Origin of the sequence: Cellulosimicrobium arenosum (assembly GCF_014837295.1) — a bacterium.
Classification (GTDB): Bacteria; Actinomycetota; Actinomycetes; order Actinomycetales; family Cellulomonadaceae; genus Cellulosimicrobium; species Cellulosimicrobium arenosum.
In genome coordinates this window covers 169,869-225,489 of sequence record NZ_JACYHB010000004.1, presented here as the reverse complement: position 1 = coordinate 225,489, position 55,621 = coordinate 169,869, and the positions used below count along the sequence as shown (strand labels likewise).

The window sequence follows — 55,621 nt, the reverse complement described above, 5'->3', positions numbered from 1 at the left end:
ATCATGGTCTCCGGGGCCGTGCTGCTCACGGTCTCGCTGTTCGCCCTGTCGACGATCGACTACCACACGAGCTTCGTCCTCATCAGCCTGTTCCTGTTCGGCCTCGGCAGCTCGATGGGCATGCTCATGCAGAACCTCGTCCTCGCGGTGCAGAACACGCTGGACGTGTCCGAGATGGGGTCGGGCACCTCGACGGTCGCGTTCTTCCGCACGCTCGGTGGCGCCATCGGCGTGTCGGTGCTGGGTGCCGTGCTGGCCAGCTCCGTCTCGACGTCGATCCAGTCCGGGCTCACCAGGCTGGGCGTCCCGGCCGAGTCGATGGGCGGCGCGAGCGCTGTCCCCGACGTGTCGACCCTGCCGGGCCCGATCCGCGACCTGGTCGAGAAGTCCTACGGCGACGGGATCGCAGAGATCTTCCTCGTGGCGGTGCCGCTGGCGCTCGTCGCGCTCGTCGCGGTGTCCTTCCTCAAGGAGATCCCCCTCGGCACCAAGACCGGCCTCCAGGAGCGTCTCGAGCGGGAGGCCGCGACCGACGGCATCCCGGACGACGCACCGGTCGACGAGTCCGAGGGCCGCATCACGCTGCGCGAGGAGACGGAGTCGACCCTCGCGGACGCCTACGCGATGGGTGGGGTCGTCGACGACGAGCCGGTGCAGGACCGACCGGCGCGCTGACCCTCGTCCACCAGCCCGCGGGGCGGGTCCGGCATCCGCCCGGACCCGCCCCGCGGTGCGTCCGGACCTGTGCCGGCACGCGGCGACACCGTCCGGCAGCGTGCCCGACGGGTGGATTCTGCCCCGGATGGTGGCCCCGAGAGGTCCTTCACGTCAGAATGGGGCCTGTGCCCCCCGAGACGCCCGCCGCAGACGCCGCAGACTCCCCCGCCCCGGACGACGCGTACGTCGAGCTGGAACGCGAGCTGCGGACGCTGCTGCGCCGCGCCGGCGCCGTCGCCGGCGCGATGGCACGCCGGATCCATCCCGACCTCGATGCCAGCGCCTACCCGCTACTCGCCCACATCGCGGACCAGCCCGGGATCCGCGGGTCCGAGCTCGCGGCACACTTCGGCGTCGGGCGGGCGACGATCTCGCGTCAGCTCAGCCGCCTCTTCGATCTCGGCCTCGTCGCACGCGACGTCGACCCCGAGGACTCCCGCGGGCAGCTCATCACCCTCACGCCCGACGGGAGGACCCGCCTGCACGCGGCGCACACCGGCCGGGTCGCGTCGATCACCGAGGCGCTGTCCCGGTGGCAGCCCGACGACGTCGCGACCCTCGCGGGCCTGCTGCACCGCTACTCCGACGACGTGGTCCGCTGGAACGCTTCCCGGTGAGCCGGTGACCCGGTGACCCGGCGACGACGCCGCGGCGTCGTCGCGGGCTGCCTCGTGCTGGTCGTGGTGGCCGGTGTCGTCACCACGACACAGGTCGCGGGCGCGACGGGGGACGTCCTCGGTGACGTCCTGTACGCGGTCGCGGTCTACACGCTCCTGGTCCTGCTCGTGCCCCGCCTGCGTGTCGCGGCGGCGGGCGGTCTCGCCCTCAGCTGGTGCTGGGCGGTCGAGGGCCTGCAGGCCACGGGCGTCGCGAGCGCCGTGAACGACGCGGTCCCGCCCGCGGCCTGGCTGCTGGGCAGCACGTTCGCGGTGCGGGACCTCGCCTGCTATGCGGTCGGCGTCGCGCTGACGGCGGGCACCGACCTTGTCGTCGGGCGGGCGGCCGCACGCCGCCCGGGGCGGCGCGCGACCCCCGTGGCTACTCCGCCGCCTCGAACGTCAGGCTGACCGAGTTCATGCAGAACCGGTCGCCCGTCGGGGTCTGCGGGGCGTCGTCGAACACGTGCCCCAGGTGCGAGCCGCACCGGGCGCAGCGCACCTCGGTGCGCACCATCCCGAGGCTCGCGTCCGTCAGGAGCTCGACACGGTCGCCCGCGAGCGGGCTGAAGAAGCTCGGCCACCCGCAGTGGGAGTCGAACTTGGTGTCCGATCGGAACAGCTCGTTGCCGCACGCGCGACACCGGTAGACGCCGGTGCGCTTCTCGTCGAGCAGCTCACCGGTCCACGCGCGCTCGGTGCCGGCCTGACGCAGGACCGCGTACTCCTGGGGCGACAGCTCGCTGCGCCACTCGTCGTCGGTCCGCGCGACCTCGTAGTGCTGGTTGTCGTGGGTCTTGTCGGTCATGATCCACCTCCGACCATCCCAACCGCGCGCACGCGGTCGATGTTCCAGGACGGACGACCGTGGGCCGCGGGCCCGGCCGCTGCCCCGCCCGGGCGCGGCCCCCCCCCCCGGTGGCGCGCACAGAGCACCGCCCGGGGCCGGGGCCGGGCGGGGGGCGCGCCGGGGCCGCCCCCCACGACAGGGGTTCGTCGATCTGCTCAGCGCGAGGACGACGAGGTCGAGTAGACCGTGCCGCCCGCGGGGCGCTGCGCGCGACCGCTGCCGCCGCGGCGACGGCCCGATCCGCCCTGACCGCCGCCGGACGCGCCGGCACCGGACTGGCCGCCGCGCGGCTGCCCGCCACGGGACTGGCCTCCGCTCCCCTGGCCGCCAGAACGACCGGACCCGCCGGAGGAACGCTGCGCCGTCGTGCGCTGCCCGGAGCCCTGGGGCTGGCCGCCGCCCGAGCCGGTGCCGCGACCGCGACGCGAGGCGCGCGAGCCGCCGTTGGTGGACGTCGTGCCACGCTTCGCCTGGGTCTGCGGCGGCGTGATGTCGGCCGGTCGGACATAGGGCGCGACGTCGCCGACGAGTCCCGCCATCGTCGAGTCACCGGGCGCGACCTGCTTCGGCTGCGCCGTGATCTTCGCCTTGCGGGTCAGGTCGCGGACGTCACCGCGCTGCTCGGGGAGCATGACCGTCACGACGACGCCCTCCGAGCCTGCGCGGGCCGTTCGACCCGAGCGGTGCAGGTACGCCTTGTGCTCGGCCGGCGGGTCGACGTGCACGACGAGCTCGATGTCGTCCACGTGGATCCCGCGCGCCGCGATGTCGGTGGCGACGAGGACCTTCACGGAGCCCGACGAGAACGCCTCGAGGTTGCGCTCGCGCGCTCCCTGGCCGAGGTTGCCGTGCAGGTCGACCGCGGGGACGCCGGAGGCCGTGAGCTGCTTCGCGAGCTTCTTGGCCTGGTGCTTGGTGCGCATGAACAGCACGCGGCGGCCGGTGCCCGACGCGAGGGCGTGCACGATCTCCTTCTTCATCTCCGCGTCGCGCACGGCGAGGATGTGGTGCGTCATCTGCGGGGGCGCTGCCGCGGCGTCGTCCACCGAGTGGCGCACCGGGTTGCTCAGGTAACGCTTGACGAGCTGGTCCACGCCGTTGTCGAGCGTCGCGGAGAACAGCATGCGCTGACCCTTCTTCGGGGTCTTGTCCATGATGCGCTTGACGCCGGGGAGGAACCCGAGGTCGGCCATGTGGTCGGCCTCGTCCAGGACGGTGATCTCGATGCCGTCGAGCGTCAGCACGCGCTGGTTGAGCAGGTCCTCGAGGCGACCGGGGCACGCGATGACGATGTCCACGCCGCCGTTGAGCGCGGAGACCTGGCGCGACTGCGCGACGCCGCCGAAGATCGTCGTCGTCACCAGGCCCAGGGCCTTCGCGACGGGCTCCATCGTGGCGGCGATCTGGTTGGCGAGCTCACGCGTGGGGCACAGCACGAGCGCGCGGGGTCGGCGCGGGTGGCGCGACGTCTTCGCCTCGGCGAGCCGGGCGACGGTCGGCAGCGAAAACGCGAGCGTCTTGCCGGAACCCGTACGACCGCGACCGAGGACGTCGCGACCCTTCATCGAGTCGGGCAGCGTCGCGGTCTGGATGGGGAACGGGGAGTCGATGCCCTGGCGCGAGAGCTCTCGCACGACAGGGGTGGGCAGGCCGAAGTCGGCAAAGGAAGTCACAGGAAGAAAGGCCTCTCGAAGGCTGGAGTCGGGGTCCGCCGCACGCAATCCGGGGGGATCTCCACGACGCTGGGCGCGCAGTCACGCTGCCCTACCGACCCAGTGTCTCACGCCGACCGCCGTCCCCACGTCCGACGTGTCGAGCATCACCCCTACCCCCCTACCCCCCTATCCCCTCCGCCCCCGCCCCCACCCCGCCCCCCATCCCGTCGAACACGACATGGGGGTCGTCTTCAGGCACGAGACGACCCCCATGGTGTGTTCGACGACGCGTGGCGGCGTTGTCGGCCTGTGGCACCTGGTCGGCAGAGGGCTGTGGTGGAATGTCGCGCGTGGAACCCGAGACGGACGCGAGCGTGTGGACCGGCGTGACGGACGTCGTCGGGCAGGTCTGGGACGCCGCGACGACGTCCGTCGCTCCCCCGGAGCCGGCCGTGGTGCTCGCCATGGGGGCGGTCGCATCGTCGATCGTGCTCGTGACGCCCGTCTGGCACGTCGCCCGGCACGTCGTGACGATCGCCCACGAGGGCGCGCACGCGCTCGCCGCGCTGCTCACCGGGCGGCAGCTGTCCGGGATCCGCCTGCACTCCGACACGTCCGGGCTGACCGTCTCCGCGGGCCGTCCCCGCGGGTTCGGCATGATCCTCACGGCATTCATGGGCTACGTCGGCCCCGGTCTGGTCGGGCTCGGCGCCGCGGCGCTGCTGCGGCAGGGCTACGCCGTCGGCCTGCTGTGGCTGCTCGTCCTGCTGCTCGGGCTCGTGCTGCTGCAGATCCGCAACTGGTTCGGCCTGTGGTCCGTGCTCGTCAGCGGCGCGGCACTCGTCGGCGTGTCCTGGTGGGCACCGCCGGACGTGCAGAGCGCGGTCGCGTACGCGGTGACCTGGTTCTTGCTGCTCGGTGCCGTGCGGCCCGTGCTGGAGCTGCAGGTGCAGCGCTCGCGCGGGCTCGGCTCGTCGTCGGACGCCGACATCCTCGCGCGGCTCACGCACCTGCCCGGTCTGCTCTGGGTCGGCGTCTTCCTCGTCGTCACGCTCGGGGCGGCAGCCCTGGGCGCCTGGTGGATCGTCGGACCGGCGACCTGAGCCCGCCGCGCGTCCGGCACGGCTGCGGACGCACGACGACGGGCCGCCCCGCAGGACGGCCCGTCGTGAGATCCGAGGACGCACCGTGAGAGGCGGCGCGTCGTTCGACCGGCGGCGTGCGCGGTCGGGAGACCTCAGCCCTGCGGCGTGAGCACGAAGGACGGTCCCTGCGCGTTGGGGTCGGTGTCGAGCGTGAGGTCGGTGAGGGTCTGCACCGTGGTGGACTCCACGAAGACCTTCGCCTCGCCGTTCTCGACGACGGCGTCCTCGGGCTGAGGTGCGGGGACGAGCGCGAGCTCGAAGCTGCCGGCCTGATCCGTGGACTCGGCGATCCGCAGACCGCCTCCCTCGGGGACACCGGCCTGCGTGGCAAGATCCTGGACAGCGGTACGGGCGTTGTCGGTCAAGGTAAGCACGAGAGCTCCTCTCGTAGCCGGGTGGGGCCGTGCGGGACACGTCCCCTCGGTCCCTACCAACCAAGCAAGGTCGAGACGCGCATGCAAGCGCATGGGGCCCGTCTCAACGAAGTTCCCACTGGGCAAGACCGAGGACGCGTCCCGGCGGTGCACGCGTACCCTGCGCCCGCGACCCCCGCCGTGGCCGGGAACGCCCTGGCGTGAGCACGCGATCGCGTAGCCTGGGCGCCGCGGCGCTCCGCGCTGCGGGCCTCTAGCTCAACTGGCAGAGCTGCGGACTTTTAATCCGTAGGTTCCGGGTTCGAACCCCGGGGGGCCCACCCCCTGCCTGAGAGTGCGGCGCCGTCGGACAGCAGCGCGGTCGTGGCGTCCTCCCGGCGAGTGCTCACAGCCGTGTCACACAACCGACGACGACGAAGGCACCGCCCCAGACGATCAGGCTCATCCCGCAGCCCACCGCCATCCCGTGGGCGCCGGTCGACCGCGAGCGCGCACGGGCGACGCGGCGCGCAGCCGACGTCACCACGCCGCCGAGTGCGAGCAGCAGGCTTCCGATCACCAACCACCACACGGGTTCATGGTCACCCGATCTCCGGGCGCGGGCACCTCGAGCATTCCGACACGGTGCCGACCGCCGTCGACGACCGGCCCCGGTCAGCGGCTCGTCATCCGCCGGCCACCAGCTCCGCGTAGGTCGCGACGCGCACGATCCCGTCCGCCGCTCGCACGAGGTCCTGGTCGTCCGTCACGAGTGCGTCGGCCTGGAGCCGGGCGACCGCGAGATACTCGGCGCCCCGCGGGTCGTCCCAGCCGAGCCCGTCGGCGATCTTCCAGGCGTTCGCCCGCGAGACGCGGTCGCCGAGCAGCCGGACGCGCGTGGTCGTGACCCGGTCCAGCAGCTCCGCGCCCTCCTGCGCGGTCAGCTCGCCCGACCGCACCCCGCGGTAGAGGAGCGACAGCACGTCCGACCGGAGCACATTCGGTCCCACGAGCTGCAGACCCTCCGGCACGACGAACTGGTCCCGTGCGAGCCGGATCGCCACGGGCGCGTCGATCGCGTAGCGCGTCATCGCCCCATCGTGGCCGCGGTGCTCAGTCCTCGCCAGACGGCGCGAGCGGCTCCGGGTCCATGGACGCCCGCAGCGTGTCCATCACCGCGTTCTCGACGAGGACCGGGACGAAGTCGCGCACGTGCGCGTCGCCGAACACCTCGAGCTCGGCGAGCACCTGGGCGCGGACGTCACCGGTGTCCAACCCCGGGAACCGGTCTGCGATGCGCTGCACCACGACCTCGATCTCACGTTCCTCGTCGACTGCCATGCGCGCAGGGTGGCACGCCGTCGTGACCGGGCGCCGAACGCCACGTGAACAGTGGGACCCCGGTTCACGCACGGCCGTGCCCGACGACGCGGCGAGCGGGCGTCGTCGGGCACTACCGTGCGTGTCTCGGCCGGCCGGGATCGGTCGGTCAGACCGTCCACCTCTGCCCGGGGCCCTTCCAGCAGTCCCAGATGATCAGCTTCTGCCCGTCGTGCAGCGGGGCGCCGCCCGCCGCGTCGAGGCACCTGCCCGACTGCGGGTTGCGCAGCTCGTGCGTGCCGGCGTCGTACTGCCACGTCTGCGCACCGGTCCCGTTGCAGTCCCAGAGCTGGACCTTCGTGCCGCCCGCGCTCGACCCGCCGGCCACGTCGAGGCACTTGCCCAGCGCCCTCACGGTGCCGTCGGACGCGCGGGTCCAGCGCTGCGCGGCGTTCCCGCTGCAGCCGACGATCTGGATCTGGTTGCCGTCGGTCGGGTCCGCCCACGGGACGTCCAGGCACATGCCGTTCGTGGCCTGGATCTCCCCCGTCCCGACGAACCCGCCGTCACCGGGGTTCTGGACCTCGCCTCCGCCGTCGCCCACCGGGTTCGCGGAGCCCGAGAAGGGGTCGAGCGAGATGTACGCCGCGGTGGGGTTGCCGTCGTGGACCAGGGACTCCTGGGCGCTCACGTCGTCGAACGCGAACGCGTACGCCTTGCCGTTCGCCATCTGCGCGTGAACCAGCTTGGCGTAGTAGTTGGTCACGGTGTCCTGGTAGAAGCCGGCGCTGCTCTGGTCCGGCTGGGTCGCGTTGGTGAGGAGCGTCGTGCGGTTGAACCCGGCGCACAGCGTGCGGGCGATGGGTCCGACGATCTGGTCGTTCGGCGCGAGCAGGTCCTTGTGGCACCCGAAGATGCTGTCGGCCGACGGCTTGACGAACGACGCCACCTCCGCGCCGGAGTCGTTCGTGAACCGCATCCGGTCACCGACCACGCGGCCGGTGAAGACCACGGACTGGTCGTACCCGAACGGCCTGACCACGAGGTCGCGCGTGCGGTAGTGGTCCCAGACACGGTCGACGTAGCCGTCCATGACGTTCTCGGGGACGAGGCCGACGCCGAGTCCGTGGCTCGGGTTCAGCGCTCGCAGGATGCTGCCGTCCGGAGCGCGCTGGACGAGGTTCCCCCACGCGCCGGGCGTGGCCGCGAGGTCGCTGAAGAACCGGTCGAACCCGTCGCTCTTCAGCATGCCCGTGCTGATGATCGAGCCGTCGGCCTTCTTGAGGCCGACCTGGTACGGCGCGGAGAAGAAGTCGACCTGCGTGCTGTTGATCCACAGGCCGGCGTCGTTGAGCGTGTACTCGGTCCAGCTGAACATCGTGTCGCGGTTCGGGTCGGTCGGGTTCTGCACCGCGGGCTGCACGAGGCGCCCGTCGTTCACCACGCTGAACGAGAGCTTCTTGCCGTAGGAGAAGTAGACGCGTCCCGAGAGCTTCGGGAGCCGGATCGTCTTCTCCTGGCCGGCGCCAGGACCGGGGATGGAGGCGTCCGGTGCGGGCACGGGCTGAGGGCCGGCGTCGGGCCAGGGGTGGAACGCCCCCGACGCGTCGGCGTAGCCCATGTCGCCGTTCTGGAGGTTCTCACCGATCACGTAGACGTACACCGGGCCGCGCCCGGCATCGTTGGTGATGGTCAGAGGGATCGTCGCCGGGACGGCGGCGGCCGACGTGGCGGTCACGGTCACCGCCCCCGTGGCAACGAGGGCGGCGGCACACACCGCGGCCCATGCTCGGACGAGCTTGCGCATCGCTCACTCCTGTTCGGGTCACGTCCTCGGAACCCAAGACACGGTTCGCGTGCCTCGGCAGTCGACTCCGACATCTATGTGGGAGCGCTGCCACGACGGTACCGAAGAGCGCTCTCTGGTGCAAGGGAGCGCTCCCACCGTGACCGGCGGCGCGGACCCGTCCGCTTCTGTCACGATTCGTGACCTCGATCGGTCCCCGTAGACTCGAACGAGTGCAGTGCCACCACTTCGACGCCTGGCGGTGCCGGTCGTGCACGTTGCTGGACCAGCCGTACGGCGTCCAGCTCTCCGACAAGCAGCAGCACTGCGCCGAACTCCTCGCTCCGCTCGCACCGGACGTGCGCTGGCTCGATCCGGTGCCGTCCGCCGAGGCCGGGTTCCGCAACAAGGCCAAGATGGTCGTCACCGGCAGTGCCGACGACCCGGTGCTCGGGATCCTGTCCGAGGACGGCGGCGTCGACCTCACCGACTGCCCGCTCTACCCGGCCGCGTTGCAGGACGCGTTCGCGCCGCTGGCGGCGTTCGTCACCCGCGCCCGCCTCATCCCCTACGACGTCCGCGAGCGCCGGGGTGAGCTCAAGTACGTCCTCGTGACGCTCTCCCCCGAGGACGAGCTCATGACGCGGTTCGTGCTGCGCTCCACCGAGTCGGTCGCGCGGATCCGCAAGCACCTGCCGAGCCTGCTCGCCGAGCTCCCGGCACTGCGGGTGGTCTCCGCGAACATCCACCCCGAGCACAAGGCCGTCGTCGAGGGCGACACGGAGATCCTGCTCACCGAGACCGAGACCCTGCGGATGCGCGTCAACGACGTCGACCTGCACCTGCGGCCGCAGAGCTTCTTCCAGACCAACACCGACGTCGCAGCAACCCTCTACCGCCAGGGCCAGGACTGGGTGCACGACGCGTCGCCCGCCACGGTCTGGGACCTGTACTGCGGCGTGGGCGGGTTCGCGCTGCACGTCGCGGGCGCGGATCGCGACGTCGTCGGGGTCGAGACCAGCGTCGAGGCGGTCGCGAGCGCCCGGCTCAGCGCACGGGACGCCGGGCTGGACCGTACGAGCTTCCTGTCCGACGACGCGACGACGTTCGCGCTCGCGCAGGGCGGCCGGTCGGAGCCGGCCACCGCACGCCCCGACCTCGTGATCGTCAACCCGCCGCGACGCGGCATCGGCGAGACGCTCAGCTCGTGGCTGGAGAGCTCCGGCGCGCGGCACGTCGTCTACTCGAGCTGCAACGCGACGACTCTCGCGCGCGACCTGGCGTGGATGCCGTCGCTGCACCCACGCGAGGCCCGCGTGCTGGACATGTTCCCGCACACCCCCCACTACGAGGTGGCCGTCCTCCTGGAACACGCCTGACCCCCGAGATCGACCCGAGCGCACGAGATCGACCTTCCGTAGGTCGACGTCGCGACGCCCGGGTCGATCTCATGGTGGGGGTGTGGCGGCCGCCTCCCTCGCCGCCGCTTCTACGCGGGCGCGGTAGGACGCCCACTCCGTCGGCGACTGGTTCGGGAGGTTGCCTCGGTCGTCGCCTGCCGCGCCGTCGATCTGCTCGCGGACGATGTCCGCGTGGCCGGCGTGGTGCGCCATCTCGTCGAGCATGTGGACGAGGATCTGGAACAGGGTCACCTCGCGCCGCTCCGGCGACCACCACGGGACCTCGCCGCGCGCGTCGAGGTCGAGCGCGGCGATCGTCTCGTCGGAGTGCTCGCACGAGCGTCGCCACAGCTCGAGGATCTCGGCACGCGACTCCTCCGGTGTCGCCCACATGTCCGCGTTGACCTCCGCGTCCTGCTCGAACCACGGCACAGGCACGTCGTGGGGGCGCCCGAACACCTCGCCGAAGTACCCGATCTGCACGCTCGCGACGTGCTTGAGCAGGCCGAGCAGGTTGGTGCCGGTGCCGGTGAGGGGCCGCCGGACGTCGTACTCGCCCAGCCCGTCGGCCTTGGCGAGCAGGGCCGCACGCTCGCGGTCGAGATAGCGGAGCAGGATCGCCTTGCGCTGGTCCTCGGTGGTCGTCGCGTCGCCGGTCGTCGGGTCGTCGCTCATGCCTCGGACGCTACTCCGGGCAACCGACAGCGGTGCGAGACTCAGGCCATGGCTACCGTCCACGAGAAGATCACCGACCGCATCGCGTCGTTCGTGCTGTCCCAGCCCGTGTTCTTCGTCGGCACGGCACCGCTCGACGCGGACGGGCACGTCAACGTCGCGCCGAAGGGCATGGCCGGGACCTTCGCCGTGCTCGGCCCGCACCGCGTCGCGTATCTCGACTACACAGGGTCCGGCGCGGAGACGCCCGCGCACCTGCGCGAGAACGGCCGCATCGTCGTCATGTTCTGCGCGTTCGACGGTCCGCCGAACATCGTGCGCTTCCACGGCACGGGGCGGTACGTCGAGGCCGGCACGGCGGAGTTCGACGAGCTGCGCACGGCGTTCGCCAAGGAGCAGACGCCCGGGCAGCGCGGCGTCGTCGTCGTGGACGTCACGCGGGTGTCGGACTCGTGCGGGTTCTCCGTGCCGCGCATGCAGCTCGTCGAGGACCGCGACCTGCTGGACCGCTGGGCCGAGCGCAAGTCGCCCGAGCAGCTCGACGACTACCGGGCGCTCAAGAACACCTCGAGCATCGACGGCCTCCCCGCGATCGACACCGCCCGCTCCCCCGCACCTGTCAGCACCACGTACCCCTCTGGGGTCACCCGGCGCTGACGGCTCTGCGCCCGTCTCGGCCTGTCAGCACCACGAACTACCCCAGGGTCACCTCGCGCCGACAACTCCACGCCGGGCATCGGCCCTCAGCGCTCGCCCGACGTCGCGGCCAGGTACGCCTGCCCGCGCGGTGAGATGCGGTACCCGACGTCGAGGCTCTCCGTCAGCCCCAGCTCCTTGAGCCGGCGGACGCGCACCTTGAACGGGTCGCGCTCCATCCCGATCCCGGCGGCGAGCTCGCGCGCGACGACCCCGGGCCGCTCCGCGACCAGCTCGAGGTAGGCACGCGTCCACGGCTCGTCGGCGGCGCGGTCCGTGCGTGCGAGGCGCGCGCGGATCTCCTCGACCGCGGCGGCGTCGAGACGGTCGTCCGCGCGCAGCGCGACACGCGGGTCCTCCCCCGCGAACCGCACGCCGACGCGGTACAGGTCACCCTCGCGGCCGGCACCGCGCGCGAGCACCCGCTCGGGCGAGCCCATCCCGGCGAGGCGGGCGTCGTCGTCGGACACCACGGGCATGCCGTCCCGACCCAGGGGCACCCGCTCCACGGACGTCACCTCGACCACCCCGACCCCCGTGCGCTGCTTCGTCCCCACCCGCACGCGCGGCGTCGTCCAGCGACGGAACGCGAGCGTCACCGTCCCGTCCTGGATCCCCCGCAGCGTCCGCGCGTCGAGAAGCACGTACCGAGCCTACGAGCGGCACCCGAGTCGCGCTGGTCAGCCGACGGCGAGGCGGCGGACCTCGGTCGGCGTCGTCTCGAGGGCCGGCAGCCCGTCCACGGCGCAGGAGTACCCACCGTCGGGCCCGGCGACGAGCACGCCCTGCGGGCCCCCCACCACGTGCGCGGGCCCGTCGGAGGTCCGCAGGAACAGCATCGTCGTGCCGAGCCCGCCGAGCTCCTCGCCGTCCTCCGCCGAGCCCCGGGTGACGGCGACCTCGACCGTCCCTGCCGGCGCAGCGCCGACGAGCACCTCCGTCACCTCGACGGTGTGGACGGTGATCGGTACCCCCTCGTCCGAGGGCGCGACGTCGTCCGCCGACGTCCCCGCCAGCGGGTTCGCCTGCGGGTCGTCGTCGGACCTCCCTTCCGGCAGGGCGACGTCAGGACGCGACGCCACCGACGTCCCCACGACGACCAGGTCGGCCTCGTCGAGCAGCGCCGGGACGTCCTCGTACCACGGGTAGTCGGCGGTGGGCTGCGCACCACCGGCGCACCCGGAGAGCACCAGGCCGAGGAGCACGACGGGCACGACCGGGGCCCGACGCGCGGGACGTGCGACTCGCTCGAGGCGGGCGTGCATGTCCCGTACGTGTCCTGACCGTCGGCCGACTTGCAGGTCCGCGGGGCTCAGCCGAGCTCGGGCCGACGCGCGACCGTGAGCACGTGCGTGTCCGGCCAGTCGACGAGGTCCCCGGTAGCGGCGTCGTGCAGGGACGCGACCGGGGCGAACGCGTGCTGGACGAGCCACTCGTTGCGCCACGCCCCGCTCCCGGGCTCGAGCTCGAAGCCCGTCTCGACGAGCAGCTCCTCCCACCCCGGCCCGGTGAGGTCGCAGAACCGTTCGTGCGACTCCGACAGCCAGTTGTCCACGTAGTCCTTGCGCGTCATGAACTCCATCGCCTCGCGCAGCGTGAGCCGCCAGCGCCCGGTGCCGAGCCGCGCCGGACGGAACGTCGCACCGGACGAGCGTGGGAAGTCGTGCGCGAACTGCGCGAGCCGCGCGTCGGTCGACAACCCGCCGACGTACGCGGCGACGTCCTCGCGCGCGAGGACGCCCAGGTCGGTCCGGGCACCCAGGACGCCGTCGCCTGCGGCCGGGGCGCCGTCGTCGGCCCGCAGCGTGAGCACGACCGCGCGTTCCGGCTCGGCGGGACCGCACACGTCCGAGTTGATCCACACCCCGCCCCGCCGGGTGTGCTCGAGCACCCGGCGGGCGAACGTCGCGACGTCGCGCACGCCGTCGCCGTAGGACGACACCTCGTGCGTGAGCGCGATCGTCAGCGTGGTGTCGACCGAGGAGTCCGGCATGACCGACCGCGCGAGGATGTTCGCCTGCACGAACCACACGTTCGGGTTCGCGAACACGCCCTGCGCCTTCTTGTGCTCCGCCTCGGCGACGAGGTGGCGCGCCACGTCGACGCCGAACAGGTCCGACTCGTGCAGCCGCGGCTCGCGCGCCGCGAGCTCGAGCAGCCCGCCCGTCGCGCACCCGATGTCGACCACGCGGCCCGGTCGGACGTACGGCTCGACCTGCGCCCACTTGCGCGCCGACGCCTCCTCGAACGCCGCGGCGTACGTCCGGTAGTCGCGCGTCGTGGTCAGGTCGCCGTCACCGGAGACGACGGGGTCGGCGAAGATCTCGCGCACCTCGGCCACGATCCCGTACCGCGCGTACAGCTCCGGCACGGCCGGGTGCGCGAGCTCGCGCCACCGCTCGTCCCCCGCGGCGATCATCTCGACGACGTCCCACGGGCGCGCCGGCCCGGCGGCGGTCCGACCGTGCGCGGTCGTCCCGTCGTCCGGACCGTCGGCGACCGTGTCGTCGCCGTCCAGCTCCACGCCCACGACGCGGAACCCCAGCGCGCGGTACGCGTCGATCACCGCGGGGGTCGAGCACGCGACGACGGTGTCGGCCGGGGTCGGCTCGGCACCCGTCGCGGTGGCGACGCTCGTCACGACGAGGGACGCGAAGCGCGGGCTGGGCGCGACGTCGGGCACCGGCACGACGACGCTCGCCAGCCCCTCGCGCACGGCGACGTTCTCGATCAGCGCCTCGCGCCGGTGGCCGGGCACGGGGTTGCGCCGGGTCCCGGCATGGTTGGCCGACGTCACGACCCACACCACCTCGACGTCGGGGACGCACCGCACGCGCCGTCCGTCGAGGTCCCGGACCAGCCCGGCGCGCAGCGCGCGCAGGTAGTCGACCTGGTAGCGCGTGATCAGGTGGTGGCGACCAGGGAGCAGGACGCGGCGGACGAGCTCGGGTGCAGGCACGAGCACACGGTGCCCGCCCGGCGCCCGCGGCGCAAACCCGTCCCGGGAGCCCGCGGTCAGTCGAACGCGTAGCCCTCGTCCTCGCACAGGGCGCGGTAGGCCACGAGCCCCTCGCGCGCGGACGCGACGTCGAGGTCCACGGACTGCTCGGTCCCCGCGTCGAGCGCGGTCTGGAGCTGCAGGAAGGGCACGCGGACCTGGGCGACCGCGTCGTCGAACTCCGCGGGCACCTTCGTGGACAACGACCCGAGCCGGATCCCGACCGTGGTCATCTCGGCCGCGCCGTCCTGGTCGAGGCCCTCGCTGACGCCCACGAGCGCGTCGCCGACGGCCCGCTCGAGCGGCGGGTCTCCCTCGATGTACATCGCGGCGCACGCGTCCTTCGCGGTGAGCGGCTCGTCGGGGTCCGTCGTGCCCGACGCCGTGCCCGACGCCGCGGGGCCCTGCGGCTCGTCGTCGTCCGGGGAGCAGGCGGCGAGCAGCACGACGGACAGCGACGCCGCGAGGGCGGTGGCGACGGCGCGCCGCACGGGGAAGATCTCCATGGACGCCATGAAACCACCCCCTCCTGGGGAACCCGCTCCCGAGCGGTGGAGACGGGCCGCACGCCCTAGCCTCGTCTGATGGCGACGCCACCCGGTCCCACGTCCGCCGAACCCGACGAGCCACGCTCGCCGAGCGTGTGCGTGCTCGCGCTCACGCCGATGCTCACGATCGAGATCGAGCCGGCCGGACCGCACGAGGCGTCCCCCGAGATCCACGTGCACCCGGGCGGCCAGGGCCTGTGGCTCGGCCGCATGGCCTACTCGCTCGGCGCGCACGTGATCGTGTGCGGCCCGTTCGGCGGCGAGACGGGGCAGGTCGCGGCGCACCTCGCGCGCGCGGAGCACCTCGACGTGCGGGCCACGCAGACCGGCGGCAACGGCGGGTGGGTGCACGACCGCCGCAGCGGCGAGCGCACCGAGGTCGTCACGATGGACCCCTACCCGCTGAACCGGCACGAGGTCGACGACCTGTACGGGACGGTGCTCGTCAGCGCGCTGGACGCGGGCGTGACCATCCTCACCGGCTCGGAGACGGCGATCGGGGTGCCTGCGAGCTTCTTCGCCCGCCTCGCGAACGACCTGCACGCGTCCGACCGGACGGTCGTCGCGGACCTCTCCGCCGACCAGGCCCGCGCCGTCGCCGAGGCCCCGGGCGCCGTCCTGAAGATCAGCCACGAAGAGATGGTCGACGGCGGCTTCAGCCCCGACGACTCCGAGCAGTCCCTGCTCGTGGCGGCGCAGGACATGGCGGCGGCGGGCCCGCGCGCCGTCGTCGTCTCCCGGGCGCAGCACCCCTCGCTGCTGGTCACGCGCGAGCACACCTACCGCATCCGCACGCCCCGGGTCACGACCGTGGACCACCGGGGGGCGGGCGACTCGATGACCGCGGGGATCGCCGTCGGGCTGGGTCGCGGCCTCGAGCTGCCCGACGCCGTCCGGCTCGGTGCCGCGGCGGGCGCGCTCAACGTGACGCGCCGAGGGCTCGGCACGGGCCGCCGCGACCAGATCGAACGCTTCGCGCGACGCGTGACCGTGCGCGAGACCTGAACCCGAACGGACCGACCCAGGAGGACCTCTCGATGCGCGCACTCGTGACGAACGACGACGGGATCGAGTCCGCCGGCCTCTCCGTGCTGGTGGGCGCGGCGCTCGACGCCGGCTACGAGGTCGTGGTCGCGGCCCCGGCCCGCGAGTCGTCGGGAGCGAGCGCGTCGCTCCTCGGCGCCGAGCGCGACGGGCGGCTCGTGGTGGAGCCGCGCGGCGCGCCCGGGGTGCCGGAGGGCGTCGAGTCGTTCGCGGTGCGCGCCGCGCCGGCGCTCATCGCGTTCGTCGCGGCGTACGGGGGGTTCGGGCCGAAGCCGGACCTCGTGCTCTCCGGGGTGAACAAGGGCGCGAACACCGGGAACGCGATCCTGCACTCTGGCACCGTGGGCGCGGCGTTCTCCGCGACCGCGCACGGCATCGCCTCGATCGCGGTGTCGGTGGACGCCACGGAGCCACGGCACTGGGAGACGGTCCGGTCGGTGACGGACCACGTCCTGGGCTGGGTGCGCCGGACACCGCTCGACGGCCGCACGCTCAACGTCAACGTGCCCGACTGCGCACCCGACAGGCTGCGGGGGCTGCGCAATGCGCCGCTCGCGACGTTCGGCCTGGTGCAGGCCAGCATCCACGAGGACGACGACCGCCACCTCATGCTCCAGTACTCGGGGACGGAGCGGCACTCCGAGCCCCACTCCGACACCGGTCTCCTCACGCGGGGGTGGGCCACCGCGACGCTGCTGCGGGCACCGTTCGCCGACCGCGACCTCGAGGTGCCCGAGCTCACCACGACGCCGCCGGGCTGACGGTCGCCGCGCCGGGTCGCCGACCGCGGTCGCCCAGGGGCCGCTAGCCCCCCGGGCGTCGGTCGGCCGCCTCGTCGTGCGCCGAGTCGCCGTCGGCCGCCGCGCCGTCGGGCCCGACCTCTCGCCACTCCTCCTCGCGGACCGCGGCGTTCTCGGCCGTGCGCTCCCGTTCCTCGATCGCCTCGTGGCCCGGGCCCGCGAACGCGCGGGAGCGTTCCTCGCCCTCCGCCGTGCCGCTGAAGAATGCCGACTCGGCCGCTTCGGGGACCTCCTCGTCGGTGCGTGCACCGTCCTGGGCGGGGAGCAGCTCCGTCCGGTCGTCGTCCGGCCGGGCGCCCGCCCGGGTCCCGCCCCCGGCGGCGCGCAGCCGCCCGACGACGACGGGCGCGTCCGCACGCAGCGCACCCCGGTTCGTGGGCAGGCGAGGGGGCCGGGCAGGCGGCACCGGGAGGTCCGCGGCAGGTGCGGTGCCGACGGCGGGTGCCGTCCCGTCCCCGCCGGGCGAGGACGGCTCGTGCCCCGTCGCGGACCCCGCGTCGTCGGGGAGCAGGGACCACGCGTCCGCGAGCCGGTAGCGGGGCAGCGCCCCGGGCGCGGCGCGCTGGAGCCAGTCCACGAGACCCTCGCGGACGAAGCACCGCAGGTCGAACAGCGTGGGCGCGTCGCTCGCGCTGACGAGCGCGCGGACGCGGACGTATCCGCCGACCGCGTCGGTCACCTGGAGGATTCCCACGCGCTCGTCCCACAGCTCGGTCAGCGAGAGCAGACGCCTCAGCTCGGCGCGCATCGCTCCGACCGGCGCCGTGAAGTCCAGGTCGAGCTCCACCGTCCCGAGCAGGTCGGCCGCGCGGCGGGTCCAGTTCTGGAACGGCGTCGTCGTGAAGTAGGTGGACGGCATGATGAGCCGCCGGTCGTCCCACAGGTGCACCACGACGTACGTCATGGTGATCTCCTCGATCCGACCCCACTCGCCCTCGAGCACGACGACGTCGTCGACCCGGATCGCGTCGGTGAACGCGATCTGCATCCCCGCGAACACGTTCGCGAGCGACGTCTGCGCCGCGAGGCCCGCGACGATGGAGATCAGTCCCGCCGACGCGAGCAGGCTCGCTCCCGCGGCACGCGCGGCGTCGAAGGTCAGCAGCACGCCCGCGATCCCGCACACGACGATCACCGCGACGGTGAGGCGCCGCACGACCGTGATCTGCGTGCGCACCCGGCGCGCGTGCCGGTTGTCCGCGTTGTCGACGCGGAAGCGCTGCAAGGCCGAGTCCTCGAGGACGAACGCGAACGCGCCCACCCACCAGGCCACGACGACGATGAGTGCGATCAGCAGGAGGTGCTCGACCGCGGGCAGCCACGGCGTGCTCGCGTCGGTCGTGGCCCGCACCGCGAGCCACACCGCCACGACCAGGAGCACCGCCCGGTCCGGACGACGCAGGCGGTAGGACAGGTCTCGCATCAGCTCGTTGCGACGGCCCGCCCGGCGCACGACGGCCGAGAGGATCACGCCCACGAGCAGCGCGACCACGATGCTCGCCGCCACCGCCACCGCCGTCACCAGGAGGTCGGTGGCCCCTTCGATCTCCGGTTCCATGCCGCCAGAGTAGGCACGACGGGCAACGCCCGCGGTCCGGTCCTAGGCTGGCCCGCATGATCTCGTGGGAACGGGCATGCGCGCTGCGTGACGCCGGGCTGCGATGGTCCCCCGTCTCCGGCGACCGTTTCCGGCTGCTGTCCACAGGGTCGACCGGCGACGTGTTCACGGTGAGCGACATGACGATCGAACCGCACGAGTTCGACACGGGCGTGGTCCTGGGCTTCAACGGGACCACGGAGTGGGCGCTCGACTCGGTCGCTCTCGAGGACGCCCTGTGGCACCCGCTCGAGCACCAGCTGCGCGCGCTGCTCGGCAGCACGTTCTGCTCCCTCTCGACGGTGGCGGACGGGTTCGTCGTGCGCACCGACCGGCTCGGCACCGTCCGGGAGTTCGACGCGGCCGACGCCGCCGACGCGTACGCGTCCGCTCTGCTCGCGCTCGTCGAGGTCGGCACCGCGGTGGAGACCTGACCCGTTCGTCGTGGCTCGGGAATCCAGGACGACCCGCCCGGACGCGCGACACGTACCTTCTTCACACCCTGAGCACAGGGTCGGCACCGCATTCGCCGCCGTCCCCCGCTCGAAGGTGACCAGCCGGACGCGTACCTGGTTCATGATGGGACGAGCCGACAGACGGACCGGCCCTGCGAACGCACCGGCCTCTGCCGGCGTCGTCGTGCCCGGGGCCACCGCCTCGCGCTCGACCACCCTCTTCAGCACGACCGTGTCGCGGTGCGGCGCCCTGGTAGCGATCCCACGGCCCGGCGCACCGTGGCCCGCCCTCCCGACGAACGGAACCCGTACGTGACGAAGCACCCGACCCTGGCGCGGCGCCGGCCCGGCACCGCGTGCGTCCTCCACCTCTCCTGCGCAGGCCGCTGAATGGGCCGCCACTCCCAGCAGAGGGTCCCCCTGCTCGTCGCCCTGGCCGTCACGGTCCGCCGTAGCACCCACGCCGTCACGCGCGGCGACCGTCGGCGTTCGGCGTTCGGCGCGGGCGCAGCGATCGCCGCGCTCGCCCTGACCGCGAGCACGACCGCTACCGCGTTCGTCGGGCCGGGGACGTCCACGTCGAGCGCGACCTCGTTCCCGACGACGGCCGGGACCCTGACCCCGACGATGCAACCGCTCGGGGCCGGCACCGTCGAGGCCGCGCACGCCGCACGGGATGCGCTCGTGCAGGCGCAGTACGTCACGAGCGAGGGCGCCGAAGGGATCCCGGCGGGCAGGCTCGAGAAGATCGAGGCGACCCGGGCGCGTCTCAGCGAGGCCCTCTCCGGCACGGCGTCGCAGCACCGGCTGCCCGACGACGCCGACGCACCCACCGCGGACGAGGCACAGGACGCCCCGTCCCTCGCCTCCTCCGACGTCCGCGTCGAGCGGCTCGACGACGCCGCGAGCCGCGGCGGCCTCGGCCGGGCCCCCCTGCTCGAGCAGGAGACGCCGACGCCCGCCGCCGACGAGAGCACCGGACCGGCGTCCGAGGACACCGCGGACACCGCGGACACCGCGGACACCAAGGACGCCGAGGACGCCGAGGCACCGGCGAACTCCGAAGGCACCGAGGGCACCGAGGGCACCGAGGGCACCGACGGCGCGACGACGGACGGCGCAGCGGACGAGACGGCCGACGGCGTGGACACCCTCGACGCTGCCGTCGAGCCTGCTGCCGAGGTGGAGACCCTCACGGCCGAGCTCCGGGCGCTCCTCGACGAGACCGAGACCGGCACGGTCGAGGTCGTCCCCGGCCCGACCCCGGAGGAGGTCGCCGAGCGCAAGGCGGAGGCGAAGCGCAAGAAGGAGCAGCAGGAGAAGGCACAGCTCGACGAGTGGGCGGCCTCGACCGCGTCGTACGGGAACGGCCAGATCCCCTCGTCCGCGCTGTGCGAGCTGTCCTTCGCCTCCGGTCAGCTGCTGCGCTGCGACGCGGCGCACCAGGTCGAGAAGCTCAACACGGCCTACCGTGAGGCGTTCGGGACCGACATCTCGGTGACCGACTCGTACCGCTCGTACGGGTCGCAGGTCGCGGTGAAGGCGACACGCGGTTGGCTGGCCGCCGTTCCGGGCACGTCGAACCACGGGTGGGGCCAGGCGCTCGACCTCGGCGGCGGCCTCCAGAGCTACGGCACCGCGCAGTACACCTGGATGCGGGAGAACGCCCCCGCCTTCGGGTGGGACAACCCGGACTGGGCTCGCGCGGGCGGGTCCAAGAACGAGCCGTGGCACTGGGAGTACGGCGTCCAGCCGTGACCGCGCGACAGGCGACAGGACGCGTCGCGGTCAGCGCGTCAGTCCGGTCGCGATCAGCAGCATCGTCACGAGGAACCCCGTGACGAGGTTGAGCCACAGGAACGTGCGCCAGCCGGTGTTCGCGCGTTCGCAGTCGCCGTCCCGCACGTCGCGGAACCGCAGGACGTTCGCCGCGTACGGCAGCGGGAGCACGACGGCGAGCACGCCCGGCCAGGGCAGCACCGCGAGCACGACGGCGGCCCCGACGTACGCCCCGGCGGCGCCGAGCACGGTCGCGTGCGCGCCGATCACGGTCGCGACCGACCCGATGCCCGCTTCCCGGTCCGCGCGCACGTCCTGCACCGCCCCGAACGCGTGCGAGGCCATCCCCCACAGGACGAACCCGACCAGCACGGGCCACACCGAGCGCGCCGCGAGATCCGCGTCGACGAGGACGAGCGCGTAGAGCAACGGCCCGGCGAAGTGCATCGCGGACGTGAACGAGTCCAGGAACGGGCGCTCCTTGAACCGCAGCACCGGTGCTGAGTAGGCGACGACGCCGAACACCACGAGCAGCAGCGTGAGCGCTGCCCACCCGTCCCCGAGCGCGAGCAACCACAGCACGAGCGGCACGTTCGTCAGCGCGCACGCCCACAGGATCCTGCGGTGGGTCACCCGCGCCGTCCCGGGGTCTGCGAGCGCCCCTTCGATCCCGCCCTTGCGCGGGTTGCGCAGGTCGCTCTCGTAGTCGAACACGTCGTTGATGCCGTACATCAGCAGGTTGTACGGGACCAGGAAGTACAGCGTGCCCACGACGAGCGCGGCGTCGACCCGACCGCCGGTGGCCATGAGGTAGCCGGCGGCGAACGGGTAGGCGGTGTTGATCCAGGAGAACGGCCGGGACGCGGCGAGCACCGCCCTCACGGCTCGACCTCGTCGCCGGTCCGACGGTCCTGGGGGTCGCTGCTGCCCCCCGGGCCACGGCGCCCGAGCACGGTCCACAGCACCGGCATCGCCAGTGCTGCCGCGATCGCGTAGGCGAAGTCCTCGAGCGGGGCACCCCACACGTAGATCCCGAGGATCCGGTCGGGGTGGTAGACGTACAGGTCGGCCGCGATCATGAGCGTGTCGAAGACCAGCGTGAGGACGCACAGCACCAGGACGGTCAGCAGCACCGGTCCGGGGCGCAACCGTCGCAGCCCGCGCCACGACACCGCGACCAGCACGACGAGGACCAGGACGTTGAGCACGATGTTCGTCACGCGCCGCCCCTCTCGTCCGACGGGGCGCCACCCGGTTGCGCCTGCCCTGCCTGCCCTGCCTGTCCTGCCTGCCGTTCCCGCCGGTCCGACAGGACCCGATCGAGCAGCCGCCAGACGACGAGCGCGACGTAGCAGAGCAGGGTGAGGAAGAAGACCTCCTCGATCGGCAGGTCCGGCGCGACGAGGAGCCCGGTCATCCACGGGCTCTCGCCGCGCGCGAAGATCCCGAGCACGAGCCCGGCGACGTCCCACACCAGGAAGCCGACGACCCCGATCCCGACGGTGAGGCCCGCTCGGCGGGCATCGTGCCAGAACGCGAGGCGCCAGCGCCGGTCGATCACGGCCATGCCCCCGATCGACACGATGAGCGCGCCGAGGTAGACGAGTCCCGTCATGCGTCGCTCACCGGCGCTCCGCGGTCGGGGTGCCCAACCGCTCGGGCCGGCGGCTCGCGCTGAGGTAGCCGGGCCGCAGCGGGGTCGGCAGCGGGCGCGACGACGTCTCGCCCAGGAGGCGCTTGGCCACGAGCTCGGCACTGATGAGGCACATCGGGAGTCCCACGCCGGGGATGGTGCCACCTCCGGCGTGGTAGAGCCCGTCGACGCGCGGGGAGACGTTGCCGGGTCGCCACAGCGCGGACTGACGCAACGTGTGCTCCATGCCCAGCGCCCCGCCGCGCCACGCGGAGAGCTCCTCGGCGAAGTGCGCGGGACCGAGGACGCGTCGCGTGACGACCCGGCCGGGGAGATCGTCGATCCCGGCCCACCGCCCCACCTGCGCGACGTACCGGTCGGCGAGCCCTTCCAGGGCCTGCCGGGACGGCTCGTCGGCGCCGAGCGCGGGGTCGGCGGGGAAGGGGACGAGGAGGAACAGGTTCTCGTGGCCGGGTGGCGCGGCAGGACTGTCCGACGACGCCCCGTCCGTCGCGGACGTGCGTGACACGTACAGGGAGGCGGGCTCGGGGATGCGCAGACGGCTCGTCCGGGCGCCACCGGCAGACGCGTCCCCGAGGATCGCCTCGAAGTTGTCCGGCCAGTCGCGTGTGAAGAACAAGGAGTGGTGCGCGAGCTCGGGGAGCTCGCCCCGCACGCCCGCGAGCACGAGCAGCGCGGAGATGCCCGGGTCGTGGTCGTCCCACCACTCCTGCGTCCGGGCGGACCACTCGGGCGCGAGCAGGCGGGTGTCGGTGTGGTGGAGGTCGGCCGCGCTGACGACCACGTCGGCGGGGACCACCTCCCCCGAGGCGAGCCGGACGCCGGTGGCGCGCCCGCGGCGTCGGGCACCGGGCTCGACGACGACCTGCTCGACCTCGCACCCGGTCCGGATCTCCACGCCCTCGGCCCGCGCGAGCCGCTCGATCGCCTCGATGAGCGTGTACATGCCGCCGCGCGGGTAGCGCACGCCGTCGACGAGGTCGAGGTGGCTCATGAGGGAGTAGAGCGCGGGCGCGCGGTAGGGCGAGGACCCGAGGAAGACCGCGTGGTACCCGAGCACCTGGCGCAGCCGCTCGTCCTGGACCGTGCCGGCGGCTCGCTCCGCGAGGGTGCGGCGCAGCAGGCCCGCCAGCCGGGGCAGTCGGCGCAGCACCGCAGCGTCGATCGCCCGGTCGGGCCGCTCGAAGGTCGTGTAGAGGAAGTGGTCGAGCGCGAGCCGGTACGCCTCGCTCGCGTCGTCGGCGTAGGCGTCGATCCGGTCGCCCGCGCCCGGCTCGATCGCGTCGAACCGGGACCGGTTCGACGCGCGCCGCGCGGTGACCTCGAGCATCTCGGCGGTGTCGGACAGTGCCTGCGGGCCCCCGTCGGGCTCGAAGAACACCCGGTAGGCCGGGTCCAGGGCGACGAGGTCGAGGTGGTCCTCGACGCGCTCGCCGAGCAGCGCGAAGAAGTGCTCGAACACCTCGGGCATGAAGTACCACGAGGGCCCGGTGTCGAACCGGAAGCCGTCGATCTCCACCGTGCCCGCCCGGCCGCCGACGCGCTCGTGGCGGTCGAGCAGCGTGACCCGCGCGCCGCCCCGCGCGAGCAGCGCCGCCGTCCCGAGCCCGGCGATCCCCCCACCGACGACGACTGCGCGCGTCGCCGTCACCCGCCCGCCCGCGGTCGGCCGTGGGCCGCGCGGGAGCGGCCGGCGTCGACCGCGGACTGCGAGACCTGACGCGCGACGGCCCGTGCGGCGAGCGCGAGCTTGAGGGGGTCGGGGACACGGACCCGCCGGTCGAGCAGCTCCTGCGGAGAGGTGAGCCCGATCCGTCCCAGCCGGCCGAGCAGGTTCTCGTAGACCTCGAGCGTGGACCGCACCGCCAGGCGCGGGCGGACGGGGAGGCCGGGGAGCGCGGCGCGCGCGGCGTCCAGGTCGGCGCGCACCTCGGTGAGGACCGCCTCGACGTCCTTGCGCTCGAGCCGCTCGGGGTCGACTCCCGGCAGGTAGCAGCGGCCGAGCTCGCCGTAGTCCGTGCGCAGGTCGCGCAGGAAGTTGATCTTCTGGAACGCTGCGCCGAGTGCGCGTGCACCGTGGGTCGTGCGCTCGTCGGCGGTCCGCAGCGGCTCGCGCGCCGTGCGCCGTGCGTTGAGGAACACGGCGAGGCACATGAGGCCGACGACCTCTGCGGACCCGTAGACGTAGGTCTCGTAGCTCGCCCGGTCGTGCACCTGCACCGAGAGGTCGGCGCGCATGGAGGCGAAGAACGGGTCGATCTCGGCGTGCCCGACACCGCAGCGCCGCGCGGTGCGGGCGAACGAGTGGACGACGAGGTTCGTGGACCAGCCGCGGTCCAGCGCACGTGCGGTCTCCTGCTCGAGCTCGTCCAGCAGGACGCCCGCCCCGTCGCCCCGTCGGGTGTCGACCACCTCGTCCGCGACGCGGACGAGACCGTACACGGCCTCGATCGCGGTGCGCGTCCTGGGGTCGAGGAGCCGCGTGCCGAGGCCGAACGACGTCGAGTAGCCCGACAGCACGACCCTGCTCGCCAGCTCGGCCGTGCGGTCGTAGAGGCGCGCCGACGGGTCGCTCGACTCGTCCACCTCGTCCACCCCGTCCACGCGCCACCTCGATCTCCGTGCCCCCGGACGTCACCCGGAGCAATTACTCAGCATGCTGAGCAACAATACTCGCACGGATCGTGGGCGCGCACGAGCCGACTCACCGCCGGGCGGGGACCTCGATCCTGCGCGCCCCGGCCTGCCAGGCCTCCCACGCCGACGCGATGATCTCCTCGAGGCCGTTCGACGCGTGCCAGCCGAACAGCTCGTTGATCCGCCGCGGGTCGCCCACGAGCTGGGGCGGGTCCCCCGCTCGGCGCGGCTCGATCTCCGCGGTCACGTCCAGCCCCGACGCCTTGCCGATCTCGTCGATGACCTCCCGGACGGACGAGCCCTCGCCGGTCCCGACGTTGAAGACGTCGAACGGACGCTCGTCGACGTCGAGGTACTCGAGCGCCGCCAGGTGCGCCTGGGCGAGGTCGAGCACGTGGATGTAGTCACGGATGCACGTGCCGTCAGGGGTCGGGTAGTCGTCGCCGAAGATCGTGGGCTGCTGCCCGCGCTCCAGCCGGTCCAGCACCATCGGCACCAGGTTCAGGACGGCGGGGTCGCCGAGCTCCGGCCACCCCGCGCCCGCGACGTTGAAGTACCGCAGCGCGACGAACCGCAGCCCCCACGCGCGGTTCGCGGCGCGACCGAGCCACTCCCCCACGAGCTTGGTCTCGCCGTAGGGGTTGATCGGCTCGGCGTGCAGCTTCTCCTCGACCATCGACACCGACGGCATGCCGTAGGTCGCGGCAGAGGACGAGAAGACGAGCCGGTCCACCCCGGCCGCCTGCATCGCCGTCACGAGGTTGGTGAAGCCGCCGACGTTCTGCTGGTAGTACCACGCGGGCTTCTCGACCGACTCACCGACCTGCTTGCGGGCGGCGAAGTGCACGACGGCGCGCACGTCGTTCTCCGAGAGCGCGCGCGTGAGGACGTCCACCGCCTCGGGCGCGGCGACATCCACCTCGACGAGCTGCGCGTCCCCGACGCGCTCGGCCCGACCCGTGCTCAGGTCGTCGACCACGACGACCTTCTCGCCCCGCTCCTGCAGCAGTCGCACCACGTGCGCGCCGATGTATCCCGCCCCGCCGGTCACCAGAATCGTCATGCGGTCAGCCTAGCGGCGGCGCCTGGCCGGACCCCGGGCCGTCCGGCGCGACCGCCTCGACCGGCTCGACCGGCTCGGGCCTCAGTGGTGCGCCGACGTCTCCGTCCGCCGCATGTCGGGCGGCTCGATCTGGAACGTGCAGTGGTCCACGTCGAAGTGGCCGCTGAGGCAGGTCTTGAGCCGGCGCAGGACGTCCGTACCCTCCCCGCGCTCGAGGCGCTGCGGCTCCACCTCGACGTGCGCCGACATCACCGGCACCCCCGACGTGATCGTCCAGGCGTGGAGGTCGTGCACGCCGACGACCCCCGGCACCCGTTCCATGTGCTCGCGCACCACGTCGAGGTCCACGCCGGGCGGCGTCGCCTCGAGCAGGACGTGGGCGACGTCGCGCAGCAGCATGACGGCTCGCGGCAGGATCATGAGCCCGATCGCGACCGAGGCGATCCCGTCGGCCCGCGGGAAGCCCGCCGCGACGGCGACGCCCGCCGCGACGACCGCCACCGAGCCCAGGAGGTCGCCCAGCACCTCCAGGTATGCACCACGCACGTTGAGGCTCTCGGCCTGGCCCGCGGACAGCAGCCGCAGACCGGCGGCGTTGGCGGCGAGCCCCACGAGCGCGACGACGATCATCACGCCCGCCTGGATCTCCGGCGCCGGCGTACGGACCCTCGCGACGCCCTCGACGATCACCGTGACGGCGACGAAGGACAGGATCAGGGCGTTCGCGAGCGCGGCGAGGATCTCGGCGCGCTGCCAGCCGAAGGTGCGTCGCGTCGTCGTCGGGCGGGACGCGAGCCAGCTCGCGAAGAGCGCGAGGGCGATGCCCGACGCATCGGTGAGCATGTGCCCCGCGTCCGCGAGGAGGGCGAGCGAACCCGAGACGAGCGCACCGACGGCCTCGCCGACCATCACCGTCAGGGTGATGACCAGCACTGCGGCGAGCCGGCGACGGTGCGCGCCCGTCGCCGTGCCGTGCGCGGGGTGACCGCCGTGCGAGTGCCCGCTCACGACGCCGCCTCGGCGGGGAGCGGGGCGAGGGCGACCTGCTCCGCGTCGGCGAGCAGGTGGGCCACCTCCGGACGCAGCAGCCGATACCACGACGAGCGGCCCTCGCGCCGGACGGCGACCACCCCGGCGTCGCGCAGCATCGTCAGGTGCGCCGACACGGTGGACTGCGCGAGCCCGAGCTCGCGCGTGAGGTCGACGACGCGGCGCTCGTCGCCGGTGAGGAGGTGGACGAGGGCGAGGCGGCTCGGCTCGGCGAGGGCGTGCAGCAGCCGAGCCACCGCGTCGTGGTCGTGGTCCACAATTTCCATCGCCATGCAACGATGTTATCGCTCTGCAGCGATGGAAACCAGCCCGTAGCGCTCAGGCCCAGCCGAGCTCGTGCAGGCGGTCGTCGTCGATGCCGAAGTGGTGCGCGATCTCGTGGACCACCGTGATCGCGACCTCCTCGACCACGTCCTCGCGGGTCTCGCAGATCGCGAGCGTCGGGTTGCGGAAGATCGTGATGCGGTCGGGCAGCGACCCGGCGGCCCACATGAGGTCGCGCTCCGTCAGGGGCACGCCCTCGTACAGGCCGAGGAGCTCCGGGTCGTCGGCTGGCGCGTCGTCCTCCACGAGCACGACGACGTTGTCCATCTGCGCTGCGAGGTTCTCGGGGACCAGGTCCAACCCGTCGCGCACCGCGTCCTCGAACTCCTCGCGTGTCATCTCCGCCGCATCCGCCATGCTGTCATCCTGCCGCACCCGTCGCGTACACTTGCGGTCGCCCTTGGCCCCCATCGTCTAGCGGCCTAGGACCCCGCCCTTTCACGGCGGTAGCACGGGTTCGAATCCCGTTGGGGGTACGCACAGATCGCATCACCGCCGGTGCTCACCAGCCGATTTACGGATCGGGCCGCGGGTGGGATACGATCCTCACGGTTCGAGAGCGGGCCAGCACGACCCCGGGGAATCTCGGTGATAAGGTATGTCCCGCTCACGAAGCAAGGCCCTGTAGCGCAGTTGGTTAGCGCGCCGCCCTGTCACGGCGGAGGTCGCGGGTTCAAGTCCCGTCAGGGTCGCGCGAGGCGACAAGCCCGGGCCGGTCGACATCGGCCGCCCGGGTTTTCGCGTCCTGGCTCTGTAGCTCAGTTGGTAGAGCGTTCGACTGAAAATCGAAAGGTCACCGGATCGACGCCGGTCGGAGCCACCACAAGCCCCTCGCCCGCTCAGGGCGAGGGGCTTCGTCGCGCCTGCCGCTTCCCGGCTCCCGACCCGCTGTGCTGCGACGATGCCCGCCCCGGGAGTTGCGGGCAGGTCCGCGGACCGGTTGAGTGGTCACCAGCACCACCGACTGAAGGGCGGAGGCATGAGCGACTGGGTCGACGGGCGGATTCCGCCCGAGGAGCAGAAGCCGACTGTCGGACAGCTCGTCGAGCGCCTCTCGGAGCAGGCGACGCGCCTCGTGCGCTCCGAGATCGCCCTCGCGAAGGACGAGCTCACGACGAAGGCGAAGCACGCAGGTATCGGGATCGGGATGCTCGTCGTGGGCGGGGTCCTCGTCCTCTACGGGATCGGGTTCCTCTTCCAGTCCGCCGTCGAGGGTCTCGCGACGGTGTGGCCCGTGTGGTTGGCCGCGCTCGCCGTGGGCGCGGTGATCGTCCTCCTGGCAGCGCTGCTGGCGTTCGTCGGCATCAAGCAGCTCAAGCGAGGCGTTCCGCCGGTTCCGACGGACGCGGTCTCGAGCGTGAAGGAAGACGTCAGCGTCGTGAAGGAAGGACTGCGCCCGTGAGCGCGAACGCATCGGAGCCCAAGCCCGACCGCCGGCAGCTCGAGCAGGAGATCTCCCGCACGCGTGCCGAGCTCGCACAGACCCTCGACGAGCTGACGACACGTGTGGACCCACGGGTCCATGCGTCGAACGCCGCCCGGCAGGCCAAGCAGGCCGCCACGGACACCGGGTCTCTGTTCACGGGCGGGGGGATGCCGGACGAGGACCCGGCGAGGTCGCGCAACGTGAAGATCCTCCTGCTCGGCGCCGCGGCGGGGCTGGCGGTCGTGGCCGCGACAGTCCTCGGACGTCGCTCATGACCGTGCCCGAGCGCCGAGCCTGAGCGGAGAAACGCCTCGGAATCCCGGACGGCGCCGGGGTCCCGGGGCGGTCCTACGTCGCGCTGTCGGGCCGGTCCGCCGGCTCGCTGGCGGCTCCGAGCAGTGCGCGGACCTCGGACTCGCGGTACCGGCGATGCCCGCCGAGCGTACGGATGGACGACAGCTTTCCCGCCTTCGCCCACCGCGTCACGGTCTTCGGGTCGACGCGAAACAGACTGGCGACCTCGGCAGGTGTGAGCAGCACCTCGGACTCTCCATGCATGGACACCACGGCACCTCCCCCTGGCGTGCACCGGTCCGGCTTCGTTCCCGGATCACTTCGGCAGCGCACCACCAGCCACTCCATTGTCGCAGGATGTGGTTTTCAGGCGACTTGACGGACGGGTGAACTAGGGACCCTATGAGCCCAAAGAGCCTAAAGGGCTCCGTGCGGCATACGGCCCGTTGCTCCGCCCCCGCGCGTGCGACGCGCCCGACGAGTGGTGACAGTGACGTGCGCAGCACCGTCTGAGTAGAGGGAATGCCCCGGGAGCATGTACCGTTGGACTCTGAACAGACGAAATTACACCCCGGGGCCGCACGTCTGAGCACGGTGCCGCCCCGCTTCTACGTTGAGGGGGTCGGAGCCATGGGCCGCGGCCGTCAGAAGGCAAAGCAGACCAAGGTCGCTCGAGCGCTGAAGTACTACAGCCCCGAGACGAACTACAGTGCGCTCGAACAAGAGCTCACCGGTCACAGCCACACGGATGTCGTCACCGACTCTCGCCATGGCGGGGAGTCTGCCGACGAGCTCGAGAGCCTGGACCAGCGCTACAACGAGTGGTCCGACGACCGCTGACGTTCGTCGTACACCCTGCTCTCCCTGTGGGCATCTTCACGTCGCACGACGGCGCGACGAGCCACATCACGTGGTCGGTCGCGCCGTCGTGACGAAACCGCCGGGCACGAGCATCACCGTCGTGACGGACGCCCGGGGCGGGGCCTCTCAGGCGCGGTAGTCGCCGACGAGTCGCACCGCGCCGGCTCGCACACCCTTGGTCCCGACGACGAGGTCGTCGTCGGCCGAGCCCGTGGTCGCCGGGTCGTGCGCCGCGACCGAGCCGAGCACCCAGGCGGGCAGGCCCAGCGCGGCGCAGCGCGCCAGCGCCGCGTCGACGCCGTCCGCTCCGACGATCGCGACCATGCCCACACCCAGGTTGAGCGTGCTCTCCAGGTCTCCACGAGGCACGCCGCCGAGGTCGCGGACCAGCCGGAACACCGGCGGCACGTCCCAGCTCGAGCGGTCGACCGTCGCGACCAGTCCGGCGGGCAGCACGCGCGCCAGGTTGGCGGCGAGCCCTCCCCCCGTGACGTGGGTGAACGCGTGCACCTGCGCGTCGTCGTCGGCCGCGAGGGCGAGGCAGTCGCTCGCGTACACACGCGTCGGCGTGAGCAGCTCCTCGCCGACCGTGCGGCCGAGGTCGTCGACGTGGCGCTCGAGGCCCCACCCGGCGTGCTCGAGCACCGCCCGGACGAGCGAGTAGCCGTTCGAGTGCAGGCCTGACGACGCCATGGCGACGAGCACGTCACCCTCACGCACACGGTCCGGCCCGAGCAGCGCGTCCGCCTCGACGACGCCCGTGGCCGCCCCCGCGACGTCGTACTCGTCCTCGCCGAGCAGGCCCGGGTGCTCCGCCGTCTCGCCACCGACGAGCGCCGTGCCCGCGACCTCGCAGGCTGCGGCGATCCCGCGGACGATCCCCGCGATGCGCTCGGGGACGACCTTGCCGCACGCGATGTAGTCCGTCATGAACAGCGGCTTCGCGCCGACCACGACGATGTCGTCGACGACCATGCCGACGAGGTCGAACCCGATCGTGTCGTGCACGTCGAGCGCCTGGGCGATGGCGACCTTCGTCCCGACGCCGTCGGTCGAGGTCGCGAGCAGCGGGCGACGGTACCGGGTGAGCTCCGCCGCGTCGTAGAGGCCGGCGAACCCGCCGACGCCACCGAGCACCTGCGCGCCCTGCGTACGCCGGACGGCGTCCTTCATCAGCTCGACGGCCTTGTCGCCCGCCTCGGTGTCGACGCCGGCGGCGGCGTAGGTCAGGCCAGTGGGCTCGGGCACGTCGGCAGTCACGGTCGTGGGCTCCAGGATTCGTGGGGGGTGGGCTCGGGGCTCGTCGGGCGGGCTTCGCGCGGACGGACAGGTCAGGGGTGCTGGAGCGCGCCGCCGCCGCCCGCACCCACGGCGATCGAGCGCAGACCGTCCTCGGGAGCGCCGAGCGGCAGCTCGGACTGCTCGAGCAGGTTCTTGCCGAGCTGGTCGTCCGGCGGCAGCTCGATCGGGTACTTCCCGGTGAAGCACGCTGCACACAGCTGGGACGAGGGCTGCTCGGTCGCGGAGATCATGCCCTCGGTCGAGATGTACCCCAGGGAGTCGGCACCCAGCGACTGGCCGATCTCGTCGGGCGAGAGGCCGTTCGCGATCAGCTCGGCGCGCGACGCGAAGTCGATGCCGTAGAAGCACGGCCACTTGACGGGCGGCGAGCTGATGCGCACGTGCACCTCGGCGGCTCCGGCCTCGCGCAGCATGCGGATGAGGGCGCGCTGCGTGTTGCCGCGGACGATCGAGTCGTCCACGACGACGAGTCGCTTGCCCCGGATCACGTCCCGCAGCGGGTTGAGCTTCAGCCGGATGCCGAGCTGGCGGAGCGTGTCCGACGGCTGGATGAACGTGCGCCCGACGTACGCGTTCTTCGTCAGCCCCTGCCCGAACGGGAGCCCCGACTCGGCGGCGTAGCCGACCGCGGCCGGCGTCCCGGACTCGGGGACCGGGATCACGAGGTCGGCGTCGACGGCGTGCTCGCGCGCGAGCTGCCGGCCCATCTCGACCCGCGCGGCGTGCACGGACCGCCCGTTGATGCTCGTGTCGGGGCGCGCGAGGTAGACGTACTCGAAGACGCACCCGGCCCGCTCGACGGGCGCGAACCGCGTCGACCGCAGCCCCTCCTCGTCGATCGCGATGAGCTCGCCCGGCTCGACCTCGCGGACGAAGGACGCACCCACGATGTCGAGGGCCGGCGTCTCGCTCGCGACGACCCAGCCCCGCTCGAGGCGGCCGAGGACGAGCGGGCGCACACCCTGCGGGTCACGGGCCGCGTAGAGAGTGTGCTCGTCCATGAAGACGAGCGAGAACGCGCCGCGCAGGTGCGGCAGCACCTCGAGCGCCGTCGCCTCGAGCGTGTGGTCGTCGTCGCCCGCGAGCAGGGCGGTGACGAGAGCGGTGTCCGTCGTGTTGCCGCGCGCGAGCTCACCGCGCCGCTGGCTGCCGTAGCGCTCGGCGACGAGGTCGACGAGCGCCGCCGAGTTCGTGAGGTTGCCGTTGTGCCCGAGCGCGACGGTCCCTGCCGCGGTCGCGCCGAGCGTGGGCTGCGCGTTCTCCCACGTGACCCCGCCGGTCGTGGAGTAGCGGCAGTGCCCGACGGCGAGGTGTCCGGTCAGGGCGTTGAGTGCGGTCTCGTCGAACACCTGCGAGACGAGGCCCATGTCCTTGTAGACCAGGATCTGCTCGCCGTTGCTCGTCGCGATGCCGGCCGACTCCTGGCCGCGGTGCTGCAGGGCGTAGAGGCCGAAGTAGGCGAGCTTGGCGACCTCCTCGCCGGGAGCCCAAACACCGAAGACGCCGCACGCGTCCTGCGGCCCCTTCTCGCCGGGCATGAGGTCGTGGTTGAGCAGTCCATCTCCGCGGGTCGCCACGTGCTCCAGTGTCCCACAGGGCCCCGCCCGGGACCGAAGCCCGAGTTCAGAGCCCCGTCAGCGCCCAGCACGTCTCTGGACCCCTCCAGTGCTGACAGCTGTGTGGCCGTGTCGTGTCAGCGGTCGCGCAGGCTCCGGCGGTCGGCGAGGACGGCCCAGAGGCCACCGATCGCCGCTCCCAGCGCGGCGCCCGCGACGAGGATCACCGTGAAGTAGACGCCGGGCTTGAACACGCTCTCGGCCGCGTCGGACTGCAGCCAGCTGCCGCCCACGCCCAGCGCGACGACCAGACCCAGCACGATCCCGACGCCGATGAACCGCCCGTACCGCGGCGCGCGTCGAACCGCGGTCGGGTCGACGACGTCCTCGACCTCGACCTCGCCCGGCACCGGAGACTGCTCTTCGCTCACGCCAGCGACTCTACCCGCGCGACCTGGACCGCCGGCGCGCTCTCCCCGAGCTGCCGTGCCGGGACGCAGCGCGGCCCGGGTCTGCCAGACCCGGGCCGCGCTGCTCGGCTCACCGTGCGGTCATCCGCACGTGATGCCCTCGTACGCGACCTTGTGCTGCTCGTAGCGCGGCGCCGAGCCCGGGACGTAGCCCGCGACGGTCACGGAACCGGCCTCGAGCGACGTGTCCCGCACGGCGTACGACTGGTACGCCGACGCGCCCGGCTGCACCCCGGCGAACCGCTTCTCGCCGAACGGGGTGTAGTGCCGGACGTCGATCGCGACGTCCTCGCCGTTGGTCGCCCGCACCGCGAGGTACGCCTTCCCGGCGAGGCAGCGCGCCTGCACCGTGACGCCCACGTCGACCCCCGTCGGAGGCGCGGAGGCCTCGACCGTGACCGGGACGCGGGTGACGGTGCCGCTCGGGTCCGCGACGACCCACAGGTCGTACGCGCCCTCCGCGGCGTCGTCGGGCACGCTCGCCGTGAGCGTCGCCGCGCCGTCGGTCACCGTGGCGGTGCCCGCCGGCTGGCCCGGCGACGCCGGGTCGAACTCGTCGTCGCGGGCCACCAGGTAGCCGGTGACCTCGGTGTTGAGCGGCGAGCCGAGCGACGTGAGGTCGAGGTGCGAGAGCGCGACGCTCACGTCCTCGCCCGCGTCGACCGGACCGGGCAGCTCGTCGACGACGACGCGCGACCGCGCGAACGACGGCGACACCGGGCTGTTGTCCTGCAGGTAGGCGATCCACGCGTCCCGGTCGATGAGACCCGAGTCGCTCGCGTCCGTGCCCTGCGTGAACACCCGGAAGTTGTCGCCGCCGGTCGCCAGGAACGAGAACGTCGCGACGCGGTACTCGCCTGCGGGATCGACCGGCTCGCCGTCGATCGTCACCGAGAGGACGTTGTCGCCCGGAGCGGCGTTCGGGTCGGCGGAGCTCGCCGTCCACGACACGTTGTCCGAGAGGCCCAGCGCCAGGTACGGGCGGGACGGCCGGTTGCCGTTCGCGTCGGTCTGCCACTGCTCCTCGAGCATCTCCACGACCTGCTCACCCGTGAGAGTCACGGTCCACAGGTTGTTGACGAACGGCAGGACCGCGTTGGCCTCGGCGTAGGTGATCACGCCGTCGTCGCCGTAGTACAGCTCGTTGCGCAGACCACCGGGGTTGACGACGCCGAGGTCCGCGCCGCCGCGGTCCGGGTCGGCCAGCGTGTCGCGGAGCGAGTTCGCCACGAGGTTGCCGAGCGCGGACTCCGACGCCCGGTCGTCCCGGCCACCCGTCGGCGGTACCGTCACCGGCGGCGCCACGTAGACGCCGTCGACGTACGAGCCGCCCGTGAACGCGGTCGTGATGTCCTGCGTGACCTCGCCGACCGGCTGCGAGCCGATGACCTCGGCCTCGGCGAGCGCCGGGTCCAGGACGTCCTTGACCGCCTGGACGCGCGGGTACGTCTGGGCGAGCTCCTCCCACGGCGTCGACGTCCGTGGCACGTTGACGACGTCGTAGCTCACGACGTCGTCGGTCGCGGTGTCGATCTCGAGCGTGATGTGACCGATGTTCTCGCCGTAGCTCCCGGTCTGGATGACCGGGCGCGTGCGGGTCTCGTCACCGGGGACCGGCGCCTCCCACGCGTACTGCTTGTGGGTGTGACCGTTGAGGATCGCGTCGACCGACGCGTCGGTGTCCTCGACGATGCTCGCGAAGGCGCCGCCCGCGGCGAGCTCGTCCTCGAGGGTCGCGCCGTCCGGCGTGCCGGCACCCGCGCCCTCGTGGTACATCGCGACCAGGACGTCGGCCTCGCCGTTCGACTCGTCGCCGTCCTGGAGCTGGGCGGCTACCCGGTTCACCGCCTCGACGGGGTCACCGAAGTCGAGGTCCGCGATGCCGGCCGGGGTGACGAGCGTCGGGGTCTCGACCGTCACCGCGCCGATCACACCGACGCGCACCCCGTCGACGTCGAGCACGTCGTACTCCGGCAGCGCCGGGTCCTGCGTGCCCTTCGCGTAGACGTTCGCACCGAGGTAGCTCCAGTCGGCCTCGTCGGTGACGCGACCGGCGAGATCGTCGAACCCCTTGTCGAACTCGTGGTTGCCCACCGCGGAGCTCGCGAGCTCCAGCGCGTTCAGCACGTCGATCGTCGGCTGGTCGTCCTGCGACGAGGACGCGAAGAGCGACGCGCCGATGTTGTCGCCGGAGGACAGGAACACGGTGCCGTCGGGGTTCTCGGCCCGCAGCTCCTCGATCGTGCCCGCGAACGAGAGCGTGTTGTTGGTGACCACGCCGGTGTCCCGGTTGGTCACGTACGGCTCGATCCGACCGTGGAAGTCGTTGATCCCGAGCAGGTCGATCGTCGTGGTGCCCGGCTCGACGTCGCCGCCCAGCTCGAGGCCGACGAGCACCGGGTCGTGGTCGGACGACCGGAACGGCGTCGTGTCGTAGAGGATCGACGCGTTGTAGTTGTAGCGGCTGTACTCGTTCGCGATGGGCTCGACCGAGTTGATGTTCCACACGTCGGTGCCCGTCACCGCGGCAGCGGCGGACGGCGAGGCGAACACGTGGTCGAGCGACCCGACGTACCCGTCGAAGAGATACGTCTCCTCGCCGGTCGAGGCGCCCAGGTCGACGTAGCCCGCGTCCTTGAGGACCTCCAGCGGGTCCTCCATCGAGTAGGAGTTGAAGTCGCCCGCGAGCAGGACCTTGTCCGTGCCCGCGTCCGCCGCGACGTCGTCCGCGAAGCCGACGAGCGCCGTCGCCTGCTTGACCCGCGACGCGTTGGACGCGCCCTGGCCGTCGCCCTGGTCGGCGTCCTCGCCCGAGCCCGAGCCCTTCGACTTGAAGTGGTTGGCGACGACGAGCACGTCGTCGTCCACCGATGCGAGACCGTCAGCGGGCTGGAACACCTGCGCGAGCGGCTCGCGCGCGTTGCCGAACGCCGGGTCGTCGAGCAGGATCTGCGAGGCGCCGACCGGCTCGGCCGTGTCGACCTGGTAGATGTACGCGAGACGGATGACGTCCTCGTCGTCGGGCAGCGCCGCCGGGGAGGGCACGAACGCCCACTCGTCGGCGCCCGCCTCCTCGTTGAGCGCGTCCACGAGGTCGGAGAGCGCCTGGTCGCGGTCCTTGCCGAACGGCTCGGAGTTCTCGATCTCCATGAGCGCGACCACGTCCGCGTCGAGCGCGTCGATGGCGGCGACGATCTTGGTCTCCTGGCGCTCGAGGTTCTCGGCGTCCGCCGCACCTCGCGCGTCACAGCCCGTGCGCACCGTGATCGGGTTGCCCTCGCGGTCGGTGTAGTACTGGCAGCCCGTGAGCTGGTCGCCCGTGGTCGTGAAGTAGTTGAGGACGTTGAACGTCGCGACGCTCAGGTCACCGCCGACCTCGGCCGGGGCGTCCTCTCGCGTGTCCTCGAAGGTCGCCGGCTGGACCTCGTCGGCGTTGCCGTCGTCGCCCGCGCGCAGGTGCGTGAGCGGCTGGAACGTCCAGGCGTCGAACCGGTAGTCGAGCACCACGGGGCTCGTGAACGTGACGTCGGCACCGACTCGCGCAGGGGCACCGCCCGTGAGGTACGGCAGCGGGATGCCCTTGTTGGCGGTGCTGTTGAAGTTGGTCGTCGCGCCGTCGTCGAGCACGACGCCGCGCGCCGCCCGGTCCGCGATCGCGGCCTGGGCCTCGGCCGACCCGGGGCGACCGGCCGACGTCGGCTGGAGGAACGGGTCCGTCCCCGCGGCGAGCAGGAAGGAGCCGTAGTAGTTCGTGTCGTAGTTGTCGGCGATCGTGTAGTCGCCCGCGGGCTGGACGAGCATCCCCTCGAGCGGCTCGCGCTCGGCGTCGGTCGCGGGGAACGCGACCTCGGCGGCCTTCACGGCCTCGGCGGGCTCGTCGAGCACCGACCAGCTGCTCGCACCGGGCGTGATCTGCGTGAGCGTGAAGTACTCGGAGACGACGCCCGTGACCTCGACGTGGTCGCCGACCTCGAGCTGCTCGGCCGCGGTCTTCGAGTACACGAAGATCGCGTCGGAGGCGTCGTGGTCGTCGCCCAGGTCTCCGCCCGTGCCCTCGGTCTGGAGGTACAGGCCGTCGTACCCGCCCGTGGGGTAGGTCGCGGTGACGACGCCGCGCGTCGTGACGGTCTGGCCGACGAGCGGGCTCGCGGCTCCGGAGCCCTGGATGTCGGCGATCGGCACGACCTCGCCCGGCTCGGGGTCCGGGTCGGGGTCCGGGTCCGGGTCGGAGCCGCTGTTCTGCGGCGTCACGGCGTCGAGGAGGCCGAAGTCCGCGCTGTTGTCGTCGGTGTCCGCGAAGCCCGTGCGCTGGAGCGACCCACCCGCGTTGTTCGCCCGGCCGGCCGGGGCGGCCGTGGTCTCGAACGTGTTCGAGCTGCCGTACCCGAGCAGGTCGACGACGCCGTCCGTGCCGGCGAGGTCGCCCACGCCCGGGTCCAGCGTCGCGGTCGAGTCGGCGAGCGCGATGGTCCCGTTCTGCCCCTGGAAGGAGACGCCCCCGCTCGCGTCGGGCGTCGGGAGGGACGCTCCGTTCGTGCCGTTCGACGCCGCCTGGACCAGGTAGTACCCGCCGCCGGCGATGCTGCCGGCGAGCTCGATCTTGCCCGTGAAGGCGCTCGACGTGCCCGCGGCGCGGTACTGGACCGACCAGCCGTCGAGCGACACCGGAGCGTCCGTCGGGTTGTAGAGCTCCACGAACTTGTTCGTGTAGGGCGCGTTCGCGCTGCCGCCGCTGAGGTAGGCCTCGTTGATGACGACGGCGTCACCGTCTGGTGCCGCGGTGGCGGCGGGGGCGACGACGGCGGTGAGCGGCAGGGCGAGAGCCACGCTCAGCGTGCTCGCCACCACCCCCCGACGCCGCGAGAAGTGGTGGTGGGACACGCTGACTCCTTCATCTCGTGCGGACGGCCCGGCGGAGCCGACGTCCAGCCACGGCACGCGGCCCGCACTGCCGGGACCATCGCACCGCACTCGTGTGAACGCACGGTTGCAGCCGGATCACCACCGCGAGAACGCTGTGCACGACCTCGTGCGGCAACGCGTCCGCGCGAGCGGCGGCCGATCATGCTCGGACGCTAGACCCCTCCGGCAGTCCCCGCCAGACCTGGCGGCCGGACCGTTACCCACTGGTAACACGGCCATGCCGCGAATCGGACGTCAGCGCCGTCGGGCGGCCTGGAGCGGCAGCAGACCCGACAGGTCCGCACGTTCTCCCGACGCCCGCACGCGGCCGTCGGCCACCGCGTCCGCCCAGTGCTCGGCGCCCGTCGCCAGCCCGAGCCAGGTCTGCGGATCCGTCTCCACGACGTTCGGGGGCGTGCCACGGGTATGGCGCGGCCCCTCGACGGCCTGCACGACGCCGGCGGGCGGGACCCGCACCTCGACCGCGTGCCCGGGCGCGACGTCGGCCAGCTCCTCGAGCGTGAACCGCACCGCGGTCGTCACGTCCTTTCGCTCGGCACGAGAGTCCTGCCACGCGGCGAGCGCCGCGCGGCCGACGGCGGGATCGGTGCGGCGTCGGGCAGGCATGGCACCCGAGCCTAGTCCGCGTCGCCGGACGGGCCGACCGTGAAAAGCACGCGGCGCTCCGCGACGGACGCCTCGCGCAGGGTCGCCCGCACCCGCTCGCCCAGGGGCAGGTCGACGCCCTCCGCACGCGCCCGCACCGCGGGCTCGGCGAGGACGACCTGCCCCCGCGCGGGAGCACCGGGGGGCGCGTCGTCGTCCCGCTCGGCGACGTCCACGACGACGGCGTCGAACTCCTCTCCCTCGCGGCCCGCGAGGACCGCCGCCTCGACCACGTCGAGCGTCGCGCGCTCGAACGACCCGGCGCGCTGTCCCGTGCGCGCCATCGTCCGCGGCAGGCCGGGCAGGGCGTCGAGCACCCAGCGCGGCACCGGCTCGCCCGCGCACAGCGCGAGGCACGCCTCGGTCCCGTACCGGTCCACGAGGCGACGCAGCGGGGCCGTGACGTGCGCGTACTCCGCGGCGATCGCGGCGTGCGCGGCGTCGTGCGGGACCCCGGCATCCTGACCCGTGCCGCCGAACGCCTCGTAGGACGCGCCACGGAACAGGCTCGTCGCCTCGGTCAGGAAGGCCGCGTGCCGCGGCACCGCCGAGTCGAGCGTCGGCAGCAGGTCCGCGTACGCCACCTCGGTCGGCCAGCCGATGCCGAGCGCTGCCGCGGTCCGCCGCAGTCGCTCGACGTCGCGCGGGTCCGCTGCCGGCAGGGAGCGGAAGATCCCGGTGCCGCCGTCGCGCATGATGCGCGCGGCGACGATCCCCGTCAGGAGCGAGATCTGCGCGTTCCAGCCCTCGACGGGCAGGGTCGAGCGCAGCTCGAGCCCGAACGTGCCGTCGTCGCGCGCGACGGTCTCCTGCTCCGGGACGTCGAGCGACACCCCGCCTCGTTCGCGCTCGCGTGCGATCCGGAGCTCGCCCACCTCGCGCAGGAGGGCCAGGGACGCGGCAGCCTCTTGCCCGGTGGTCCCGGCGTCGATCCGCGCCTGCGCGTCGTCGTAGGACAGCCGCTCGCGCGAGCGCACGACGGCGCGTCGCACGACCGCCTCGACCGGCTCGCCCCGGCCGTCGAGCGCGATGCGCCAGACGACGGCGGGCCGGTCCTCGCCCGGCAGCAGGCTCGCGGCGCCCTCCGACAGGACGGGCGGGTGCAGCGGTGTCCGGACGTCGGGCGCGTAGAGGGTCGTGCCCCGCTCGTGCGCCTCGGCGTCGAGCGCGCCGCCGGGCTCGACGAACGCGCCGACGTCGGCGATCGCGTAGTGCACGACGAAGCCGTCGTCCGCGCGCTCGAGGAACATCGCCTGGTCGAGGTCCATCGACCCGGGCGGGTCGATCGTCACGAACGGCAGGGCCCGCAGGTCCTCGCGGCCGCCCCCCGTGTCCCGCGGACCCGCGGCCGCGGCGGCCTCCGCCTCCGCGAGCGCCGCGGCCGGGAAGTCCGACGGGATCTCCAGCTCGCGGCGCAGCGCCGCGAGGGCGTCCTGCACGACGCGGGCGGCGTCGAGGAGACGGGCTGGCGGGACGAGGCGCAGACGGCGAGCAGGCACAGACCGACCCTAACCAGTCGCGTCGTCCCCCACCCGGTGCGGACCGGGGCCGTCGGGCGGACGGACCGCGTGGCCGGACGCGGCGGCGTCGAGCGCGGCCCGTGCCACGACCGCGATCCCGGGGTCCGTGACCTCGAACCCGCCGTCACCGCCGCCGCCCGGCCCCGCGTCGTCGTGCACCGTGCGCTTGGCCGACAGGTGCACCGCGTCGACGCCGGCCGCGACCAGCGCGCCCACGTCCTGGGGGCGCACTCCCCCGCCCGCCATGACCTGGATCCGCCCCTCGAGCGCGTCGTGCGCGTGCGTCGCGAGCGCCCGCAGACGGTCGAGACCGTCGACGCTGCGCGGCGCCCCGCCGGACGTGAGGACGCGCGCGACCCCGAGGTCGACGAGCAGGTCGAGCGCCTCGACGGGGTCGGTCACGACGTCGAGCGCGCGGTGGAACGTCACCTCGTTCCCCGCCGCCGCGTCGACCAGCGCGCGGACAGCCGCCACGTCCACGCGGCCCGCGGCGTCGAGCGCGCCCACGACGACGCCCCGCGCTCCGGCGGCCACGGCCGAGCGGACGTCGCGCACCTGCAGGTCCAGGTCCACGGCGTCGTACGTGAACCCGCCCGGGCGGGGACGCACGAGGACGTGCACCTCGACGGCGGGTGCCCCGCGCTCCACGCCTGCCGCCCGGGCCACGTCGAGCGCGGCGTCGAGCAGGCCTGCGCTCGGCGTCAGCCCTCCGGTCGCGCCGAGCGCGACGCACAGCTCGACACGTCGCGCGCCGACGTCGGCCGCGACACCCACGCCAGCCGGGTCCTGGACGGCGAGCTCGAGCGCGACCTCGCGCCGCTGCGCTCCTGACTGCACGGTGCACCTCCTGGGCGACGGGAACCGCTCCCGCCCGCCGTGCATCGTCTCACCGTGCGGGTCCCGTCAGATCACCCCGAGGGCGAGCATGGCGTCGGCGACCTTGGTGAACCCGGCGATGTTCGCGCCGAGCACGTAGTCGCCCGGCGAACCGTACTCGTCGGCCGTCTCGACGCACCGGTCGTGGATGCCCGCCATCGTCTGCGCGAGCCGCTCCTCGGTGTACTCGAACGTCCACGAGTCGCGCGAGGCGTTCTGCTGCATCTCCAGCGCCGACGTCGCGACGCCACCCGCGTTCGCGGCCTTTCCCGGGCCGAACAGCACGCCCGCGGCCTGCAGGAGCTCCACCGCTGCGGGCGTCGTCGGCATGTTCGCCCCCTCGGCGACGGCGACGACCCCGTTCGCCACGAGCTGCTTCGCGGCGGGCTCGTCGAGCTCGTTCTGCGTCGCGCACGGCAGCGCGACGTCCGCCGGGACGTCCCAGATGCTGCCGTCCTCCACGAGCCGCGCGCCCGGACGACGCGCGGCGTAGTCCCCGACCCGGCCGCGCTCGACCTCCTTGACCTGCCGGAGCAGCTCGACGTCGATCCCCGCCTCGTCGACGACGTAGCCGGAGGAGTCCGAGCACGCGACGACCTGGCCGCCCAGGTCCCGCGCCTTCGCGATCGCGTACGTCGCGACGTTGCCCGACCCGGAGACGACGACACGGCGACCGTCCAGCGCCTCGCGCCGCGTCTCGAGCATGCGCTCGGCGAAGAGCACCGCGCCGAACCCGGTGGCCTCCGTGCGCACGAGCGACCCGCCCCACGAGATGCCCTTGCCCGTGAGCACGCCGGACTCGTAGCGGTTGGTGATGCGCTTGTACTGGCCGAACAGGTAGCCGATCTCGCGCCGACCCACGCCCGTGTCACCGGCGGGCACGTCCGTGTGCTCGCCGATGTGCCGGTAGAGCTCGGTCATGAACGACTGGCAGAAGCGCATGACCTCGCCGTCGGACCGACCGCGCGGGTCGAAGTCGGAACCACCCTTGCCGCCGCCGATCGGTAGCCCGCTGAGCGAGTTCTTGAAGACCTGCTCGAACCCGAGGAACTTCACGATGCCCAGGTACACCGACGGGTGGAACCGCAGCCCGCCCTTGAACGGCCCGAGCGCGGAGTTGAACTCGACGCGAAAGCCCCGGTTGATCTGCACCTGCCCGGCGTCGTCCACCCACGGGACCCGGAAGATGACCTGCCGCTCGGGCTCGCAGACGCGCGCGAGCACGGCGGCCTCGGTGTACATCGGGTGCTTGCGCAGCACCGGACCGAGCGAGTCGAAGACCTCGCGCACGGCCTGGTGGAACTCGACCTCGCCGGGGTTGCGGCGCAGGACGTCGTCGTAGACGGACTGCAGCTGGCTGTCCATGGTGCTCCTCGTGGCTTCCGGGGCGGAAGGAGCAACGGTACGCCCGTACCAGTCTCCGCCGCGCGCGCGTCCGGACCGTCACGGCAGTGGGCGCCGACCCCTCCGGGTCCGGCGCGTCACCAGCTCCAGCCGCGCTCGCTCAGCTCGAGCTCCTCGCGGAAGCGCTCCTCGTCGCGGGCCCGCAGCCCGGCGCGCAGCGGCGCGTCCTCGACCGCGAGGCCCGTCAGCCGGCAGGCCTCGCGCAGCAGCGCGTCGTACGCGCCCTGGACGGCGAGGTAGTGGTGCGCGCGGGCGAAGAGACGTGGGTCGGACTCGATGCGCCGCAGCTCGGTGGCAAGCTCGCTGAGCCGGACCTGGAGCGCGAGCGTCGCCAGGGGGTCCACGGGCCCGTTCCGCCGACGCCCAGGCCGAGGCCGAGGAGCACCACCCGGCGGCCGACCCACCCGGTGCAGCACGAAGACCACCGCGGCGACGGTGCACACCGCCGCGGACCAGAGCATGAGCTGCCACGTCATCGAAGCCACCCTCCGCGGGTTCCGGGGGCCTTGTTCTACCCTAGAGCGCTCGACCGTCGCGGGCCACGCGTCGGGCGACTCCCGACGGCGGGGGCATGGAACCCATCACCCGGGTTGAAACCCTGGTCAGGGGAGAGGACCGGAGGCGTCGCCACCTTCCTTCGAGGACTCCCGCCGGCCCAGACGGTCCTCGCCGCACAGCGGGGCGAGAGGGCCGCGTAGGCTCGCCTGTCCTTGCTGGCGGGAGCACGGAATGCTCTCTAGTCTGGAATGGTTCAAGAGAACGGCACCGGTCGAGACAGCACAGCACAGGTGGCCGCCGCACGGACCGGGCAACCCCCGGAGGAAGCGAGGAGCACCATGTCCGCACCCAGCATCAAGCGCAGCACGTCACGCTTCGAGGCGTCCCAGAAGCTCCAGGGCCACCTCCAGCGCGTGCTCGTCGCGCTCGTGGACCTGCACGTCCAGGGCAAGCAGGCGCACTGGAACGTCACGGGCCGCGGTTTCCGCGACCTGCACCTGCAGCTCGACGAGCTCGTGGACACCGCGCGCGAGCACAGCGACGTCGTCGCCGAGCGCCTGCGCGCCCTGCAGGCCGTGCCCGACGGCCGCACGGAGACCGTCGCCACCACGACCGACCTCTCGCCGTACCCGGCCGGTCTCGTGTCCGTGGGCGACACCGCCGACGCGATCGTCGAGCGCGTCGCGCAGACCGTCGAGGTCGTGCGCGAGGTGCACGACGACGTCGACGCCGAGGACCCGACGACCGCGGACCTGCTGCACGCCGTGATCGACGGCCTCGAGAAGCAGGCCTGGATGATCTCCGGGGAGACCCGCGTGGTCTGAGCGGCGGCCCCCCCCGCCGGCGGCGCGCCCCCCTGCGGGGGGGGCCGCGCCGCCGTCGTCCCGTCGGGTGGCCGGACCGGGCCACTGCTACCGCTCAGTCCTGAACGGCCGCCGGGAGCACATGGACCGTCGCGACGAGCGCGCGGTGGTCGCTGTCGTGGAGCTGGAGGGACTCGACGTCGGTCACGACGTTCTCCCGGTCCGTGACGACGTGGTCCAGGTCGAGCACCGGTGGCTGGCCCTCGCGCAGCGACCACGAGAGGTCGAGACCGCTCCCGGACGACCGGGTCGCGTCGTGGAAGCGGTCCCCGAGCAACCGTCGGAACGTCGCGTGCTCGTACGTGGAGTTGAAGTCGCCGACGAGCACCTGCGGCGTCGGGTCCGCCTGGGCGCGGTCCGCGAGCGCGAGCATCTCGGTGTGCCACACGTCGGTGATCTCGAGCAGCGGCGGCACGGGGTGGACGGCCGTGACCCGGACGGGGGTGCCGTCGACCTCGACGGTCGCCGAGGGCATGGCGAACGTCGAGAACTCGGTCGTGTCCGGGTCGGAGAGCGGCAGCGCGCTCCACAGCCCGCTGCCCGGCGACCCGTTCGCGACCTTGGCGTCGACATGGTGCGGCAGGACGTCCTCGATCCCCGCATCCACGAGCCGGTCGCGGAGCTCCTCGGTGAGCTCGACGACCGCGAGCACCTGCACGTCCTCGTCGCGCACGAGGTCGACGACCTGCTCCGCGTCCGCGGAACCCACCCACGCGTTGACGCCGAGCACCCGCAGCGACGCCGACCCGGTCGCCGCGGCGGGTCCGGGCACGACGTACGGGACCACCCAGAACGCCTGCGCGACGACGCACACCCCGACGACCGCGGCGAGCGCCCCGCGCCGGGCGAGCGCGGCCGCGACCAGGGTCACGGCGGCGAGCGCGGCGACCCACGGCGTGAACCCGACCACCTGCGCGAGGGGTGGGACGGCGTCGTACGGGACGGCCCGCACGAGGGTCATCACGACCACCACCACCGCCAGGGCGGTGAGCAGCACGGTGACGATCCGCCCGCCGGGGCGACGGCGCGTCGTCACCCGCCCGGTCGGGAGCCTCGTGACGGTCGCCGTCGTCATGGCAGGACTCTCGCAGTGTCTCGGTCCTGGCGCGAGGAGGCGCCACGACCTCGCCCGTCGGCCTTCACCGAACCCGCGCAGGGCGGGCCCGGTCAGGTCGGCCGAAGGTCAGCCGAAGATGCCGGGGAGCGTGGCGCGGTGCACTCCGGATGCCTCGTCGAGCGGGATGGTGAACAGCCCCTGGACGTCCAGCGTCTCGCCCGACTCGGACACGAGCGCCGGGTCGGTGCCCGTCTCGCCGATCTTCACGACGGGCACGCCCCGGGCGACGCACGCGTCGACCAGCTGGGACTCGGCGCTGCGTCCGCTCCCGTGCGGCACGGAGACCAGCACGCGCGCGGTCGACTCCGAGAACAGCGCCTCGAACGCCGTGACGCCGTCGCGCTCGGTGATCGCGTCGAGCGACACGGTCGCCCCGACACCGAACCGCAGCGACGCCTCGAGCAGACCCTGGACGAGACCACCCTCGGACAGGTCGTGCGCAGCGGTCACGAGGTCGTCGCGGCTCGCGTTGACGAGCACGCCCGCGAGCGCCCTCTCCGCCGCCAGGTCGACGCGCGGCGGCACGCCGCCGAGGTGGGAGTGCTCGACGTCGGCCCAGGCGGACCCGTCGAGCTCGGGGCGGGTCGTGCCGAGCAGGTAGATGCTCTCCCCTGCCTCGCGCCAGCCGGACGGCGTGGCGTGCGCGACGTCGTCGAGCACGCCGAGCACGCCGACCACGGGCGTGGGGTGGATGGACGAGTCGATCTGGCCGGGCTCGCCCGTCCCGTTGTAGAGCGAGACGTTCCCGCCGGTGACCGGGACGCCGAGCTCGCGGCACGCGTCCGCGAGGCCCTCGATCGCCTCGACCAGCTGCCACATCGAGTCGGGGTCCTCGGGTGACCCGAAGTTGAGGCAGTCCGTCACGGCGAGCGGCCGCGCGCCCGTCGTCGCGACGTTGCGGTAGGCCTCGGCGAGCGCGAGCTGCGCGCCCGTGCGGGGGTCGAGCTTGGCGTAGCGGCCGTTCGCGTCGGTCGCGAGCGCGACGCCGAGGCCCGTGGTCTCGTCGACGCGGACCACGCCCGAGTCGTCGGGCTGCGCGAGCGCCGTGTTGCCCTGGACGAACCGGTCGTACTGGTTCGTCACCCACTCCTTCGACGCGAGGTTGGGCGACGCGAGCAGGCGCAACGCCGTGGCACGCAGGTCGTCGCCGGACTCGGGCCGGTCCAGCCCGTCGGCCAGGACGGTCGAGGCGTTGAGCCCGTCCTGCCACGAGGGCCGGGCGTACGGGCGGTGGTAGACGGGTCCCTCGTGGGCGACCGTCTTCGGGTCGACGTCCACGATGCGCTGGCCGTGGTGGTCGATGGTCAACCGACCGGAGCCGTTGACCTCGCCGACGACGGCCGTCTCGACGTCCCACTTGCCGGTGATGGCGAGGAACGCGTCGAGCTTGTCGGGCGTGACGACCGCCATCATGCGCTCCTGCGACTCCGACATGAGGATCTCGCCCGCGTTGAGCGACGGGTCGCGCAGCAGGACGTCGTCGAGCCACACGTGCATGCCGCCGTCGCCGTTCGAGGCGAGCTCGGAGGTCGCGCACGAGATGCCCGCGGCGCCCAGGTCCTGGATGCCCTCGACCACGCGCGCCGCGTAGAGCTCGAGGCAGCACTCGATGAGCACCTTCTCCATGAAGGGGTCGCCCACCTGGACGCTCGGGCGCTTCGCGGGGACGCCGTCCTCGAACGTCTCGGACGCGAGGATCGACGCGCCGCCGATGCCGTCTCCGCCCGTGCGCGCGCCGAACAGGATGACCTTGTTGCCCGTGCCGGACGCGTTGGCGAGGTGGATGTCCTCGTGCCGCAGCACGCCGAGGCACAGCGCGTTGACGAGCGGGTTGCCCTGGTAGGACGGGTCGAACACGAGCTCGCCGCCGATGTTCGGCAGGCCGAGCGAGTTGCCGTAGCCGCCGACGCCGGACACGACCCCGTGCACCACGCGTGCCGTGTCCGGGTGGTCGACGGCGCCGAAGCGCAGCTGGTCCATGACGGCGACGGGGCGGGCGCCCATCGAGATGATGTCGCGCACGATCCCGCCGACACCCGTGGCCGCGCCCTGGTAGGGCTCGACGTAGGACGGGTGGTTGTGCGACTCGACCTTGAACGTCACGGCCCAGCCGTCGCCGATGTCGACGACGCCCGCGTTCTCGCCGATGCCGACGAGCAGGTGCTTCTTCATCTCGTCCGTCGTCGCCGTGCCGAACGTCGACAGGTGCACCTTGGAGGACTTGTAGGAGCAGTGCTCGGACCACATGACCGAGTACATGGCGAGCTCGGCGGCCGTCGGGCGGCGGCCGAGGATGTCGCGGATGCGCTGGTACTCGTCCGGCTTGAGGCCGAGCTCGGCGAACGGCTGGGCCTCGTCCGGCGTCGCGGTGGCGTGCTCGACGGTGTCCAAGGTCGGTCGAGCGGCGGAACGGGCGGCAGAGCGTGCAGAAGCCTGTGATGCGGGGGCGGTCATCGGTTCCCTCGGGTGGGCGCTGGCGGGAGGCGCACGACGGCGCGGGGCCAGTCTAGCCGCGCCTCCCGAGGGCCGGTCGTGCGCAGCCGTTCCCGCAGGTAGCGCACCGCCGGCGCGTCGGTCATCGTCGCGCGCCACACCACCGTCACGGGCCGCGTGGGGACGGGCTCGCGCACCGGGACGGGCACGACGTCGGACGGCAGCGGCCCGCGCCCCAGCCGCGGCACGAGCGCGACCGCGAGACCGTGCGCGACGAGCTCGACCTGTGACGCGAACTCGAGGCACCGGTAGTCGATGCGCGGCACGCGCGGCTGGGTCGCGAACATGTGGCAGAACCACTCGTAGCAGATGGTTCCGTCCGGGGTGCAGACCCAGGTCTCGTCGAGAAGGTCCGCCGGCGTGAGGACGGCGCGCGCGGCCAACGGCGAGGAACGGTGCACGAGGACGTCCGCCTCGTCACGGAACAGCTCCTCGCGTCGCAGGCTGGGCGGCACGGTGAGGCCGACGCCCTCCCAGTGGTGCACGAGCGCGAGGTCGAGCGTCCCCGCGGCGACCGCCGCGACCGCGTCCCAGGGCTCGGCCTCCTGCACGACGAGCCGCAGGTCCGGCTCGTCGGCGCGCACCGTCGCGGCGAGCGGCGCGACCATCCCGCGCACCGCGGTCGAGAACGTCCCGAGCCGGACGGTCCCCGTGGGACGCGCACCGGCGTCGTGCAGGCGCGAGCGCAGAGCCTCCACCTGCGCCCGCAGCACGAGCCCCTCGTCGACGACGCGGCGGCCGGCGGCCGTGAGCACCACGCCCCGGCCTTCACGGTCGAGCAGACGGACACCCAGCTCGCGCTCGAGCCGCTTGACCTGCTGCGACACGGCCGACGGCGTGTACCCGAGGTCCCGGGCGGCGGCGTGCACGGTTCCCGTGCGGTCGACCGCGACGAGCGAGTCCACGGCGGCGAGATCGATCATCCCGACAGGCTACCGTGCAGCAGCGCTACCGGGAACAGCGTAATTTCATTCGCTAGACGTGCACGGTACGACCGGGAACCATGTCTGCATGCCGCTGCGCCCGTCCCTGCTCGCCACCCTCGTCGCCGTCATCTGGGGCGCGAACTTCGTCGTCATCGACCTCGGACTCGGCGACGTCCCGCCGACGCTCTTCGTCGCGATGCGCTTCACCGCGGTGCTGCTGCCCGCGATCTTCCTCGTGCCCCGCCCGGCGGCGAGGTGGCGCGACGTCCTGCTCGTCGGGGCCTTCATGAGCCTCGGCCAGTTCGGCCTGCTCTACACCGCGCTCGCGCTCGGCATGCCCGCCGGTCTCGCGTCCCTCGTCCTGCAGGCCCAGGTCGGTCTCACCGTGCTGTTCGCCGCGGCAGCGCTGCGCGAGGTACCGACCCGCTGGCAGCTCGCCGGGGTGCTGGTCGGGGCGGCCGGGCTCGTGGCCGTCGGACTGGGCCGCAGCGCGACGACGCCCGCCCTCGCGTTCGTCGTCACGCTCGCCGCGGCGGCGTCGTGGGCGACCGGTAACGTGATCCAGCGACGCTCGGGACGTGGCGCGCTCGGTCGTCCGCTCCGCGGTTCTCCCGCACGGGGCGCGGCGACCTGGACGGACGGGTTGTCGATGACCGTGTGGTCCGCGCTCGTCGTACCCGTCCCCATGGTCGGGCTCGCGCTGTGGATCGACGGGCCGGACGTCGTCGGGCACGCGCTCACGCACCTGACGCTCGCGCCGCTGCTGTCCACCGTGTACACCGCGTGGCTCGCGAGCCTCGTCGGCTACGGCATCTGGAACGGGCTCCTCGCGCGGTACCCGGCGTCGGCGGTCGTGCCGTTCACGATGCTCGTGCCCGTGGTCGGGACGGGCGCCGCGTGGCTCGTGCTCGACGAGGTGCCCAACGGCGCGGAGGCGGCGGGCGGCGTCGTGCTCCTGCTCGGCGTCGCGATCACGACCGGCGTGCTCGGGCGACGACGCCGCGCGCTGCTGCCGAGCCCGGCAGCGACACGCACCCGTGCGCGCTGACAACCGGGCCCCGGCGCGGTCGAATGGAGGTCCGGGATGTCCGGGACGCGAGGGAGCCGCTCATGAGCCAGGCCGCAGGACAGACGGACGAGCAGCAGCAGCCGACCCTGCGGAAGGTGATGGGGCCGAAGCTGCTCCTGCTCTTCATCGTCGGCGACATCCTCGGCACGGGCGTGTACGCCCTGACGGGACAGGTCGCCGGCGAGGTCGGCGGGGCCGCGTGGCTGCCGTTCCTCGTCGCGTTCGTCGTCGCGACGATCACCGCGCTCTCCTACCTCGAGCTCGTCACGAAGTACCCGAGCGCCGCCGGCGCCGCGCTCTACACGCACAAGGCGTTCGGCCTCCACCTCCTGACGTTCGTCGTCGCGTTCATGGTCATGAGCTCGGGCATCACCTCCGCGTCGACGGCGTCGAACGCGTTCGCCGGGTTCGCGGCCGACGGGTTCGGGATGGAGCTCCCCCTCGGTGGCGGCGGGCAGCTCGCGATCGCGCTCGGCTTCATGGCGGTCGTCGCGCTGATCAACCTGCGGGGCGTCTCGGAGAGCGTCCGGGCCAACGTGGTGCTCACGCTCATCGAGATCTCCGGCCTCCTGCTCGTCATCTTCGTCGGCATGTGGGCGGTGACGCAGGGGCGGGCGGACTTCTCGCGCGTCGTCGTGTTCGAGAGTCCCGACGACAAGAGCATCTTCCTCGCCGTGACCGCCGCGACCACGCTCGCGTTCTTCGCCATGGTCGGGTTCGAGGACTCCGTGAACATGGTCGAGGAGTGCAAGGACCCCGTCCGCGACTTCCCGCGGATGATGCTCACCGGCCTGTCGATCACGGGCGTGATCTACGTCCTCGTGGCCATCACCGCGGTCGCGCTCGTCCCCGTCGGCGACCTGACCGACGCGGCGAAGGGCTCGGCGCTGACCCAGGTCGTCGCGGCCGGGGCGCCCGACCTCCCGTTCGACACGATCTTCCCGTTCATCGCGATGTTCGCGGTCGCCAACTCCGCGCTCATCAACATGCTCATGGCCTCGCGCCTGCTGTACGGGATGGCGAACCAGGGCGTGCTGCCGCGCGCGTTCGGCCGGGTGCTCCCCCGCCGCCGGACGCCCTGGGTGTCGATCCTCGTGACGACGGCGATCGCGTTCGCGCTCATCACGTACGTCGTGCGCCAGTCCGCGACCACCGAGGGTGCCGACTCCGTCGCCCTGCTCGGCGGGACGACGTCCCTGCTGCTCCTGGTGGTGTTCGCCGTGGTGAACGTCGCCCTGCTCGTGCTGCGCCGAGACCACGTGGACCACCCGCACTTCCGCACGAGGACCCCGCTCGCGGTGCTGGGTGCCCTGACGTGCGCGTACCTCGCCGGCCCCTGGGCACGCAGCGCCGACCAGCAGGAGCAGTACCTCATCGCCGGCGCGCTCGTGGCGCTCGGCATGTTCCTGTCGTTCCTGACGTGGCTCTACAACCGGTTCGTCGAGCACCGCACGACCGGGTTCAGCGACGTCTCGCGCCTCGACGACGACGTCGAGCAGAAGTGAGCGGCGACGACCACGCGGGAGCCACCGGCCGAGGGGCGCCGCGCCCGCCTGCGGACGGCGTCGGCCCCGTGGGCCTGCTCGCGTTCGCGTGCGAGGTCGCGCTCGTCGTGCTGCTCGGTGTGGCCGGCTGGCGCCTCGGTACCGCGACGGGGCTCGCGGTACCGCTCGGGGTCGCCCTGGCGCTCGCGCTCCCCGCGGCCACGATCGTGGTGTGGGGGCGGTGGCTCGCGCCGCGGGCCGCGCACCGGCTGTCCCAACCGTGGCGCCTCGACGTCCAGGTCGCGGTCTTCGCGGCGGGCGGTCTCGTCGTCGCACTGACCGGCCTGGTGTGGTGGGGCGTCGGGCTCGCCGTCGTCGGCCCGACGGCGTTCGCCCTCTCCCGCGACCACTGAGCGTCGCACCACGGTGGAGCCCTTTCCGCCCTCACCGCGTCGCCCGCGACCGGGGGCCATGGGCCGCCGAGCTCCTCGTCGTTCTTCCGGCGGGGCAGGATGGGGGCATGCGGACCCGACCACTCGCGCGTGCGCGCGCGCCGCGTGTCGGTGCCGTGCTCGTGCTGACCGTCACGCTGTCCGGGATCGCGGCCTGCTCTCCGAGCGCGCCGGACCCGACGTCGAGCCCGACGCCGGGCCCGTCGGGGACGGTGCAGGACGACGACCCGAGCGCGTCACAGCCGTCGCCCGAGCGCGAGAGCGTGGTGGTCTCGTCCGGCGACGTCACGCTCGAGGCCGCGGCGCCGGAGAGCCGGCAGTCGCGCATCTCCGTCACCGACGACGACGGCGGTCGGGCCGTGTCGATCGATCTCGACGCGCCCGGGGTGGCGTCGCTCGTGCTCACCTCGTCCGGGTCGTTGGCGGTGAACGCCGACGACAGCGTCACCGTCGTCGCCGACGACGGCACCGCCGTCGGCGGGCTCCTCGCCCCGCAGATCGTGCCGCCCGACGACGGCCCGGCCGCGGCGACGTCGTCGGGCGTGACGGTCGAGCAGGTCGACGACCGCCACGTCGAGATCGGCGTCGAGACGGACGGGCCGGCGTCGGTCACGACGACGCTCGGCACCGACGGGATCCGCAGCGCCACGTGGGGTGAGCGCGAGGGCGGCCGCTCGCTCGCCGTCGACCCGACCGCGTGGGCGCGATCCGCGGGCCGCGCGGGCCAGGACGTCGTGCGGGCTCGGCTCGTGGCCACCGAGCCCGAGGCGGACTCGCCCACGATGCGCGACCAGCTCACGTGCCACGCGCTCGGCGCCCCGGACAAGGCGACCTGGAACCTCGAGCCGTGGCGGCCCGACGTCGGGCTGGTCGCGGTGCTCGCGGCGCGCTGCAACCCGACCTGAGCGACGGTCGGGTCCAGGCGCCGTGCGGGAGCCGAAGGCCGGCGCGTCAGTGGCGGGTGGCCACCGACGAGCCGTTCGTGGCCCTCTCCGCCTTGCGGAGCGACTTCTCGCTCAGCGGCTCGTCGCCGCTGGCCCGCAGGCGGCGGTAGTAGTCGCGGGCCTCGTCCTGGCGCTGCTTCTCGGCACCCGACGCGATCTTGGCGCGCAGGTGCTCCGGGCCGTAGCCCCAGGCGTCGACGAGGTCCTGCGCGTGCGGGCGCAGGCGGTCGATCAGACGGTCGAGGTAGCTCGTCACCGTACGGGCGCGCTGCGTCGACAGGCGACCGTTCAGGAGGTACCAGTCGAGGTGGCGCTCGACGAGGCTGAGCCCGTAGAGGTCGCGGACGGTCGTGAGGACCTCGCGCGTGCCCTCGTCCTCGATCGTGGACAACGCCTGCGTGAACGCCTCCCACCGCAGCAGCTCGGCGTGCGCGCGCGCCGCCTCGACGAGCTCGACCTGGTGCGCGTTGAACAGGTTCGCCGCGGTCTCCGGGTCCGCCTTCTGCGCCGGCCGCAGGGCCTGCGCGACCTCCGCGACCATGCTCTCGACGCGGTCGGTGAGCAGCTCGCGCTGCGTCTCGGCGTCGCGCAGGTGGCCGGCGGCGCGACGCACGTCGCCGACGTCGGCGAGCGCCTGCGCCGCACGCTTGAGGGGTGTGCGGTGCAGTGCCATGTCCGAGGCGCGCTCGACGACCACGCGCGCCATCCGGCCCGGCGTGATGCCCTTGAACTGTGCCGCGTAGTCCTTGAGCAGCCGCTTCGCGACGAGCTGGAGCAGGACGGTGTTGTCGCCCTCGAACGTCGCGTAGACGTCCATGTCGGCGTGCAGGCTCGTGATGCGGTTCTCGGTCAGGAATCCTGCCCCGCCGCACGCCTCGCGCGTCTCCTGCAGGGTGTCGAGCGCGAACCGCGTGCTCGTCGCCTTGAGCGCTGCTGCCGTCGTCTCGAGGTCCTCGCGCTGCTCCGGGGTGTCCTCCTCGCCGGAGAACACCGAGTGGAACAGGTCGAGCAGACGGTCGTGCGCGAAGTGCGCGGCGTAGGCCTCGGCGATCGGCACGATCAGCCGGCGCTTGTGCGTGCCGTAGTCGAGGAGCACCATCTCCTCCGTCGGGGACGCACCCGTGAACTGGCGGCGCTCGTTCGCGTAGCGCACGGCGATCGCGAGACCCAGCTTCGACGCCGTGACGGCCGCGCCGTCGAGCGACACGCGGCCCTGCACGAGGGAGCCGAGCATGGTGAAGAACCGTCGACCGGGGCTGTCGATGGGACTCTCGTAGGTGCCGTCGGCGTCGACCGACCCGTAGCGCGCGAGCAGGTCGGCGCGCGGGACGCGCACGTGGTCGAAGTGCAGGCGCCCGTTGTCGATGCCGTTGAGCCCGCCCTTCTGGCCGTCGTCCTCGCCGCCGACGCCGGGCAGGAACGGCAGGGCACCGTGCGCGTCGCGCTCGCCCTGCGGGTCGCGGATCGGCACGTAGAACGCGTGCACGCCGTGGTCCACGTTCTTGGTGACGAGCTGGGCGAACACGACCGCGGCGGTCGCGTGCACGGCGGCGTTGCCCAGGTAGTCCTTCCACGCGCCCCGGAACGGGGTGTGCAGGACGAACTCCTCCGACTGCGGGTCGTAGGTCGCGGTCGTGCCGATGCTCGCGACGTCGGACCCGTGGCCCGTCTCGGTCATCGCGAACGCGCCGGGGACGCTGAGGTCCATCGCGCCCGGCAGGAGCCGGTCGTGCTGCTCGGGCAGGCCGAGGTGCAGGATCGCCGAGCTGAACAGGCCCCACTGGACCCCGGCCTTGATCTGCAGCGACGGGTCTGCCGCGACGAGCTCCTCGAACCCGGCGAGGTTGCCGCCGGGGTCGTTCGCACCGCCGAGCCGCTCCGGGAACGCGCGCCACACCTGCTGCTTGCCGACGAGCAGGTGCATCTGCTCGAGCACGTGCTCGCGGTGCACCTCCTTGGGCTGCCCCTCCACACGCCAGAACGCCTCCTCGCCCGCCGTCGCGCGCGCCGCGGCGCGCAGGTCGGCCCAGCGGCCGAGGAGCAGGCTCGAGAGCTCGTCGACGTCGACGCGGGCCTCGCCCGGTGCGTCGACGGACGTGACGGGCGCACCGGACGTGGTGGCGCGGCGGTCGGACGTGGCGGTCATGCGGACTCCTCGGTCGGGGTGCCGGCACCGACCGCGCGTGCGGCGGCGTCGTGCGAGGCAGGGTCGTGGGAGGTGGAGCTCTGGGACGGGCTGCGGGAGATGACGCCGACGGGCCCGGACCAGAGCCACGCGGCGACGCTCTCGGTGAGCTGCTCGCGATCGGGCGCTCCGGGCGTGTCGCGGTGGGTGAGCCACCACTCGCCGGCACCGCGGACGAACCCGACGGCACCGGCCGCCCACGCGGCGGCGTCACCGGCCGGGACGTCGGCGACGCGCGCGAACGGGCGGGCGACGAGCTCGATCACGGAGTCGAGGAAGGCGGCGAGCGGAGCCCGGCCCGAGTGGCCGTCGTCGGGGCGGCCACCGGAACCCGGCAGCGCCACGTCCTGCGTGCCCGCGACGGCGCTCGTGCGCGTCACGAAGAAGTAGACGTTGGGCGAGCTCTCGATCATCTCGAGATAGACCGCGACCATGGCGCGCAGGGCGCCCCGTGGGGTCTCTGCCTCCTCGGCGGCCTGGGTGAGCGCGTCGTGCATCTGCCCGACGACGGCCGAGCCGAGCGCGACCTGGAGGCCGGTCTTGTCGTCGAAGTAGCGGTACACGATCGACTTGGACGTGCCGGCCGCGGTCGCGATCTCGTCCATCGAGACGCCGGGACCTTCGTGGTGCACGGCCTTGCTGGCCGCGCGCAGGAGCTCTGCCCGACGTGCCGCGCGGTGGTCGTCCCAACGGGTCGAGCGCCCGTCGACCGACGCGACCTGCCCGCGGCCACCCGACCGTGCGCCGGGTTCGCTGACGTGTGCGACCACGAAGTCCTCCGTCGTGACTCCTCGACGGCGACGTCCTGGTATCCACGTCGCCGCACTGCTGCCTGCTGCTGCCTGCGTGCTGGGGCGGAAGGCAGCACGAGTGTCGCCCCACCTTCCGATACCGAGAGTATCAGGTACTGTGGGTATTGGACACCAGTTCCGAAGCGCGACGAGGAAGTGAGACGCAGTGGCCACCAGGAATCCCCCCGTACCGACCGCAGGCGCCCCGGCACCCACGAGCGGCGCCCCGCGCGACGCCTACGTGATCGGCGGCAACCGGATCCCGTTCGCGCGGGCCGGCGGGAAGTACTCCCGGGCGAGCAACCAGGAGATGTTCACCG

The 55,621-nt window shown here is 73.0% G+C and carries 56 protein-coding genes and 4 tRNA genes (2 of these 60 only partly in view); 23 read left to right on the top strand and 37 right to left on the bottom strand.

Annotated features, from left to right (window positions below; all coding sequences use genetic code 11):
• The 3 genes from IF651_RS07260 to IF651_RS07250 form a co-directional block, all read left to right on the top strand.
• Positions 1-675, top strand: partial view of an MFS transporter gene (locus IF651_RS07260; protein ID WP_206715209.1) — the end only. It extends 1,071 nt beyond the left edge of the window; 675 of the gene's 1,746 nt are visible here — the last part of the coding sequence; the start codon falls outside the window, past its left edge; its stop codon occupies positions 673-675.
• 167 nt (positions 676-842) lie between these two features.
• Positions 843-1,334 (top strand): MarR family winged helix-turn-helix transcriptional regulator, encoded by a 492-nt coding sequence (locus IF651_RS07255; RefSeq protein WP_338403818.1) that lies wholly within the window; start codon positions 843-845, stop codon positions 1,332-1,334.
• A gap of 12 nt (positions 1,335-1,346) precedes the next feature.
• Positions 1,347-1,784: a DUF2809 domain-containing protein gene (locus tag IF651_RS07250; protein ID WP_191828420.1), complete on the top strand. Its 438-nt coding sequence runs from the start codon at positions 1,347-1,349 to the stop codon at positions 1,782-1,784.
• Here the strand turns inward: IF651_RS07250 and msrB are convergent.
• Together msrB and IF651_RS07240 are read right to left on the bottom strand one after the other, a co-directional pair.
• The gene (msrB, locus tag IF651_RS07245) at positions 1,756-2,181 is read right to left on the bottom strand and encodes a peptide-methionine (R)-S-oxide reductase MsrB (protein ID WP_191828419.1); all 426 of its coding nucleotides are present in this window, start codon (positions 2,179-2,181) and stop codon (positions 1,756-1,758) included. The genes IF651_RS07250 and msrB overlap by 29 nt on opposite strands.
• Positions 2,182-2,378: 197 nt before the next feature.
• Positions 2,379-3,896 (bottom strand): DEAD/DEAH box helicase, encoded by a 1,518-nt coding sequence (locus tag IF651_RS07240; protein ID WP_191828418.1) that lies wholly within the window; start codon positions 3,894-3,896, stop codon positions 2,379-2,381.
• A 332-nt stretch (positions 3,897-4,228) separates the two neighbouring features.
• On the opposite strand from IF651_RS07240, the gene IF651_RS07235 reads away from it, so the two are divergent.
• The gene (locus IF651_RS07235) at positions 4,229-4,981 is read left to right on the top strand and encodes a M50 family metallopeptidase (protein WP_338403817.1); all 753 of its coding nucleotides are present in this window, start codon (positions 4,229-4,231) and stop codon (positions 4,979-4,981) included.
• A 134-nt stretch (positions 4,982-5,115) separates the two neighbouring features.
• Here the strand turns inward: IF651_RS07235 and IF651_RS07230 are convergent, their stop codons facing one another.
• Entirely contained in the window at positions 5,116-5,397 is a 282-nt protein-coding gene (locus IF651_RS07230) for an iron-sulfur cluster biosynthesis family protein (protein WP_191828416.1), read from the bottom strand.
• Positions 5,398-5,644: 247 nt separating this feature from the next.
• On the opposite strand from IF651_RS07230, the gene IF651_RS07225 reads away from it, so the two are divergent.
• Positions 5,645-5,717, top strand: a tRNA-Lys gene (locus tag IF651_RS07225).
• 65 nt (positions 5,718-5,782) lie between these two features.
• Here the strand turns inward: IF651_RS07225 and IF651_RS07220 are convergent.
• From IF651_RS07220 to IF651_RS07205, 4 genes are all read right to left on the bottom strand, one after another.
• On the bottom strand, positions 5,783-5,956 hold the full coding sequence (locus tag IF651_RS07220) for a hypothetical protein (protein ID WP_191828415.1): 174 nt from the start codon (positions 5,954-5,956) through the stop codon (positions 5,783-5,785).
• Between the two features lie 106 nt (positions 5,957-6,062).
• Positions 6,063-6,467, bottom strand: coding sequence for a PIN domain-containing protein (locus IF651_RS07215; protein ID WP_191828414.1), 405 nt, complete (start codon positions 6,465-6,467; stop codon positions 6,063-6,065).
• A gap of 22 nt (positions 6,468-6,489) precedes the next feature.
• Positions 6,490-6,717, bottom strand: a complete 228-nt coding sequence (locus IF651_RS07210) for a three-helix bundle dimerization domain-containing protein (protein ID WP_191828413.1) — start codon at positions 6,715-6,717, stop codon at positions 6,490-6,492.
• Positions 6,718-6,865: 148 nt separating this feature from the next.
• Positions 6,866-8,503 (bottom strand): glycoside hydrolase family 64 protein, encoded by a 1,638-nt coding sequence (locus IF651_RS07205; protein ID WP_191828412.1) that lies wholly within the window; start codon positions 8,501-8,503, stop codon positions 6,866-6,868.
• Between the two features lie 212 nt (positions 8,504-8,715).
• On the opposite strand from IF651_RS07205, the gene rlmC reads away from it, so the two are divergent.
• On the top strand, positions 8,716-9,861 hold the full coding sequence (gene rlmC, locus IF651_RS07200; RefSeq protein WP_191828411.1) for a 23S rRNA (uracil(747)-C(5))-methyltransferase RlmC: 1,146 nt from the start codon (positions 8,716-8,718) through the stop codon (positions 9,859-9,861).
• Between the two features lie 69 nt (positions 9,862-9,930).
• Here the strand turns inward: rlmC and IF651_RS07195 are convergent, their stop codons facing one another.
• The gene (locus tag IF651_RS07195; RefSeq protein WP_191828410.1) at positions 9,931-10,557 is read right to left on the bottom strand and encodes a DinB family protein; all 627 of its coding nucleotides are present in this window, start codon (positions 10,555-10,557) and stop codon (positions 9,931-9,933) included.
• 48 nt (positions 10,558-10,605) lie between these two features.
• Here IF651_RS07195 and IF651_RS07190 point away from each other — a divergent pair, with 48 nt between their 5' ends.
• Positions 10,606-11,214 carry a pyridoxamine 5'-phosphate oxidase family protein gene (locus IF651_RS07190; protein ID WP_191828409.1) on the top strand — a complete coding sequence of 203 codons (609 nt, stop codon included), beginning with the start codon at positions 10,606-10,608 and terminating at the stop codon, positions 11,212-11,214.
• A gap of 86 nt (positions 11,215-11,300) precedes the next feature.
• On the opposite strand, the gene IF651_RS07185 is transcribed toward IF651_RS07190, so the two are convergent.
• Genes IF651_RS07185 through IF651_RS07170 form a run of 4 tightly spaced genes read right to left on the bottom strand, consistent with a single transcriptional unit; the run spans position 11,301 to position 14,757 of the window.
• Positions 11,301-11,897, bottom strand: coding sequence for an ASCH domain-containing protein (locus tag IF651_RS07185; protein ID WP_191828408.1), 597 nt, complete (start codon positions 11,895-11,897; stop codon positions 11,301-11,303).
• Between the two features lie 36 nt (positions 11,898-11,933).
• A complete protein-coding gene (locus tag IF651_RS07180) occupies positions 11,934-12,518 on the bottom strand; it encodes a hypothetical protein (protein ID WP_191828407.1) in 585 nt (194 codons plus the stop codon).
• Between the two features lie 47 nt (positions 12,519-12,565).
• Complete coding sequence (locus IF651_RS07175; RefSeq protein WP_191828406.1) at positions 12,566-14,212, bottom strand: methyltransferase domain-containing protein; 1,647 nt, start codon at positions 14,210-14,212, stop codon at positions 12,566-12,568.
• 56 nt (positions 14,213-14,268) lie between these two features.
• Positions 14,269-14,757 carry a hypothetical protein gene (locus tag IF651_RS07170; protein WP_191828405.1) on the bottom strand — a complete coding sequence of 163 codons (489 nt, stop codon included), beginning with the start codon at positions 14,755-14,757 and terminating at the stop codon, positions 14,269-14,271.
• A 78-nt stretch (positions 14,758-14,835) separates the two neighbouring features.
• On the opposite strand from IF651_RS07170, the gene IF651_RS07165 reads away from it, so the two are divergent.
• A complete protein-coding gene (locus IF651_RS07165; protein ID WP_191828404.1) occupies positions 14,836-15,804 on the top strand; it encodes a 1-phosphofructokinase family hexose kinase in 969 nt (322 codons plus the stop codon).
• A gap of 32 nt (positions 15,805-15,836) precedes the next feature.
• Positions 15,837-16,604 carry a 5'/3'-nucleotidase SurE gene (gene surE / locus IF651_RS07160; protein ID WP_191828403.1) on the top strand — a complete coding sequence of 256 codons (768 nt, stop codon included), beginning with the start codon at positions 15,837-15,839 and terminating at the stop codon, positions 16,602-16,604.
• Between the two features lie 43 nt (positions 16,605-16,647).
• Here surE and IF651_RS07155 read toward each other — a convergent pair whose 3' ends face one another.
• Positions 16,648-18,201: a mechanosensitive ion channel family protein gene (locus IF651_RS07155; protein ID WP_191828402.1), complete on the bottom strand. Its 1,554-nt coding sequence runs from the start codon at positions 18,199-18,201 to the stop codon at positions 16,648-16,650.
• Positions 18,202-18,257: 56 nt separating this feature from the next.
• Between IF651_RS07155 and IF651_RS07150 the strand changes: the two genes are divergently transcribed.
• Positions 18,258-18,674 carry a pilus assembly protein CpaE gene (locus IF651_RS07150; protein WP_191828401.1) on the top strand — a complete coding sequence of 139 codons (417 nt, stop codon included), beginning with the start codon at positions 18,258-18,260 and terminating at the stop codon, positions 18,672-18,674.
• A 411-nt stretch (positions 18,675-19,085) separates the two neighbouring features.
• Positions 19,086-20,453, top strand: a complete 1,368-nt coding sequence (locus IF651_RS17410) for a M15 family metallopeptidase (RefSeq protein ID WP_241744199.1) — start codon at positions 19,086-19,088, stop codon at positions 20,451-20,453.
• A 30-nt stretch (positions 20,454-20,483) separates the two neighbouring features.
• Here IF651_RS17410 and IF651_RS07140 read toward each other — a convergent pair whose 3' ends face one another.
• The 9 genes from IF651_RS07140 to IF651_RS07100 all read right to left on the bottom strand — a co-directional run bounded on the left by IF651_RS07140 (position 20,484) and on the right by IF651_RS07100 (position 27,559).
• Positions 20,484-21,356 (bottom strand): prenyltransferase, encoded by an 873-nt coding sequence (locus IF651_RS07140; protein WP_191828400.1) that lies wholly within the window; start codon positions 21,354-21,356, stop codon positions 20,484-20,486.
• Positions 21,353-21,694, bottom strand: a complete 342-nt coding sequence (locus tag IF651_RS07135; RefSeq protein WP_191828399.1) for a lycopene cyclase domain-containing protein — start codon at positions 21,692-21,694, stop codon at positions 21,353-21,355. The genes IF651_RS07140 and IF651_RS07135 overlap by 4 nt, the downstream gene beginning before the upstream one ends.
• Complete coding sequence (locus IF651_RS07130; protein ID WP_191828398.1) at positions 21,691-22,089, bottom strand: lycopene cyclase domain-containing protein; 399 nt, start codon at positions 22,087-22,089, stop codon at positions 21,691-21,693. Before IF651_RS07130 ends, IF651_RS07135 begins: the two co-directional genes overlap by 4 nt.
• 7 nt (positions 22,090-22,096) lie before the next feature.
• Positions 22,097-23,779, bottom strand: a complete 1,683-nt coding sequence (gene crtI / locus IF651_RS07125; protein ID WP_191828397.1) for a phytoene desaturase family protein — start codon at positions 23,777-23,779, stop codon at positions 22,097-22,099.
• Positions 23,776-24,732 carry a phytoene/squalene synthase family protein gene (locus IF651_RS17650; protein WP_338403816.1) on the bottom strand — a complete coding sequence of 319 codons (957 nt, stop codon included), beginning with the start codon at positions 24,730-24,732 and terminating at the stop codon, positions 23,776-23,778. Before IF651_RS17650 ends, crtI begins: the two co-directional genes overlap by 4 nt.
• 100 nt (positions 24,733-24,832) lie before the next feature.
• On the bottom strand, positions 24,833-25,828 hold the full coding sequence (gene galE, locus IF651_RS07115) for a UDP-glucose 4-epimerase GalE (protein ID WP_191828396.1): 996 nt from the start codon (positions 25,826-25,828) through the stop codon (positions 24,833-24,835).
• 81 nt (positions 25,829-25,909) lie between these two features.
• On the bottom strand, positions 25,910-26,836 hold the full coding sequence (locus tag IF651_RS07110) for a cation diffusion facilitator family transporter (RefSeq protein ID WP_191828395.1): 927 nt from the start codon (positions 26,834-26,836) through the stop codon (positions 25,910-25,912).
• Positions 26,833-27,150: an ArsR/SmtB family transcription factor gene (locus tag IF651_RS07105; RefSeq protein WP_206715207.1), complete on the bottom strand. Its 318-nt coding sequence runs from the start codon at positions 27,148-27,150 to the stop codon at positions 26,833-26,835. Before IF651_RS07105 ends, IF651_RS07110 begins: the two co-directional genes overlap by 4 nt.
• A 46-nt stretch (positions 27,151-27,196) precedes the next feature.
• Entirely contained in the window at positions 27,197-27,559 is a 363-nt protein-coding gene (locus tag IF651_RS07100) for a metallopeptidase family protein (RefSeq protein WP_191828394.1), read from the bottom strand.
• A 46-nt stretch (positions 27,560-27,605) separates the two neighbouring features.
• Here IF651_RS07100 and IF651_RS07095 point away from each other — a divergent pair.
• The 5 genes from IF651_RS07095 (at position 27,606) to IF651_RS07075 (ending at position 28,903) form a co-directional block, all read left to right on the top strand.
• Positions 27,606-27,678: transfer RNA gene (locus IF651_RS07095), tRNA-Glu, on the top strand.
• A gap of 142 nt (positions 27,679-27,820) precedes the next feature.
• Positions 27,821-27,894: transfer RNA gene (locus IF651_RS07090), tRNA-Asp, on the top strand.
• A gap of 55 nt (positions 27,895-27,949) precedes the next feature.
• A tRNA-Phe gene (locus IF651_RS07085) sits at positions 27,950-28,025 on the top strand.
• 156 nt (positions 28,026-28,181) lie between these two features.
• Positions 28,182-28,604: a phage holin family protein gene (locus tag IF651_RS07080; protein ID WP_191828393.1), complete on the top strand. Its 423-nt coding sequence runs from the start codon at positions 28,182-28,184 to the stop codon at positions 28,602-28,604.
• The gene (locus IF651_RS07075; RefSeq protein WP_191828392.1) at positions 28,601-28,903 is read left to right on the top strand and encodes a DUF3618 domain-containing protein; all 303 of its coding nucleotides are present in this window, start codon (positions 28,601-28,603) and stop codon (positions 28,901-28,903) included. Before IF651_RS07080 ends, IF651_RS07075 begins: the two co-directional genes overlap by 4 nt.
• 73 nt (positions 28,904-28,976) lie before the next feature.
• Here the strand turns inward: IF651_RS07075 and IF651_RS07070 are convergent, their stop codons facing one another.
• Complete coding sequence (locus IF651_RS07070) at positions 28,977-29,186, bottom strand: BldC family transcriptional regulator (RefSeq protein WP_191828488.1); 210 nt, start codon at positions 29,184-29,186, stop codon at positions 28,977-28,979.
• A 279-nt stretch (positions 29,187-29,465) separates the two neighbouring features.
• Here IF651_RS07070 and IF651_RS07065 point away from each other — a divergent pair, with 279 nt between their 5' ends.
• Entirely contained in the window at positions 29,466-29,762 is a 297-nt protein-coding gene (locus IF651_RS07065) for a DUF3073 domain-containing protein (protein ID WP_422110455.1), read from the top strand.
• 147 nt (positions 29,763-29,909) lie between these two features.
• On the opposite strand, the gene purM is transcribed toward IF651_RS07065, so the two are convergent.
• From purM to IF651_RS17645, 9 genes are all read right to left on the bottom strand, one after another.
• Positions 29,910-31,031 (bottom strand): phosphoribosylformylglycinamidine cyclo-ligase, encoded by a 1,122-nt coding sequence (purM, locus tag IF651_RS07060; RefSeq protein ID WP_191828391.1) that lies wholly within the window; start codon positions 31,029-31,031, stop codon positions 29,910-29,912.
• A gap of 83 nt (positions 31,032-31,114) precedes the next feature.
• Positions 31,115-32,662: an amidophosphoribosyltransferase gene (purF, locus tag IF651_RS07055; protein WP_191828390.1), complete on the bottom strand. Its 1,548-nt coding sequence runs from the start codon at positions 32,660-32,662 to the stop codon at positions 31,115-31,117.
• Between the two features lie 116 nt (positions 32,663-32,778).
• The gene (locus IF651_RS07050; protein ID WP_191828389.1) at positions 32,779-33,072 is read right to left on the bottom strand and encodes a histidine kinase; all 294 of its coding nucleotides are present in this window, start codon (positions 33,070-33,072) and stop codon (positions 32,779-32,781) included.
• Between the two features lie 120 nt (positions 33,073-33,192).
• A complete protein-coding gene (locus IF651_RS07045) occupies positions 33,193-37,992 on the bottom strand; it encodes an ExeM/NucH family extracellular endonuclease (RefSeq protein WP_338403815.1) in 4,800 nt (1,599 codons plus the stop codon).
• Between the two features lie 276 nt (positions 37,993-38,268).
• Positions 38,269-38,640, bottom strand: coding sequence for a sterol carrier family protein (locus tag IF651_RS07040; protein WP_191828388.1), 372 nt, complete (start codon positions 38,638-38,640; stop codon positions 38,269-38,271).
• A gap of 11 nt (positions 38,641-38,651) precedes the next feature.
• Positions 38,652-40,178: an RNB domain-containing ribonuclease gene (locus tag IF651_RS07035; RefSeq protein WP_191828387.1), complete on the bottom strand. Its 1,527-nt coding sequence runs from the start codon at positions 40,176-40,178 to the stop codon at positions 38,652-38,654.
• 9 nt (positions 40,179-40,187) lie between these two features.
• Positions 40,188-41,036, bottom strand: coding sequence for a copper homeostasis protein CutC (locus tag IF651_RS07030; protein ID WP_338403814.1), 849 nt, complete (start codon positions 41,034-41,036; stop codon positions 40,188-40,190).
• A gap of 66 nt (positions 41,037-41,102) precedes the next feature.
• Positions 41,103-42,440, bottom strand: coding sequence for an NADP-specific glutamate dehydrogenase (gene gdhA / locus IF651_RS07025; RefSeq protein ID WP_191828385.1), 1,338 nt, complete (start codon positions 42,438-42,440; stop codon positions 41,103-41,105).
• Between the two features lie 116 nt (positions 42,441-42,556).
• Complete coding sequence (locus tag IF651_RS17645; RefSeq protein WP_241744198.1) at positions 42,557-42,955, bottom strand: hypothetical protein; 399 nt, start codon at positions 42,953-42,955, stop codon at positions 42,557-42,559.
• A 360-nt stretch (positions 42,956-43,315) separates the two neighbouring features.
• On the opposite strand from IF651_RS17645, the gene IF651_RS07015 reads away from it, so the two are divergent.
• Complete coding sequence (locus IF651_RS07015; protein WP_191828384.1) at positions 43,316-43,801, top strand: Dps family protein; 486 nt, start codon at positions 43,316-43,318, stop codon at positions 43,799-43,801.
• Between the two features lie 94 nt (positions 43,802-43,895).
• Here the strand turns inward: IF651_RS07015 and IF651_RS07010 are convergent, their stop codons facing one another.
• The 3 genes from IF651_RS07010 to IF651_RS07000 form a co-directional block, all read right to left on the bottom strand.
• Positions 43,896-44,915: an endonuclease/exonuclease/phosphatase family protein gene (locus IF651_RS07010; protein WP_191828383.1), complete on the bottom strand. Its 1,020-nt coding sequence runs from the start codon at positions 44,913-44,915 to the stop codon at positions 43,896-43,898.
• A 108-nt stretch (positions 44,916-45,023) separates the two neighbouring features.
• Positions 45,024-47,411, bottom strand: a complete 2,388-nt coding sequence (gene purL, locus IF651_RS07005; RefSeq protein ID WP_191828382.1) for a phosphoribosylformylglycinamidine synthase subunit PurL — start codon at positions 47,409-47,411, stop codon at positions 45,024-45,026.
• On the bottom strand, positions 47,408-48,373 hold the full coding sequence (locus IF651_RS07000; protein ID WP_191828381.1) for a LysR family transcriptional regulator: 966 nt from the start codon (positions 48,371-48,373) through the stop codon (positions 47,408-47,410). The genes purL and IF651_RS07000 overlap by 4 nt, the downstream gene beginning before the upstream one ends.
• 88 nt (positions 48,374-48,461) lie before the next feature.
• Between IF651_RS07000 and IF651_RS06995 the strand changes: the two genes are divergently transcribed.
• The 4 genes from IF651_RS06995 to IF651_RS17405 all read left to right on the top strand — a co-directional run bounded on the left by IF651_RS06995 (position 48,462) and on the right by IF651_RS17405 (position 52,286).
• The gene (locus IF651_RS06995; protein WP_191828380.1) at positions 48,462-49,424 is read left to right on the top strand and encodes an EamA family transporter; all 963 of its coding nucleotides are present in this window, start codon (positions 48,462-48,464) and stop codon (positions 49,422-49,424) included.
• Positions 49,425-49,486: 62 nt separating this feature from the next.
• Positions 49,487-50,950 (top strand): APC family permease, encoded by a 1,464-nt coding sequence (locus IF651_RS06990; RefSeq protein ID WP_191828379.1) that lies wholly within the window; start codon positions 49,487-49,489, stop codon positions 50,948-50,950.
• Entirely contained in the window at positions 50,947-51,342 is a 396-nt protein-coding gene (locus IF651_RS06985; RefSeq protein WP_191828378.1) for a DUF2568 domain-containing protein, read from the top strand. The genes IF651_RS06990 and IF651_RS06985 overlap by 4 nt, the downstream gene beginning before the upstream one ends.
• Positions 51,343-51,449: 107 nt before the next feature.
• Entirely contained in the window at positions 51,450-52,286 is an 837-nt protein-coding gene (locus IF651_RS17405) for a DUF2599 domain-containing protein (protein ID WP_206715205.1), read from the top strand.
• A 46-nt stretch (positions 52,287-52,332) separates the two neighbouring features.
• On the opposite strand, the gene IF651_RS06975 is transcribed toward IF651_RS17405, so the two are convergent.
• Positions 52,333-54,471 (bottom strand): acyl-CoA dehydrogenase family protein, encoded by a 2,139-nt coding sequence (locus IF651_RS06975; RefSeq protein ID WP_191828377.1) that lies wholly within the window; start codon positions 54,469-54,471, stop codon positions 52,333-52,335.
• A complete protein-coding gene (locus IF651_RS06970) occupies positions 54,468-55,280 on the bottom strand; it encodes a TetR family transcriptional regulator (RefSeq protein WP_191828376.1) in 813 nt (270 codons plus the stop codon). Before IF651_RS06970 ends, IF651_RS06975 begins: the two co-directional genes overlap by 4 nt.
• Before the next feature lie 187 nt (positions 55,281-55,467).
• On the opposite strand from IF651_RS06970, the gene IF651_RS06965 reads away from it, so the two are divergent.
• Positions 55,468-55,621: the beginning of an acetyl-CoA C-acetyltransferase gene (locus tag IF651_RS06965; protein WP_191828375.1), read on the top strand. The gene runs 1,253 nt beyond the window's last position; only the first 154 of its 1,407 coding nucleotides appear in the window; the start codon lies at positions 55,468-55,470; its stop codon lies off the right edge, out of view.

What these genes read in the sequence shown, in the direction of transcription:
- IF651_RS07155 (WP_191828402.1), bottom strand. Translation starts at nt 18,201, where the DNA reads ATGGAACCGGAGATCGAAGGGGCCACCGACCTCCTGGTGACGGCGGTG.
- IF651_RS07180 (WP_191828407.1), bottom strand. Translation starts at nt 12,518, where the DNA reads ATGCACGCCCGCCTCGAGCGAGTCGCACGTCCCGCGCGTCGGGCCCCG.
- msrB (WP_191828419.1), bottom strand. Translation starts at nt 2,181, where the DNA reads ATGACCGACAAGACCCACGACAACCAGCACTACGAGGTCGCGCGGACC.
- IF651_RS07215 (WP_191828414.1), bottom strand. Translation starts at nt 6,467, where the DNA reads ATGACGCGCTACGCGATCGACGCGCCCGTGGCGATCCGGCTCGCACGG.
- IF651_RS07105 (WP_206715207.1), bottom strand. Translation starts at nt 27,150, where the DNA reads ATGGCGATGGAAATTGTGGACCACGACCACGACGCGGTGGCTCGGCTG.
- IF651_RS07150 (WP_191828401.1), top strand. Translation starts at nt 18,258, where the DNA reads ATGATCTCGTGGGAACGGGCATGCGCGCTGCGTGACGCCGGGCTGCGA.
- IF651_RS07210 (WP_191828413.1), bottom strand. Translation starts at nt 6,717, where the DNA reads ATGGCAGTCGACGAGGAACGTGAGATCGAGGTCGTGGTGCAGCGCATC.
- IF651_RS07190 (WP_191828409.1), top strand. Translation starts at nt 10,606, where the DNA reads ATGGCTACCGTCCACGAGAAGATCACCGACCGCATCGCGTCGTTCGTG.
- IF651_RS07040 (WP_191828388.1), bottom strand. Translation starts at nt 38,640, where the DNA reads ATGCCTGCCCGACGCCGCACCGATCCCGCCGTCGGCCGCGCGGCGCTC.
- purL (WP_191828382.1), bottom strand. Translation starts at nt 47,411, where the DNA reads ATGACCGCCCCCGCATCACAGGCTTCTGCACGCTCTGCCGCCCGTTCC.
- IF651_RS06975 (WP_191828377.1), bottom strand. Translation starts at nt 54,471, where the DNA reads ATGACCGCCACGTCCGACCGCCGCGCCACCACGTCCGGTGCGCCCGTC.
- IF651_RS07080 (WP_191828393.1), top strand. Translation starts at nt 28,182, where the DNA reads ATGAGCGACTGGGTCGACGGGCGGATTCCGCCCGAGGAGCAGAAGCCG.
- IF651_RS06995 (WP_191828380.1), top strand. Translation starts at nt 48,462, where the DNA reads ATGCCGCTGCGCCCGTCCCTGCTCGCCACCCTCGTCGCCGTCATCTGG.
- IF651_RS17405 (WP_206715205.1), top strand. Translation starts at nt 51,450, where the DNA reads ATGCGGACCCGACCACTCGCGCGTGCGCGCGCGCCGCGTGTCGGTGCC.
- IF651_RS07205 (WP_191828412.1), bottom strand. Translation starts at nt 8,503, where the DNA reads ATGCGCAAGCTCGTCCGAGCATGGGCCGCGGTGTGTGCCGCCGCCCTC.
- IF651_RS17645 (WP_241744198.1), bottom strand. Translation starts at nt 42,955, where the DNA reads ATGACGTGGCAGCTCATGCTCTGGTCCGCGGCGGTGTGCACCGTCGCC.
- IF651_RS07070 (WP_191828488.1), bottom strand. Translation starts at nt 29,186, where the DNA reads ATGCATGGAGAGTCCGAGGTGCTGCTCACACCTGCCGAGGTCGCCAGT.
- IF651_RS07015 (WP_191828384.1), top strand. Translation starts at nt 43,316, where the DNA reads ATGTCCGCACCCAGCATCAAGCGCAGCACGTCACGCTTCGAGGCGTCC.
- IF651_RS06990 (WP_191828379.1), top strand. Translation starts at nt 49,487, where the DNA reads ATGAGCCAGGCCGCAGGACAGACGGACGAGCAGCAGCAGCCGACCCTG.
- IF651_RS07100 (WP_191828394.1), bottom strand. Translation starts at nt 27,559, where the DNA reads ATGGCGGATGCGGCGGAGATGACACGCGAGGAGTTCGAGGACGCGGTG.
- surE (WP_191828403.1), top strand. Translation starts at nt 15,837, where the DNA reads ATGCGCGCACTCGTGACGAACGACGACGGGATCGAGTCCGCCGGCCTC.
- gdhA (WP_191828385.1), bottom strand. Translation starts at nt 42,440, where the DNA reads ATGGACAGCCAGCTGCAGTCCGTCTACGACGACGTCCTGCGCCGCAAC.
- IF651_RS17410 (WP_241744199.1), top strand. Translation starts at nt 19,086, where the DNA reads ATGGGCCGCCACTCCCAGCAGAGGGTCCCCCTGCTCGTCGCCCTGGCC.
- IF651_RS07195 (WP_191828410.1), bottom strand. Translation starts at nt 10,557, where the DNA reads ATGAGCGACGACCCGACGACCGGCGACGCGACGACCACCGAGGACCAG.
- galE (WP_191828396.1), bottom strand. Translation starts at nt 25,828, where the DNA reads ATGACGATTCTGGTGACCGGCGGGGCGGGATACATCGGCGCGCACGTG.
- IF651_RS07130 (WP_191828398.1), bottom strand. Translation starts at nt 22,089, where the DNA reads ATGACGGGACTCGTCTACCTCGGCGCGCTCATCGTGTCGATCGGGGGC.
- IF651_RS07165 (WP_191828404.1), top strand. Translation starts at nt 14,836, where the DNA reads ATGGCGACGCCACCCGGTCCCACGTCCGCCGAACCCGACGAGCCACGC.
- IF651_RS07010 (WP_191828383.1), bottom strand. Translation starts at nt 44,915, where the DNA reads ATGACGACGGCGACCGTCACGAGGCTCCCGACCGGGCGGGTGACGACG.
- IF651_RS07000 (WP_191828381.1), bottom strand. Translation starts at nt 48,373, where the DNA reads ATGATCGATCTCGCCGCCGTGGACTCGCTCGTCGCGGTCGACCGCACG.
- IF651_RS07170 (WP_191828405.1), bottom strand. Translation starts at nt 14,757, where the DNA reads ATGGAGATCTTCCCCGTGCGGCGCGCCGTCGCCACCGCCCTCGCGGCG.